The 57,671-nt window shown below is 35.7% G+C and carries 39 protein-coding genes (2 of these 39 running past the window's edge); 10 read left to right on the top strand and 29 right to left on the bottom strand.

What is annotated here, in order from left to right:
* From IPJ53_04165 to IPJ53_04155, 3 genes are all read left to right on the top strand, one after another.
* A protein-coding gene (locus IPJ53_04165) for an MFS transporter (protein ID MBK7798285.1) crosses the window boundary here: on the top strand, nt 1-1,203 show its 3' portion. It extends 18 nt beyond the left edge of the window; the window shows 1,203 of its 1,221 coding nt (coding positions 19-1,221); its start codon lies off the left edge, out of view; the stop codon is at nt 1,201-1,203.
* A 498-nt stretch (nt 1,204-1,701) separates the two neighbouring features.
* A complete protein-coding gene (locus IPJ53_04160) occupies nt 1,702-2,340 on the top strand; it encodes a hypothetical protein (protein MBK7798284.1) in 639 nt (212 codons plus the stop codon).
* Between the two features lie 3 nt (nt 2,341-2,343).
* Nucleotides 2,344-3,534 (top strand): beta-lactamase family protein, encoded by a 1,191-nt coding sequence (locus tag IPJ53_04155; GenBank protein ID MBK7798283.1) that lies wholly within the window; start codon nt 2,344-2,346, stop codon nt 3,532-3,534.
* Between the two features lie 712 nt (nt 3,535-4,246).
* Here the strand turns inward: IPJ53_04155 and IPJ53_04150 are convergent.
* The 5 genes from IPJ53_04150 to IPJ53_04130 form a co-directional block, all read right to left on the bottom strand.
* Nucleotides 4,247-5,140 carry a hypothetical protein gene (locus tag IPJ53_04150; protein ID MBK7798282.1) on the bottom strand — a complete coding sequence of 298 codons (894 nt, stop codon included), beginning with the start codon at nt 5,138-5,140 and terminating at the stop codon, nt 4,247-4,249.
* Between the two features lie 318 nt (nt 5,141-5,458).
* Nucleotides 5,459-6,484: an AI-2E family transporter gene (locus tag IPJ53_04145; GenBank protein MBK7798281.1), complete on the bottom strand. Its 1,026-nt coding sequence runs from the start codon at nt 6,482-6,484 to the stop codon at nt 5,459-5,461.
* Nucleotides 6,485-6,596: 112 nt separating this feature from the next.
* The gene (locus tag IPJ53_04140; protein MBK7798280.1) at nt 6,597-7,946 is read right to left on the bottom strand and encodes a hypothetical protein; all 1,350 of its coding nucleotides are present in this window, start codon (nt 7,944-7,946) and stop codon (nt 6,597-6,599) included.
* A 3-nt stretch (nt 7,947-7,949) separates the two neighbouring features.
* On the bottom strand, nt 7,950-9,377 hold the full coding sequence (locus IPJ53_04135) for an MBOAT family protein (protein ID MBK7798279.1): 1,428 nt from the start codon (nt 9,375-9,377) through the stop codon (nt 7,950-7,952).
* A gap of 80 nt (nt 9,378-9,457) precedes the next feature.
* Nucleotides 9,458-10,519, bottom strand: a complete 1,062-nt coding sequence (locus IPJ53_04130; GenBank protein ID MBK7798278.1) for a PLP-dependent cysteine synthase family protein — start codon at nt 10,517-10,519, stop codon at nt 9,458-9,460.
* A gap of 292 nt (nt 10,520-10,811) precedes the next feature.
* On the opposite strand from IPJ53_04130, the gene IPJ53_04125 reads away from it, so the two are divergent.
* Entirely contained in the window at nt 10,812-13,292 is a 2,481-nt protein-coding gene (locus IPJ53_04125) for a caspase family protein (GenBank protein ID MBK7798277.1), read from the top strand.
* A 562-nt stretch (nt 13,293-13,854) separates the two neighbouring features.
* Here the strand turns inward: IPJ53_04125 and IPJ53_04120 are convergent.
* Nucleotides 13,855-14,394 (bottom strand): hypothetical protein, encoded by a 540-nt coding sequence (locus IPJ53_04120; protein ID MBK7798276.1) that lies wholly within the window; start codon nt 14,392-14,394, stop codon nt 13,855-13,857.
* 518 nt (nt 14,395-14,912) lie between these two features.
* Between IPJ53_04120 and IPJ53_04115 the strand changes: the two genes are divergently transcribed.
* Together IPJ53_04115 and IPJ53_04110 are read left to right on the top strand one after the other, a co-directional pair.
* Nucleotides 14,913-16,247, top strand: coding sequence for a caspase family protein (locus IPJ53_04115; GenBank protein ID MBK7798275.1), 1,335 nt, complete (start codon nt 14,913-14,915; stop codon nt 16,245-16,247).
* 43 nt (nt 16,248-16,290) lie between these two features.
* Nucleotides 16,291-17,064, top strand: a complete 774-nt coding sequence (locus IPJ53_04110) for a tetratricopeptide repeat protein (protein MBK7798274.1) — start codon at nt 16,291-16,293, stop codon at nt 17,062-17,064.
* Between the two features lie 44 nt (nt 17,065-17,108).
* Here IPJ53_04110 and IPJ53_04105 read toward each other — a convergent pair whose 3' ends face one another.
* From IPJ53_04105 to IPJ53_04030, 16 genes are all read right to left on the bottom strand, one after another.
* The gene (locus IPJ53_04105; protein MBK7798273.1) at nt 17,109-17,858 is read right to left on the bottom strand and encodes a hypothetical protein; all 750 of its coding nucleotides are present in this window, start codon (nt 17,856-17,858) and stop codon (nt 17,109-17,111) included.
* Nucleotides 17,859-17,867: 9 nt separating this feature from the next.
* Nucleotides 17,868-18,878 carry a multidrug transporter gene (locus tag IPJ53_04100; GenBank protein ID MBK7798272.1) on the bottom strand — a complete coding sequence of 337 codons (1,011 nt, stop codon included), beginning with the start codon at nt 18,876-18,878 and terminating at the stop codon, nt 17,868-17,870.
* Between the two features lie 373 nt (nt 18,879-19,251).
* On the bottom strand, nt 19,252-20,352 hold the full coding sequence (locus IPJ53_04095; protein MBK7798271.1) for a hypothetical protein: 1,101 nt from the start codon (nt 20,350-20,352) through the stop codon (nt 19,252-19,254).
* 341 nt (nt 20,353-20,693) lie between these two features.
* Nucleotides 20,694-24,515, bottom strand: a complete 3,822-nt coding sequence (locus IPJ53_04090; GenBank protein MBK7798270.1) for a pre-peptidase C-terminal domain-containing protein — start codon at nt 24,513-24,515, stop codon at nt 20,694-20,696.
* A 170-nt stretch (nt 24,516-24,685) separates the two neighbouring features.
* Nucleotides 24,686-26,059 carry a hypothetical protein gene (locus IPJ53_04085; protein ID MBK7798269.1) on the bottom strand — a complete coding sequence of 458 codons (1,374 nt, stop codon included), beginning with the start codon at nt 26,057-26,059 and terminating at the stop codon, nt 24,686-24,688.
* Between the two features lie 10 nt (nt 26,060-26,069).
* On the bottom strand, nt 26,070-26,693 hold the full coding sequence (locus tag IPJ53_04080; GenBank protein ID MBK7798268.1) for a response regulator transcription factor: 624 nt from the start codon (nt 26,691-26,693) through the stop codon (nt 26,070-26,072).
* Between the two features lie 30 nt (nt 26,694-26,723).
* Complete coding sequence (locus IPJ53_04075; protein MBK7798267.1) at nt 26,724-27,029, bottom strand: hypothetical protein; 306 nt, start codon at nt 27,027-27,029, stop codon at nt 26,724-26,726.
* A gap of 82 nt (nt 27,030-27,111) precedes the next feature.
* A complete protein-coding gene (locus IPJ53_04070; GenBank protein MBK7798266.1) occupies nt 27,112-30,105 on the bottom strand; it encodes a hypothetical protein in 2,994 nt (997 codons plus the stop codon).
* Nucleotides 30,102-31,082 carry a hypothetical protein gene (locus tag IPJ53_04065; GenBank protein MBK7798265.1) on the bottom strand — a complete coding sequence of 327 codons (981 nt, stop codon included), beginning with the start codon at nt 31,080-31,082 and terminating at the stop codon, nt 30,102-30,104. The genes IPJ53_04070 and IPJ53_04065 overlap by 4 nt, the downstream gene beginning before the upstream one ends.
* Before the next feature lie 81 nt (nt 31,083-31,163).
* Entirely contained in the window at nt 31,164-31,493 is a 330-nt protein-coding gene (locus IPJ53_04060; GenBank protein MBK7798264.1) for a hypothetical protein, read from the bottom strand.
* 29 nt (nt 31,494-31,522) lie between these two features.
* The gene (locus IPJ53_04055) at nt 31,523-32,323 is read right to left on the bottom strand and encodes a hypothetical protein (GenBank protein ID MBK7798263.1); all 801 of its coding nucleotides are present in this window, start codon (nt 32,321-32,323) and stop codon (nt 31,523-31,525) included.
* Nucleotides 32,324-32,378: 55 nt separating this feature from the next.
* Nucleotides 32,379-32,777 (bottom strand): hypothetical protein, encoded by a 399-nt coding sequence (locus IPJ53_04050; GenBank protein ID MBK7798262.1) that lies wholly within the window; start codon nt 32,775-32,777, stop codon nt 32,379-32,381.
* 2 nt (nt 32,778-32,779) lie between these two features.
* Nucleotides 32,780-33,409 carry a hypothetical protein gene (locus IPJ53_04045; GenBank protein ID MBK7798261.1) on the bottom strand — a complete coding sequence of 210 codons (630 nt, stop codon included), beginning with the start codon at nt 33,407-33,409 and terminating at the stop codon, nt 32,780-32,782.
* A gap of 129 nt (nt 33,410-33,538) precedes the next feature.
* Nucleotides 33,539-34,726, bottom strand: a complete 1,188-nt coding sequence (locus IPJ53_04040) for a hypothetical protein (GenBank protein ID MBK7798260.1) — start codon at nt 34,724-34,726, stop codon at nt 33,539-33,541.
* Between the two features lie 18 nt (nt 34,727-34,744).
* Entirely contained in the window at nt 34,745-35,311 is a 567-nt protein-coding gene (locus IPJ53_04035; protein MBK7798259.1) for a hypothetical protein, read from the bottom strand.
* A 1-nt stretch (nt 35,312) separates the two neighbouring features.
* Nucleotides 35,313-37,691, bottom strand: a complete 2,379-nt coding sequence (locus IPJ53_04030) for a hypothetical protein (GenBank protein ID MBK7798258.1) — start codon at nt 37,689-37,691, stop codon at nt 35,313-35,315.
* Between the two features lie 321 nt (nt 37,692-38,012).
* On the opposite strand from IPJ53_04030, the gene IPJ53_04025 reads away from it, so the two are divergent.
* The 4 genes from IPJ53_04025 (at nt 38,013) to IPJ53_04010 (ending at nt 42,347) form a co-directional block, all read left to right on the top strand.
* Entirely contained in the window at nt 38,013-38,768 is a 756-nt protein-coding gene (locus IPJ53_04025; protein ID MBK7798257.1) for a T9SS type A sorting domain-containing protein, read from the top strand.
* Between the two features lie 58 nt (nt 38,769-38,826).
* Nucleotides 38,827-40,650: a T9SS type A sorting domain-containing protein gene (locus IPJ53_04020; protein ID MBK7798256.1), complete on the top strand. Its 1,824-nt coding sequence runs from the start codon at nt 38,827-38,829 to the stop codon at nt 40,648-40,650.
* 475 nt (nt 40,651-41,125) lie between these two features.
* On the top strand, nt 41,126-41,533 hold the full coding sequence (locus tag IPJ53_04015; protein MBK7798255.1) for a hypothetical protein: 408 nt from the start codon (nt 41,126-41,128) through the stop codon (nt 41,531-41,533).
* Between the two features lie 22 nt (nt 41,534-41,555).
* Nucleotides 41,556-42,347, top strand: a complete 792-nt coding sequence (locus IPJ53_04010; protein MBK7798254.1) for a hypothetical protein — start codon at nt 41,556-41,558, stop codon at nt 42,345-42,347.
* Nucleotides 42,348-42,416: 69 nt separating this feature from the next.
* On the opposite strand, the gene IPJ53_04005 is transcribed toward IPJ53_04010, so the two are convergent.
* The 7 genes from IPJ53_04005 to IPJ53_03975 all read right to left on the bottom strand — a co-directional run.
* Nucleotides 42,417-42,896, bottom strand: coding sequence for a hypothetical protein (locus tag IPJ53_04005; GenBank protein ID MBK7798253.1), 480 nt, complete (start codon nt 42,894-42,896; stop codon nt 42,417-42,419).
* A complete protein-coding gene (locus IPJ53_04000; GenBank protein MBK7798252.1) occupies nt 42,860-50,383 on the bottom strand; it encodes a hypothetical protein in 7,524 nt (2,507 codons plus the stop codon). The genes IPJ53_04005 and IPJ53_04000 overlap by 37 nt, the downstream gene beginning before the upstream one ends.
* The gene (locus IPJ53_03995) at nt 50,380-50,787 is read right to left on the bottom strand and encodes a hypothetical protein (protein ID MBK7798251.1); all 408 of its coding nucleotides are present in this window, start codon (nt 50,785-50,787) and stop codon (nt 50,380-50,382) included. Before IPJ53_03995 ends, IPJ53_04000 begins: the two co-directional genes overlap by 4 nt.
* A 14-nt stretch (nt 50,788-50,801) precedes the next feature.
* Nucleotides 50,802-52,421, bottom strand: coding sequence for a thrombospondin type 3 repeat-containing protein (locus IPJ53_03990; protein ID MBK7798250.1), 1,620 nt, complete (start codon nt 52,419-52,421; stop codon nt 50,802-50,804).
* 2,145 nt (nt 52,422-54,566) lie between these two features.
* Nucleotides 54,567-56,237 (bottom strand): hypothetical protein, encoded by a 1,671-nt coding sequence (locus tag IPJ53_03985; protein MBK7798249.1) that lies wholly within the window; start codon nt 56,235-56,237, stop codon nt 54,567-54,569.
* A 20-nt stretch (nt 56,238-56,257) separates the two neighbouring features.
* The gene (locus IPJ53_03980; GenBank protein ID MBK7798248.1) at nt 56,258-57,373 is read right to left on the bottom strand and encodes a tail fiber domain-containing protein; all 1,116 of its coding nucleotides are present in this window, start codon (nt 57,371-57,373) and stop codon (nt 56,258-56,260) included.
* A gap of 53 nt (nt 57,374-57,426) precedes the next feature.
* Nucleotides 57,427-57,671 carry the 3' end of a hypothetical protein gene (locus tag IPJ53_03975; GenBank protein ID MBK7798247.1) on the bottom strand. Its footprint extends 1,003 nt past the window's final position, so 245 of the gene's 1,248 nt are visible here — the last part of the coding sequence; its start codon lies off the right edge, out of view; the stop codon is at nt 57,427-57,429.

The following is a 57,671-nucleotide window of genomic DNA, read 5'->3' as shown; positions in this document are numbered from 1 at the left end:
CACCCTACAAAACCAATCTATATATTTTTTCTGATGCTTCCATCCGGAATAAGCGGTGGCTTTGTAACTGTGGTCCTTCCATTCTTACTCACTCAAAATGGCTTTCCTGTATCCATAACCGCGGGAATTGTAGCCATAGGCACATCCGCTAACCTTTGGAGATTTCTATGGGGCCCTGTGGTGGATCTTTCTTTTAGTTTGAGAAAATGGTTTTACATAGGCTTGCTTTCCACCATCCTGAGCTTACTTTTACTTTGCTTCACTCCATTTACGGTAAATGGAGCGCCCTTACTCACACTCATAGTGTTCATATCCCAGGTAGCAGCAACGCTCATTCTATTACCCATCAATGGGTTCATGGCTAAAACTATAGATGAAAAAAATAAAGGAAAGGCTTCAGGTTGGTATCAGGCTGGCAGTTTAGCGGGGACAGGTTTTGGCGGCGGACTTGGTCTATGGTTGGCCACACACTACAACGTAGGCTTTTCCGGTATTGTATTGTGTACCGCATCAATTGTATTTGGAATGGTCATACTCTTGATCAAAGACATTACTCATGATAAAGAAAAAACCATACTCCATGAGATTAAAGAAATGAGTACGGGTATTCTCGAAATGATTAAAATTCCCATTGCCCTCTTTGTAATTATTTTAATTATCATGCCCATTGGAACCGGTGCAGCAGCTAATTTATGGTCAGCCATTGCAGAAGATTGGAAAACCGAAGCAGACACGGTGGTTCTGGTGACCGGAGTACTGAGTGGACTGATCAGTGCCCTGGGTTGTGTGGCAGGAGGATTTGTAGCTGACAAATGGGGTGTTTGGATTTCATATTTAGGAAGTGGTGCAGTATGTGCTTTGGTTACTTTTATCATGGCATTATTGCCTATGGAGCCCGCTGTATATATAGGCGGTGTGTTAATCTATGCCTTTACCATGGGAGCCATTTATGCAGCTTTTACTTATGTGATTTTGTACGCCATTGGCAAAAAACACATTGCCACCAGATTTTCATTGCTGGCTTCCTTGGGAAATTTACCGGTAGTTTACATGACGGCCATCAATGGTTGGGCACATGATAAATTCAACAGCAAATACATGCTCATCATCGAGGCCATTGTTGGAATTGTTTTTGTACTTATTTTTATTTTAATTCTAAAACAACTGATGCGTAAAAAATTAGTTCCTAGGGTAGTGCATTGAAAAAGGTTATTGACATTTTTCATTCAACTATTTACGTTAATATTAGGATAATTTTTTCGTTTTCATTTTAAATTTATTCATAAGACAACTTCCGGTATAAATCATTGGCTGAGTATGAATCGGTTTTCACGTATTGATTTGCAGGTTTACATTTTCTCATTGTACCAGCCATTTATATTTAACCCATCTTCTTGAATTAGGCTAAATTTGAAAGGATCAAAGTGAATATATTACATTTCTGATGTAAACATTTCAAATTTTAGGTAGTTATACATTAAGACCACCAAAAATTATCTAAATATTTAATTCAATCCGGACATTGTTGGTATTCTTTTATGGAATTCCAAACCACTATGATAATCAAATTCGAAGAAGAAGTAAACTTAATTGAATCTGACCTTAAATTTATTTGGTAGAACTATTTATATTACTTCTGGAATGACAATTGAATGGAAAAAGTTGGAAAATTTGATTACTTTTGGATATAATGATTTCCCTATGAAAAAAATCAATCAGCCAATCTGTAAGTTTATTCTGCTTTTTACTTTGATTTCATTCAGAATAGAAGCTCAGTCCTCAAGGACTTTGCCTGACATTGTATTTTCGATCTTCAATGCCAACACCATGCTTCCGGGAGGTGGAGATCTTTTTATCAGCTCCACAGTCGTGCATCCTGGATTTAATTTGGGGGCCGAGTTTATCTTAAAAAATAAAGGTAATAGTCAATTTCTGTATACGACCAAGTTAGGATATTTCTATCACCGCAACTCACAATATGCCATTCAGTTATTTGGAGAACTCGGATACAGAAGATGGATGGCTGCAAAACATTTTAGTCTCGAGTCCAGATTGGCCGTTGGCTATCTTCATTCCATCCCGGATCTTCAGGTTTTTAAGATTGACGACAGCGGAAATTACCAAAACGGAAAAGGCATAGGAAGACCTCAGGCAATGATAGCACTAAGTCTTTGCCCTTCCTATACATTCAATCCCTCAAGTGCACATCCGCTGAGAATATTTATGGATTACCAATTTATGGTACAGACTCCCTTTGTAAAAAATTACGTAACCATTCTTCCTTACAATTTACTTCATCTCGGAGTCGCTTCTAATTTTTTATCCTTTTTAAAAAAATGATCCATGAAGACAAATAGAAATTATTTACTGATTTACTTGCTCTGTACATTTTTCTGGATGTCTTGTCAAAAGGAAGATAAAATACCTTATACCAATAATTGCAATCTTCCCGGAGGAGACAGTTCTGCACTTCATCCAAAGGCAAGCCTTTATCAAACCGTTCTGGATAAATATGTCAAAAAAGGAATGCCCGGCATAGCCATTGCAATCAGGGATAAAAATGGTCTTTGGCTGGGAGGTTCGGGGATGGCCGATATAGACAAAGGAATTCCATTTGAACCTTGCCACATTTCGAAAGCCGCCAGCATTACAAAAATGTTGGTAGGAACCATGATTCATCTGCTGGTCGAAGACAGCGTGTTGACTTTGGATGATCCTATTAGTAAATGGCTCTCCGACAAACAACTTAAAAATATTAAAAATGCAAAGGAGGCCACCATCAGAACTTGCCTGGGTCATGCTACAGGAATTGCTGATGTGATAAAAGATCAGGCTTTTTATTTAGCTGTATTAAATCAGCCTGATAAATTTTGGGAAGAAGAAGAATTACTGGATTTTGTAAGAGGCGACGATGCTGTATTTCCTCCAGGTGACTCGGTGAAATATTCCAATACCAATACCCTTCTCATGGCCATGGTTATTGAATCAGCCACCGGCAGACAACATTCAGAATTAATCAAAGAACGCCTTCTAAATCCCAATCATTTGGATGACACTTATTACTACTGGCACGACATCCCTCCCACACATACAGTCGCACAGGGCTATTTTGATCTTTACAACAATGGAACCATTGTCAACTTGACCAATTACAATACCGGTAGCGGCAATGGCTATGGAGGCCTTTACAGTACACCAATAGATCTGTTAAAATTTACAGAGCTCTTGTTCAGAGATAAAGTGATACTGCAACCAAGCTCCCTCAATGCAATGCTTACCTTCGGACGTAAAGAGGAAAACAAAGACAGACTTTTGGGTCTTGGTGTAATGAAAAGTTTTACCGAACGAGCTCCGGATCAGTTCGCTTATGGACATTCCGGCAGAGATCTTGGCTACACAGCGGATGTTTTTTATTTTCCAAATCAAGACATGACACTTTCTTTCATGATCAATTATGGTACAGATGCGGAAAGTAAATTGCAACAAGTATTTTTTGATTTTAGAACTGCGATTGTAGATGCAATGATGCAATAGAAATAATAATTTTAATGAGTGCGCATTCTCGTATTATTTTCTCTGGCTAATTCATGTTAATAAACTTGAACAATTATAAATTATCTTCCAAAGTAAAAACGGTAATGAACTATAATTGTTAATTCTCTTGTAATAATTCTGACATTCAATTTAAAATCAGAGGCTATGTATAATTACCTCTGAACATTTTTCATCAAACACAATGCGTACATAACTTTATTACACGGTGTAAAGCACACTAAGTAAAGTAAAAGAAGACTCCTACCCTAATCTACTTTACATTGGATAACTTATACAGAGCGTATATTAAAATTAAATACCTAATTTGTATTTTTAACATCGAGCACAAAATTCAGCATAAAACTGATGACAATAAATAGATATTATTAAGTAGGCATTTCATCAATACATCTGAATTTTGCTAATTAAAATACATAAATCTAGTCAGCTCTGCTGCTTTGATCAAACCATAAATAATATTCACAGAAGAAAAAAACATTTCTGCACTCAATCAATTTAAAATAATTTGAAAAATATAATTTCTTAAAAAATTACATTACAATTTTCAATTTGTATTCTTTCATAATTAAATTTAATTTTTTTAAACCCATTATCGTATTCTATATTGGTCCAATCTAATTTAGAAAACATAAATGGTTCATGCCGATGGATTCAATTAAATAGTATAAAATCACGAAGTGAGAATTGGACTTCATTTATTGGCAGGAGGAAAGGACTGGATATAATTATACACAGATTCGATTTCAACATCACTCAAAGCACCCAGACCGGCAAAGGGCATAAATTGCCCATTAAGAGATTTTCCCTCAGGTGTTGTTCCTGTCCTAAATGTTTGGGTAAATTGTTGCAAAGTCCAGTTGGCTGCCTTACCACTTTTTGAAATATCCGGAACAGGAGGAGAAACGGGATCTGGTGAGACACCTCCCCCAAAATTCTTTCCGTGACAATCCATACATCCTTCATAACCTGCTACATAAGCTCCATATTCTTTGCTATTGCTAATGGGTGGTGCTGTTACATTTTTTACTTTATCGTGATCAATCACTTTGTAATCAAACAAATTCCCAAACATCCCTGCGCCAGCCATTGCCTGAGACATATAAGTAAACTGACGTTTGGCAAAAGTTCTATCTATGGGTTGCAGCGAGTTTAAGAAAGCGACCAGACATCCCAAATCCTGATCACTTAACTTTCCGATACTTTTCGAGGGCATTACCATGAGCGCGTGACCTGACTTATTTAAACCATGCCTGAGGGCTCTTACAAAGTCTTCACTGGTATATCCCTCTGTCTCTGACCCTTTCGCGCGGGTTAGATTGGAAGAAGGCAATGAACCAATATTTGGATCATCAAAAAACACTTTGCCGGCTAAATCAACATCATGGCATGTTCTGCATCCGACAGAAAGTACTCTCCCTCTCTCAATGGAAGCTGAATCTGTCGGAATTGCAATTTGGGAAGGGGTAAAAGAATAGGTTTTTTCAAACTCGCTGTTGAATTTTTTTGCGAGAATCCAGGAGGCAAGCAGGGTCAGCACTACCACACCTATAACAAGGATAAATATCCATTTCAGTACTTTCATCATAACGGAAAGAATTTATAGTCAATAAATAGATTAATTACTTAAGGTAGCACCGGAAATCAGGATAATTGGTCTTGGGAACCTCCTGCACAAAGCTTAACTCAACTTCAAAATCTCCAACAATCTGCACGAATCATGCAACTCTCACAGTTCAAATATAAAATCTTTTAACTTTTCTTGGATTTTTTTTTCAATATTTTTTATTATACTTCATGTACCATTGCAAGTTAAGTTCTTTAAAAGCAATGAATGATAGTCTAATAACAATTGACTAAGGCAAAAATCTCCAGAGAAAGCTAAGGGCCAATTTGCCCATCGCACTTACCAGCTAAGCAATTTACTCCAAGGCTTCAACTCCTGAAAGTGATCTGCAAATAATCGGAATACCGCGATATACGGTAAAAAAAGAATCATGCCGGAAAAGCCCCAAAAAAGTGCACCAAGAAAAATAGCCACAATGGCAACCAGGGTATTGAGATTCACAAAACGTCCTACCACATAGGGAAAAATTAAATTTGCCTCTAAATATTGGACTACAGTAAACACCGTAATTATTCCGAGTGGTTGCCAAAAGGCTCCGGTTTCCAACCAGGTTACCGTGATGGGCAATAGAGCACTGACGATGATTCCAAAATATGGAATAATGGTCATGATCGCTGTCACCATTCCATATAAAAAAGGATTCTCAACTCCGATCATCCACAACCCAAATGAATTTAAAATTCCCACCGCTATATAAACAGTAATCATCCCTCTGATAAAACTTGAAAAAACTTTAACGGTATCCTGTATCACTTCCTGCATTTTCAAACGATAACGCTCCGGAGAAACTTCCAATACAAATTCTACCAGTCCCCTCCTGTAAATTAAAATCAACGATACATAAATGGGAATTATAATGAGGTTGAACAACGCTGAAAAAATAGTATTCGCAGTTTCCTTTAAATATGCGCCGGTGTTTTGGCTCAATTGAATTAAATATTCTCTCACCCAACTAATCTGCTTTTCCACTGTCCAGCCAAATTCACGCTCCAATTGCTGCTGAAACTGATTAAGTAGGGGATCCATCTTTTCCTGAATCATGGGCCACTTGTCACTTAACATGACCAACTCATAACTTAGAAACATTACCAGAATTCCAAATAATATGAATAATATAAACAGCGGTAAAACTATGGAGAAAATTTTTCCAAACCCTTTAGATTCAAAAAATTGGCAAATAGGAAATAAAACAATGGCAATAAGAAAAGCATAAGCCCATGGAATCAAAAATGACTCAGCGAAATGAAGAATCATTCCGCCGAAAACTATGGAAGCTAATATTTGAAATGCGCTTAAAATTTTCATGGATCCTTATTTAAAATACAACGAAATGTATGTCCGCTAAATTAATATGTAACAGGAAGACCTTTGAACATTATTTTTATCTATTCATTGAGAACAGGAGACTCTTATACAATTAACGATCAATTTTTTCTTTGGCGAGCTTTTTCAAACTAATTTCAGTAATCAATGAATCAACAGTCATTCGCCTTCGCTGGGATTCAGAAACCACTAAATCCAATACACCCTTGTTGCGACGAATTTCTTTTTTAAAGAAATTTATCCTATCTCTGTCTTTTTTATAAAAATAATATTGATCCGGATTGCTGAACAATTCATAAGCCTCATTTATAAAGCCACTTCCCAGTAAGGTAAGGTTTAACTCGTTGCAAAGTACCAATATCGCTCTATGGCTTAATATTTCTTTCCTGAGATCCAATTCCCAAACTTCAGGATTTTGTACATCTTTTGGTAAGATACTGTTGTAATAATACCATTGCTTTCCATCTTGAAAGACCTCGTGCATGACCCCAGTATAATTAAATGCATCATAATAACTGTCTCCAATCCCCAAAACCTTTTGCGACTGAGTATTTTGATCATGCTCAAAAAATATTTTATCCGGATAAGCCAATAAATTTCCCCCGGGAACCTCCAATTCCATTTTTTGAAAAATATCTGCATCCCTGTACAATACCGTATCCAAAAGCCTGATATCAGAATATTTAAAATCAGGTAAATTAACCCTCATCAACTGCTCTAATCTTTTGATCGTTGAATCAATCACTATGCATTCTCCATAAAAACTCCAGTGTGAACCATACTTGGAAAAAAGTGGATACGGTGTTTGACTTTTCAGAATTTTAAAATACTGAACAAAGTCAATCATATTCAATTTTAACCTATTTCCCTCTGAAATATAAGTCTCATAATTTGTTTTCTTATGTTTTGTCTTGAGTATATAATCGGGCAACATTTCCGGATATACTGAACCCTTGGCAGGGGCAAAAATAAAAAGTAGCTCAACACCTGATTGCTTTAACCTCTCTTGAACAAAAGCTGCCTTATAAACCTGATCATAAATGAACGCTTCTCCACAATAATCATCCCCAAATATTGACTTGGTCATCTGCGTTCCAAAAACATATCCATTCTTTCCGCTGAATGAATCATCGATGTTCACCTTTTTGAAAAAACTGTATTCAATTTTATTCTTTAGCTTTTTTAACTGTTTAAAAAATGGTCTTTCCAGTAAACTGTTTTCTGTTTGAACCTGAAACAAGCCGGAATAAATATGGTCGAATGAAAAAGTTAAATCCTGTTTCAATCGATCTCCTTTCAATGGCAACAGAAATATAAGTGCCAAGAACAACAGTATTCCCAACCATGCATAATTATCAAAACTACCTTGCCGATCAGGTGTGAAATTCCATTGACCGATTGAAGTGTCTGACTTCTTTTGTTGATTAGATTGCGTAGGCTTCACCATCTAAAATTTAAAATAAATAAATGGATTATACAAACCTCCACTTAATGAAATCAAACAAATAAAATAAATGGCAATACCCAATAAAACAAACAGGTACAATTCATTCCTGTACAATCCAACTTCAAATATTTTATGCTGGAATCTATCGATCCGGGAATTCAATGTTGAAAATGACAGCAACAGTCCAGCCACCAGAAAAAAGAAGAAGTCTTCCTGAAATACAAAAACATAGTCATGGCTAAAATCAAATGAAAACATTTTATGGATATACTTAAATGCCAAAGGCAGATCTTCCAATCGGAAAAATACCCACCCAATCACTACCACCATAAAGGTGTACAACATCCCTATGTAACTTCTCATTCCGTCACCATCCAAATTACCTTTTTTAATCAAAATCCGCTCTCCGACCAAAAACAATCCATAATACATGCCCCACACGATAAAATTCCAGCCGGCACCATGCCAGAAACCGGATAAAATAAAAACCAGGAATAAATTAAACAACACTCGCTCCTTAGTGGCACGGTTACCTCCTAACGGAATGTATAGATAATTGCGCATCCAGTTGCCCAATGTGATGTGCCAGCGCTTCCAGAACTCAGTCACGCTTTTTGATACATAAGGATGATTAAAATTCTCCGGAAGCTTAAATCCCAACATACGGGAAATGCCAATGGCCATATCTGAGTAACCTGAAAAATCAAAATAAATCTGTACCGTATAAGCCAAAGCCCCAAGCCAGGAAATTGGTGTGGTCAACTGTTCAGGACTTAATCCGAAAATTAGATCAGCCTGCCTGCCTACCACATTCGCAATTAAAACTTTCTTGCCCAACCCAATAACAAATCGGATAAATCCATTCATCCTGTTATGAAGATGATCATGATGAATATGGTCTTTTATCTGTTCTGAAATTTCGTGATACCTAACTATTGGACCGGCAATCAACTTTGGAAAAAAAATAATGTACATCTGATACTCCCAAAATTTATCAAGTGGCTTATGAACCCTCCTATAAACATCCACAGAGTAGGTGATGCTTTCAAAAGTAAAAAATGAGATACCAATGGGTAATACAATCTGACTGACTTTTATCAGAGGAAAATCAAAAATACTTCCCAGCTGATTAAAGGAATCAACAAAAAAATTGAAATACTTAAAGTAACTTAACAATCCTACATTCAGGAGAATGGGAAATACTAAAAATAATTTTCGCTTAAATGGATCATCATAGGAATTCATTTTCTTTACTAAAAAATAATCCACTATGGTAGTAAAGAAAACTATCCAAACAAATTTTGGCTCTCCCCAGGCATAAAAAATAAAACTTGCAGCTAAAATATATAAATGCTTGATATTTATTTTCCCAGGTAAAAGAAAATAGCCCAGCACAAAGAGGGGAAAAAATACAGTTAAAAACAACAAACTGCTGAATACCATTTTACGAATATGCTGTTAGCTTAAATACACCTGTGAAGAAGAGTCGCTATGAGCAATTTGCAAAACTAAACAGTTTTCAAATATTCCAGCCTGGCTTCTTCCGGATCAAAACAAACCCTGCAGACTCGTTTCTGTGCACTAAAGCTCAGCAACTCCACATCAGAGGAGATAAATCCGGGTTTCACAGGTTCTGTTTTCAATAAATCCGTACTCAGATATTTTTTATTGCTGTCGCAAAGTATAGTCACCACTATTTTATCCTTACCAATCCGATCTTGCACCATCAAAGCACCGAGGAGATTAGCTCCCGAAGAAATACCTACCGCCAAACCCAGTTCGGCGGCTAATTTTTGTGCCATGATGATGGCATCTCCATCATCCACAGCAATTACTTCGTCCAAATCTTCCAAATGAAGAATGGCGGGAATAAACTCATCTGAGATTCCCTGTATCCTGTGCTTTCCTACTTTGTATCCGGTGCTAAGGGTGGGTGAATTTGCCGGTTCAAGTGGGTAAACTTTGATGGCAGGATTTTGCTCCCGAAGGAATTTTCCTACACCCATGACAGTGCCACCGGATCCCACACCAGCGACAAATGCATCAGGACTTAAGTCCATTGCCTTAAGCTGCCACCATATCTCCGGTCCTGTTGTCAGATAATGTGCTTCGGCATTATCCTCATTGGAAAACTGACTGGAAACGAAACCATGCGAACTGGCAGCTGCATTTTTTGCCATTTCTATACTCCCTAAAAATCCACCTTCCTCTTTACTCACCAAACAAATATGAGCCCCCATACTTTTGATGAGATTGATGCGCTCCATACTCATCCAGTCGGGCATAAATATATTGACCTGATGACCCAATGCCCTGCCGATGGCTGCCACAGAAATTCCGGTATTGCCGCTGGTGGCTTCATAAATTTGCATGCCGGGAAGGAGGGTGCCTTTTTCATAAGCTTTCCCCAGGATGTGAAAAGCCATCCTGTCCTTTACACTGCCTGTCATGTTAAGACTCTCAGCTTTGGCATATACAATCCTTTCCTCCCCTTTATAGTTTAAGCGGATGGTCAAAAGTGGTGTATTGCCAACCAAACTTTTAATGCCCGCTATTCTGTTGTTTTTCATGACCCTTGGTTTTACATTAAATTTACTCAAAAAGCTTCAGACCTCGGGAGGTAAGTTATAAAAAATATATCGTTTATGTGGTAAATCGAACCACTTAATCTGAAATATTAAATTTGTTAATTGGACTTTCATTCTTTGCTAATAACTGAACTTTTAAACCTGTATCAAAAATCACAACTTTGATTCTGCAGCAAACTTAATCCTTTACTAGTGGATGTTTGTAAGCCGGTAAAACAATTGGCCTTATTTTTGTCCCAAACTCAGCAGGTCATATCCTGGGTAATCAACAATCTTGTATTTTTCATATTTTCTGACTATTCCATTGCACTGGCGACTTTATCTGTCCCTGGTATTGCTCTGCAATGTACAGAACTTGTCGGCACAGATTCAAGCCCCCATGACCAAGGGCGCCGTACCCCTGGAGGAAGAATCGAAAAATTCCGCATCAGGAAAGACTTATGCAGCAATAGTTGGCGTCTCTAACTACATGGACCCGGGAATTCTGGACCTTAGGTATGCACACAGAGATGCTAATATTTTTGCCGAGTTCCTGCAAGATCCTCGGGGCGGCGGACTGGGTAAGGACCAGCTTAAAGTCATTGTCGATTCTAATGCCACCCTTGCAGGCATTCAGTCCATTCTGAACTGGCTCATCACAAGCTGTCAGAAAGATGACAAGGCCATTATTTACTTTTCCGGTCATGGAGATGTAGAGACAAAAAGCAATCGTGAAAAAGGTTACCTGCTCGCACACGACACCCCAAAAAATAATTATCCCCTGAATGGACTGGACATTGACTATCTGAATGATTCTATTATAGGTAGATTGACCCGATCCCAGGTTAAGGTGGTTGTTATCCTGGATGCCTGCCATTCTGGTGCGCTTGCCGGTGATCGCATCGGTGGCAAAGAGGCTACCGCCATGGAACTGATGAAAAGATTCTCCAGTGAGGTAAAAATTATGTCCTGCCAACCATATGAAAGCTCATTGGAACATCAACGATGGGGAAATGGAAGAGGTCTCTTTTCGTATTACCTGCTCAAAGGCCTGGAGGGTGAGGCAAATAAGGATACCATCAGAGAAGTGGATCTCTACGAACTGGAAAGCTACCTCCAGGAAAAAGTGCATCTGGCTTCAGGAAAGGCACAACACCCGGATATTTTCGGCGGAAAAAAACAAGAATCTCTTTTTCCAGCAGCAGTAATAAATACTACCGAAAAAAATCCAGAGGTATTTGAAGAGGTAAATAAAGGCATCATCAATTCCGTGCTTGTACATCTTGCTACCTCAGAGGGGCGAAACAATTATCAAAAATTTATAGAATCCATTGAAAATTCCTATCTGATCAAACCGCTAGACAATTGTGCTTATAAATGGTACGAGTCTCTTTATTCAGATAGTGCATTCTATGGAGTTCGTGGAATCTTAAATGAAAAGATGATCGTTGCTTTAACAGATCCTGTTCAGCAAGCACTTGTATCCTATCTGAATACCGATCCCAAAGAATTAGAACTTAGAGAAAATGCCGATGACAAATATGTGCAGCTTGCGGAATATCTAAGTAAGGCAATGGAGATAATGGGGCCGGGAGATTCTCGATACAGACAGACTAAAGCCAAACAATTGTATTTTGATGGATTGGTGCTCAGAATGAAAGGCCAACAAGTAAATTCCAAAAAACTTTTAGAAAAATCCAGAAGCAAACAAGACTCTGCTTTGGCATTGGAAGATAAAGCCGCTTACATTCACAATGAATTAGGTCTGCTGTCTTTGGAATTACGAGACTACCCAAAAGCATTGACACATTTAAAAAAGGCAATCGAATGGTCCCCCACATGGGCTATCCCATACAACAATCTTGCGTCGGCAATAAGAGAAATTTATGCCAATGAAGATAGCCTTGCATCTGCTGTCGGATTATATCAATTGGCCATCCACTATAAACCTGATTTCTCCTCAGCCTATATGAATCTTGGCAATCTCTACAAAGAATTAAATCAAATCGATTCTGCTGAATTTTCTTATTGCAGAGCCCTGGAACTAAACGCAAATTATAAAGACTATCATCTGTATCTCGGATTATTGCTTACTGAAACAGACACCAGCAGATTTAAAGAAGCCGAAAATCTTTATCGTCAATCTTTGAAAATAGATGCCGGATATCCGGAAGCATATTTTGAATTGGCCAACCTTTACGATCATCTCCAAGAACAAGACTCCGCTGAGATAAATTACAAACAAGCAATCAAATTTAAAACGGATTATTCCGCAGCTTATGCAAATTTGGCAATTCACTATTACAGTCATGGAAATCTTACCGATGCAGAACTAAATATGAAATATGCCATTAGATCCGATTCACTAAATCAAAGTGCTTATGCGGGATTGATTTTTCTGTATCACCAACAATGGAATAAAATTTCCTCTCTTCTTAAACGGTCACCTTTAACGCAAAAAGAAAAAACAGAATTAGTCCGCAACCGCGGATTAGAACTTCTAGAAGAGAATGAGAACAAACAAGCTCTGCAATTATTTCAGACTTACTTCAATTTATATCCGACCAGTGCCGATGCGCAATATCTTTTTGGGTTATACTACCACATGATAGGAAATAAACCAAAAGCCCTGGAGCATTTTACACTCTGTTTTAAAAAAATAAAACTATCCAAATCATCATACCTGATGGATATGATCCGATCGGAAGATAAACTCACTGAACTTTTAAAGACAACGCGCTATAAGGAATTATATAAAAAGTATTTTCCTAAATAATGCTCCTCTCTATTTTTTCATAGCAGTTCTAAATAATGCTAAGGGAAATTAGAGAATTTGAAAATTTGAAAATTGTTCCCAATTGTTCGTCTCCGTTAGCCGCTTTCGCGGTTCCCTTACTTATCGTGCTGTCGCACGATACTCTGCTGAAGCAGAGATCGTTCGGTCATGCTTCCCAGCGTCAAACATTACGGTGATTAAAAGCAGTACCAAACAAAGTTTACGTAAAGCCGCTTTTGCGCCTGCCTGCAGACGCAGTCAGGCAGGGTTTCCTTACTTATCGTGCTGTCGCACGATACTCTGCTGAAGCAGAGATCGTTCGGTCATGCTTCCCAGCGTCAAACATAACGGTGGTTAAAAGCAGTACCAAACAAAGTCCACGTAAATTTCAAGCTAGGAAGCTCGAAATAACCAGGGTTGTCACAATTGTTCGTCGCAGTTATAAACAATGCTTAGTGAAATTAGAAAATTTGAAAATTATAGTATTTGAAAATTGTTACAAATTGGTCGTCTCCCAGCGTCAAACATTACGGGACACGGTTGTTTGATGCTTCCCAGCTGATTACTTCCAGTTAATTTTCCCATAAAAACTTCCATTTGTAATGTCAATGGTATCAGGAAGAGATCCATTTGAAGGCCAACCAGAATTTGAAATCACTCTGGCTTGAAAACTTCCCCTGACATCACCGGTTTTCATATTAAGTTCTTTGATTTCAACATAATTGTTCGAATCAGCCTCAATAATACTATAATTCTCTAAAGCAGCATCACCTTTGAATTCTTGATATGAAAAATTGTACAAAGTATCGAGGTATGTTGGATAAATAGGATTAAAATAGAATTTCCCAGTTTTCAAGAAAACTTGATCAATTATTATTTTGCTGCGCACTGATCTAGTTTTATTGTAACCCTCGACTAATATAGCCACACAGGTATCTGGAAAGCAATATTTTTTTGCTTTAAAAATACCGGTACTGCCTTTCCATTCTACCTCATCAAGCTTTGCCTTTCCCTCTCCATAGAAGCCATCATTATCAAAAATGCTGTTTTTTTCGCAAGATAAAATCGAAATAATGGTTAATAATATATACAATCTTTTCATAACTAATGAATTTTAATAATTTTAGTTACTTGTACCTTATCATCGATAACCGCTCTCAAAAACAATATGTGTATGTCAGCAAAGTAATTTGAACATTTCACTATGTGGTGTTTCAACTTAATTCAAAGCTAACTATTTTCGTTTATAGTTATTAATATTATTATATAATAATTAATGGACACGGTTGTTTGATGATTTCCAGCTCATAACATTACGATGATTAATAGCAGTACCAAACAAAGTTTGCGTAAATTTCAAGCTAGGAAGCTCGTAATAACCAGGGTTGTCCCCATTGTTCGTCGCAATTTTAAACTGCGATGGCATAAGATCATAGCATTTTTAATGTAGCCTGGTATGTCAATCATTCAAAAAAACGCCCTGCATTAGGACAGTCCTAAAAGTGGTTCAAAACTGGAACTTGTTAAACAATCCATAAATTTCAAGCCGGGAGGCTCGAAATAACTATTGCTGCGATTATAAACCAGAATAATCATTTAACTTTACCTCAAAGACCTTTTATGTTAAGATTGCTTTTTCCTATACTTGTTTCACTGATCGTTATTGTATTTCCCACCCAAATTTTTAGCCAAAAAACCATCCACCTCATACAGAGTTTCGACAACATAAATCAGGATATACTCCCTGGTTGTCAAAAAGATTATGACCACTCTACTTCTTTTTTTAAGGATATTGCCGAATATGCAGGCATGGAATTCCAACTTCACCAGTTGAACTTTGATAAAAACTCCGTTTTTTCATTTTTCCAACAATTCAGCTGTGGACCAGACGATGCCGTCGTATTTATTTATTCCGGACATGGGTTCCGCAAGGAAGACGACAATGTATTGTGGCCTTTCTTATACTATTGCCATGCAGATCTTTCCGGGTCCGGCTCAGCACTCGCAACTTGTGGTGTGCCACTCGACTGGATTCATCATGCCCTCATCGCCATAAATCCAAGGATGTCCATTACCATCGGCAACAGCTGCAATACGGAATTTGGCCAACAAGATTCAAAAAATAAACACGAAGTTTTAGATAAAAAAGAACAATCTACTCCGGATCAAAATGATCTTAGAAATCTTGAATTATTGACTAAGTTTAGGGGACATATTCTAACCTCGGCTTCATTGCCCGGCCAATTCGCTTATACCAACGACGAAGAAGGTAGTTACTACATCAACGAACTGATTGATGTCATGAATTTTGGCTTTAGAAATTCCAACCAGCCTACCTCCTGGGCCAGCATATTAAGAAAAGCCAGCAATGAGGTGAAGGAAAAAAAATCTGATCAAAAGCCTCAATTCCTTATTGTAAAAAATTCAGAGAAAATGTATTCAGAAGGAAGTGGTAAATATCAGAATGAATGCACCTATGCCAAACTAAACATCAGCGTTCCGGATGTGGGTGGCAGCAATTATGAACAAGTCCCTGTGGATGATATCGCAACCAATGAATACAATTCGACTTGGGAAACGCAATACGACAAAAACGAAGGTGTTGAATTGGCATTAGAAGAATTACCTATCCTGATGTTATACACTGGATGGATAGACGATGAAAACATATCCAATGAAGAAGAAGACAGGACTCTAAATATTTATTTAAAATGGATGGACGAACTTGGTTATGATCAGAAAAGTGCTGAGGAAAATTTTGATTTTAGTATGGAGGATTTATTTGATGCAGTTAAAAAAAATGATTTGGAAGAATTTATTAATGTACTTACAGCCGATTTTAAAAAATATCTGAATGCAGATTTTCGACAAAAAATAATAAAATCATTACCTGCTTTGGCTGATAACCCATCCCACCAAAATATTAAATCTTATATTCGGACACTAAATAATTAAGGCAACACTCAAAAATAAATTTTTCAATATTTAATTATCGACCATGAAAACATTTTTTTCGCTTTTTCTGACCTTCCTATTTTTTACCTCTGCACTGATCGCACAAAGCAGTTCTAAACCCCTCAAACCAAAGATAAATTCCATGCAGAAAACCACAACCAGACCTAAGGACAAAAGGATGGGATTGGGGTCCAGGGACATGACAGAAAAAATAGAAAATAATGAAGTAGCAGAAGCTTTTGTGGAATTGAAATCCGGTAATGTAGAACAGGCAACCAAACAATTTGAAAAATATTCTCAGCAAGACCTGGACGCAGCATTCGGCTATGGACTCGCATTACACCAACAAGGGTATACCAAAGAGGCCATTAAAGTTTTGGAGGAGGTAATCCTGAAAGATCCCGATCATACAGATGCCATGTACGAACTGGCATCCATTTATTTTGAAAGCGATAATTATCCAAAAGCAGAAGAATACTATCTGAGTATCCTCAGACTGGATCCTGAAGATGACTTTACCTGGGAAGACCTTGGTTTTTTGTACACCATGGTGGAAGGCCTAGAATCACAGGCGATCTATTGTTTCAAACAAGTGATTAAATTAGACCCGGAATATCCTGATCCTCACTTTGAAATAGCCAGAATCTATGCATTGACAGGCCACGACCAAGACGCTATTAAACAACTTCAGCTAGCCTGCAAAAAGAAATTCGAAGACATGAATTCCATTTCGGAAGATGAAGATTTTAAAAGCTTACATGAGTTACCGGAATTCAACTCCCTCATGGAAAAATGCAGCACAGATGAAATGAAATAATTTAATCAATCAGGAAAAGGTTGAATTTTAGTTTTTTATAAAATTTACTGAATTAAAAAATGTTCCAATAAATTCTTTCTTTCCCATGTATCCAAATTGATTACATCAAATCTCTTGGCCGTAGTAAAAGATGCCATGTCGCTGTCACTGTTAATCAGAATAGCACCCATCAAAATAACGTATTTACAATTGTATTTGGTGGCAGCAACCAACTCGTTGATACGTTGATCAATGGCTTCATATATAACTTCCGTGGCTTCGTATAATGGAATCTCTGAGGTTAAAATCCTCTCCTTTTTTTGAAATAAAATTTGTTCAATGGTATTCATTTGATAATCCATTTCTGTAATTTTATCTGGCGTAATTTCTTGATTCATCAATTTTCTCAAAGCCCCTTTTGCTGCTCCACAACAGCCGGTATTGTTTGTCTGGCCAAAGCGGTGAATCTCCCCAATTGCCCCACTTTTTGTTATCCCTATATGCGGACCGTAATAAATAAAAACACCGCCCTCGTCCGGTACATGACTGGCAAATGCAGCCATCCCGGTCAGTCCGGTAAATGGAAATCCATCTAAGCCCCCCATTTTAAAAGGTCCAAGAAATTCCTGCGTCCTTGCCGGATATTGAATGCTGTTGACATCATCACTGCAAATGCTGTCTGCAATCATGATTTGTCTGGGCTCCAGATCTAATTCATTTTCAACAAAATCAATGAGCATATTCACGCTGTCAATGGTGGTCATGGCGTGTGGATAAATCTTACGAATGATGGCTAATTTCTCTCGTTTCTTCATATTCTTAAATTATAAAATAATATTATTGGTTGCAGTAATAGCCGGTGGTAAATCAGTTTCTCCCAGCATTTCTCTCAAATCTATTTCAATGGTTCTACTCATTTGTGAAATAGGTACATCGTTTGCACTGCCTTCAAATGGATTCTCTGTACTCTCTCCCACCTGTTCAAGTGAAGTGTACACCCAGGAAATCAAAACACTGAACGGAATAACCAACCAAACCATATGACCCTTCATCATGCCCTCCATGGCAAGATTTAATTTATCAAACTCAATGAGCATTCCAAATGGCAACAACAAGCAAAATAACTTTACAAAAAAAGCATTGATGGTAGCAAATTGTCTTGGATAGGGGAAATTCTTAATCCGCTCACTTCGCCCCTGATGATCATATAACTCTTTCAACAATTTTTGCATCTCGACAAACTGAAAATCATCGATCTTTTTTAACTCAAATAATTCTTTCAGCGTAGCAGACTGCAAACCAATTATCTGAACGGCCCTGTTTTTGGTACTGAGAATATATTTCAATTCATGCTCATCCAAGTATTTTTTCAATTCCTCTTCTAATGGAATGGTTCTTTCCGGAATGGTATAAAAATTCATAAATTCTGCATTGTATGGTTTGGTCGTGGTTTCCCAAATCCTGCTGTCCCTCATCTGATACCGCAAGGCAGTCAACCAGGCAAAATGCCGATAGATCAATAATTTGCTGCTCTTCTTATCATCTATGATGAAGTCCCTGCACCAAAGGCCCCAGGATCTGCTGGAATTTAAAATAGAACCCCAAATCTGTCTTGCCTCCCAGGTCCTGCTGTAAGTCTGTGTATTCTTAAACCCCACAATAAATGCAGTGGCTGTACCCAACAAAGCCACCACTGTCCATGGAATGGCAATCCACTTAAAACCCATGTACTGATACAAAAATGTTGGAATGATACCGATCACCAACAAACTGTAAATGTTCCTTCGGGTCCAAAGAATAAATTCTTTAAATTTATATGAATTTCCTGCGTGCACGATTATATTTCTTTAAAATGTAGATCAAATTTATGGAACAATATTCACATCGGCGCTAAGGTATAAAATTGCCAGGAAATTAAGTTTAGGCTTATAAGCATTTAGCTTAGAGCATTCTGGAATGTGCAAATGGGATGATTGTCCATTTCACATGCAATGGAACTGATAAATTTGTTATTTTAAGAAATAAAGTTGAATACCAAATTTATAAAATTTGGAACACAAATATCATCATGTAAAAAAAATATATCGAGTTGAAATTATATAAAAAAGCCTTAGCCCGGATGAGGGACTAAGGCGGCATTTAGTAAGTAAGTCTGGTATTAACTCATTTTTAAAAATCCTTAACAATGCAAAATGTCTGTAATTAATATTACATTCTCACATGCATTTTATTACTGAATCGGTATGATATTCCTACACTCACAGAATAATCTGCAAATGCTGCATCTCCAACCACTTTTGTTCCGGTGTCAGCCGATCTTAATTTGTCGGAATAACTTTGTACTCTGTTGCGCTCTAAAGCAAATGGCACTGCAGCAAAAATATTCAATGATTTGATCTGATAGGATATCGTAGGTTCTGCAGCGATGACATATCCGGGTCTTCTGAAACCATTGCTTCCACCAATAAGGTCTTCACTTGGAACACACTCCATTCTTACGCCTGCTGTAATTGCAAAATTCTTAAGGTTGTAATTCACTCCACCACGGATCAAATATTGATCTGCAACACTCATCGTATTGGTTTTGTATTTAATGGCAGTGGCACTTGCTGTTCCTCCTCTTGTAGTAGATACACCGTTTTGTTCACGTGGATTAGCAAGATAATAAAAATTACCATACACCCCAAGTGATCGAACGATATTGAAAAATCCATTAAGCTCAAAGGAAACTCCTGTTCCGCCATCGCCCAACTGGATAGACTGATCTACCGGTCCAAAAGAATAGGTAGTGTCATTCTTGTAGAAATAATCCTGGTAATTGTAATCTCCTGTAGGCAGTTTTAATCCAAGTCCTACCTGAAGATTTCCTTTGCTGGTTGGCTTAAATAACCATGCACCAACAGTAAATCTAAGGTCTCCCATTCCGGTAGCGGAAGTAAAATGTCTGGTCTTGCCATCATGTTCATAGAGGGAAGATCTTGAAGTAGATTGGAAAGGTAAAAAGATGCTTAATGACCATCTATCGCCAAGGAACTTAGTAAGGGAAAGATCAAAGTTGTTGGTGTAATTTCTTACATCCGAACCATTTGCCACCCTCTCTTCTTCTTCTTCCTTTCCCCTGAAATGTCTGAATGATTTAAAATTCCTGTAGGAGGCATTGAATTGCCATCCATCGTTAGGTTGAGTAGTGTTAGATTGTAATCCACAGGTGGACCCTGTACTGCGTATGGCTACACAGCCCTGTCCCATCAGCTTGATACATGCTAGCAATGGAATCAGAATAAAAAATTTGAGTAAATTTCCTTTCATGAGAATAAAATTGAATTTGATTATTAAATTGTAAAAGTCCTTAACCGGGATCAAAGGTATTTGGCCATGTCAGGGTAGCCATATGTTTTTTACCAATTGAAGCTTTTAGCTGATGAAAAGCGTGAATTAAGTGATTGATTGGATTTAAATCTTATTGCTTAATTCTTTTAGGTTAATAATTATAATGACCTTTTCTTATTAAAATATTTTAATTTCTTTTTAATATTTGGAAAATAAGTGCAAGTTATAATTGCATCATTTGGAATGGTGTATTCAAATAAAAATTCAGGCAGCATGGTTCACACACTGCCTGATTAAAAAAAATCTATATCAAAACAATTTTAATGCTGAATAAATACTTTCTTTAGAGTGCTCCTGCCATTTTGATCCAATTTAAGAAAATACATTCCATTGCAAATATCTTGCACATCCAATACAATTTTCCTGTCTTCCATTTTAACATGAACGTTGACCTCCTTTCCATTCAAATCATACAGCTTAACTTCTTGAGCATGAACATAACCGTCCAGAAAATCTATAATAATTTCATCTTGTGCTGGATTTGGGTAAATGTTTACCTGATCTGCTACTTTTGAATTTGTGGAATTTACATTGGCAATTTCTACACTGCCGGAAATTGTATCAACCTGTATTTTACCTGACCGGTCATAAACCAATAATGGTACCGGAGAATTTACAAATTGAATGGGTGTACTCCGTCCTATATTTCCTTTCACTTGAAAAACAAATTTTGCAATGACTGTCCCATCATTAACGCTCTTTCCGGTACCAAGATCAAACCAGGTAGAAATCAATTTTCCGGGACTGGTGGTCGCTTCAAAATTTCCTGCACTCAATCCCAATGGATTATTGGCAGGTGCTTCAAAATTAACAAACTTGATTACAGTGGTATCCCATTGCAAGGTATAATCCATGGATGTAATATTTTGAAAACCTGATGCACTCAGACTTAAGGTGACCAACGAATTTGGTTGAGCCTTGTGTTTTGAAAGACTTAGCTTCAAAGGTGCTCCACTGCGACTGCTCAATTCATTCCCTGCAAAAGTAGAGGTATTGTCCACATCGCCAACCTTGACGCCAATAAAGTCCTGACCAATGGCAGATTGACCCAAATTATTTAAATCAATCTTCTCACTCAGATTTCCAATAAATGGATTGGTGTAATCCGGAAATTTATAGGACTTTGGAATAAATCTCCAGGAACCTATTGGCAAAGTGGTAGAATCACCTAATATTAATCTTTGCGTCAGATACAAATCACGACCATTGATCAGATTGTCACCATTATAATCTCCTGCAATAATGCGATATGGAGAAATTATTTTTTCACCCAAAATATGTCTCTGCATTAAATAAAGATCTCTGCCATTCAACCCATTTCTATAATTGGTATTCTTCTTAGGTTTTATGGAAAACGAACCGCCTTTTGGTAAACTGGCAAAACAATAATTTCCGGAAACTTGATTTACTCCACTTTCAATTTTTGATCCAGACAAGTCAAGGGTGACACCGGTAATTGCATTGCCATCTTCTTTGGTAACCTCTCCGCATAATTGTACCAGACTCTCATTCACAGTTACAAGTCCATCCCCTATTTCAAGGCTTACCGTTTGTAAGACCCCATTATTATTTGCAAGCCCATATGGGACTGTTGGCTTATCGGTAATAGAAATTGCAGTACTGCCTGAAGTAGCTTTTATTTTAAATATCAAATTAAACAATACTTCACCATCTGGCACGGTAACGGTAGGTTGATTGGAAGAGAACCAACTGAGTCCTATATTCGAACTGGATACCAGATTATATGCAGGCGTTATAGCTTTACCTTCCACCCCAATAATATTTAAAATAGTTGGATCGTCAACGTTTATGGAAAATTCCATAGCCGCCATATTCCTAAAATTACTCGCAGTAATAGGATATTTTAACTCCTGACCGGTCTCTCCCACCAAACCCATAGGTAAAACAATTCGCGGACGCGGAATGGTACCACCACCCGTCGTGCAACTGGCCTTGATGGTATAACTACCTACTTTATCATAATAGGATTCAACGACTGCATAATATACTCCCGGACCCAACATAGGACTGACGGTCTCATTTTGGGTACCCGCATTGAAACTTGAAGCTACACATTTATCCGGATCGCAATCTGAAAGTACATATAGATCAAAATCAGATCCGGAGGACATTCCGGTCAAATCTACTTTCACGGTTTGTGCTTGATTGATGGTGAATTGATAAACTTTTTCTTTTCCCCTTCCTGCAAAACCATTCAAAGATCCCGCGGTGTTTTTAATACCGCAATAAGAGCTCGCATTGTTTATTCCATCAGAATTACTCTCCGTCAGCGCTTGATTACAAGTCAATGTTTTAGCATCCAGGCAATTTAATACACCACAGGTCAATGTAATTTCAAATATTCCGTTATTACTTGTTCTGGCTCCATCCACGACTATGTAGTAAGTACCATTGGGCAAATCATAATACCTGATTAATTCTGCATTTCCACCTGAAGGTCTGGTTGGATAAATACTCTTGGAAATGCAATTCAATCCTGTGGCATCACATCGGTTAAATAAAAACACATCAAGGTCTGTGTTGCTGATCAAACTGATATCCAGATTACCCGTTCCATTATTCATTTCAAATTCATACACGACATCTCCTCCATCGAATGGAGAACTGGTACTGTGACAAGTATAATCCGTTCTGCTGAAAGTGGATGTCACGCCCACTGTTGTTCCGGACAATGTTTGCCCACATTGGATAGGGGTGGCATTCTGACATCTTCCGGTGGAACCACATTCACTTTTTAACTTACCCAAAAATATATTTTCTCCAAATCCATAGGCTCTTCCCCATCCTATAATATTCTTTGAATTGTCAAGTGTAATATCATTTATGTTTCCTAGAAAAAAACTTAAATCCAAATAAGAAAACCAAATATTTGTTTTCATGTCAAGTTCCTTCTTCTCAATAAATGGGAATACTACAATAGAAGACCAAGCCTGACCGGAAAGTAAAATTTTATTGTCGCAACTCAGGCTTATACCAACGGTTTCTTTAGACCCATACTGCGAATATTCATCAAGTTTCTCTATAGCCTTAAAATCACCAATTGGATTTAATTTAAGCAACCATTTAGAATGATTCACATTGAAGGGCCCTCTGGGTTCATTATCTGCCGCGCAAGAACTACCCAACATCACTATTTCATTGCTTGGAAGTATGACTAAATCCATTGGTTGGTCTGCAGTAGGCGTAGTATATTTTTTATCCCAAATTGTATTCAAGGCAGCATTAATTTTTAATACCCGCAAATCTGATGGATATATAAAACACTTATTACTGGGTTCATTGACATCCATGACTCCTGCTATGATAAAATTGTTATCATTTGTTTTTTGAATCAAATTATGCGTATTAACGGAATATCCATTTCCACCTGTGCTGGACTCCTTTTGGGGTGCACCACCAAATGTCAATATAGGAGTTGGTGAAAATTTAAAATTCTCAATAGTCCGTCTATTGATTTCTGTTCCTTCATGACTTAACCTAACCAAAACCATATTCTGATAATTGGCGTCACTTCTACTCGCAACAAGAAATCCTTCTGTGGTAGCAACAATTGCAAATCCATCATGACCGTAGTAATCTTTTACAAAATCTCCAATATTCCTCCTCCATATAAGCTCCCCGGTGAACTTATTCAACTTAACAATATGCGAATTGTTATCCAGACTACTTTTCGGACCGGAATTACTGTATCCCAAAACCACTATACCATCATTTACTTCCACTCCGGCAAACCAACCATTGTGGTAAATATCCTTTTGGCTTTGATCACCAACAGGGATTCTAGACCATACTATTTTTCCTTCAAAATCCAGTTTCATTACAAACCCCCTGTATTCACCTTCTCCACAGGTGTAACAGAATTTATAATCCGCATCTGAGGATTTAGTAGCTCCTATTACATAATAACCTCCATCAGAAGCTGGAACAATTTGATTTACAATATCATCCTTTAAACCCTCCAGTTCCTTAATCCAGGACACTTCAGGACTTACCTGCGCAACTAAAAAGGAAGAAATAAAACTATTTAAAAAAAATAAAACGAAAAGTAAAAAATGCTTCATGAATAAAATTTTTAATGGTTAATAACTAATAACCACACAAAATTATCCACCCTCCTTTCCAACGAAATATAACTTTAGTTAGTCTTTTACAAATCAATGCATCCTGTAAAATAAAAAAGGCCGGATATACCGGCCTCCTAAGCTTCTAAAAAAATGTTCTCTAAAATATTTTAACCATTAAAGATCTTGTTCCACCATCTTAGGAAGCAACATTTAGGAATGGTGTGATCTTTGAGTTTAATTATTAGTATATCGTTCGTTCCTTTTCCGTCTACTTTAATATCTCCGGAAATGCGTGAAGAACTGGTGCAGAAAATTAAATAATGCCCAGGTTCATATTCAATAAATGATGGAGCCGATTCATCTAAATTCCCACCGAATGTTTTGTCCCACAATAACTTTTTATTTTTATCCAATCTGACCAACCATAAATCTCGTCCGCCCCTGGAAGTATCTGACTTGATTCCACTTATACCGGATTTGCTCACTACAGATGAAAAAAATCCGCCATTATAAGTAGACGAAATCCTTGAAATAGCATCATCCTTATCCGCTTCAAAAATAAAAGAATCCTTTAAAGTGCCCTTTCGATCCAATAAATAAATGGCAGGATCAAACTGTGGTTTTGCACCGGAATTGTTCCCGATATTTCCAGATACCCAAATGTCATCTCCCACTTCCACCATTGCACGGGCCCCATTGTCTGCAATTGCAGTGCCCAAGGCCTTTTGATATATAATCTTCCCATAAGAATTAATATTCAAAACCCAAATGTCATCGTTTCCAATGAGTGGCACTGTTTTGTCCCCATTGACTTTGGAAATAGAGGTGGCAGAGATTGTGAAGGAACTATCCGACAAAGCAAATCCACCACTACAGACATCATCATGATTTCCACCAACAGTCTTGTCCCAAATGATGTTTGCATTTTTATCTATTTTAACCAACCACAAGTCAACTCTTCCCCTGGACTTCTCTGTTTTGTCTCCCGAAATGCCGGAATAACTTGAACCGCAAGCAATAAAATTTCCATCAACAGTTTGGATAAAAACAGAAGGAGAATCAGTACTGTCCGCACCAATAGATTTCTGCCATTCAATTTTACCCAATCGATCCAACTTAATCAACCAATAATCATCACCACCTTTACTTGCAACCGTTTTATTACCGGAAATTCCGGAGGAAGAATTTGCCAATATCAAATATCCATCATCCTCCATTTGGAATGCGCCAACGGGACTATCTGCTTTATTCCCGCCAATTGTTTTCTGCCACTCCAGTGTATCATGGCGATTAAATTTTAACAACCAAATGTCATATTCGCCAAAGCATGGTTCTGTCTTGTCTCCGGAAATGCCGGAACTTGAATAGGATAATATCAAATATCCTTTATCCCTAGTTGGTATTACACTATTCACATTGTCTAAATCTGAGCCACCATATCGTTTCTGCCAAAATATTTCCTGACCGTGCATGGAATGGCAGAACAATGTCATATAGCTCAAGCTTACTAAAACAAAGAATTGTCTCATCAAATTTTTCATAAAATAAATATTATCGTTGATTCAATTTATTAATGGCCTCTGTCCGGTTGCTTACCTGCAACTTTTCATAGATCTTGTGGATGTGTTGCTTGACCGTTCCGGTTGTGATGCCCATTAAGTCAGCAATTTCCTTGTACAACAATCCTTTGGCAAGATGTTCCAGCAATTGTTTTTCCCTGGGTGTGATTGGTAGATTCTGCGGAGCCGGTGCAACCGGTAATTTTTGAAAAACATCCAGTATTCTTCTTGCGATACTCGGACTCATGGGAGAACCACCTTTGTACAATTCCCTCACAGCATCTATTATTTTCTCAGGAGCCGAACCCTTCAAAATGTAACCCTTCGCCCCTGCCTGAAGTGATCGAAATATTTTCTCGTCATCTTCATAAACTGTAAACATACAAAACTGCATCCCCGGACAATACTGACTCAAATAATTTATGGCGTCAATCCCACTCGCCTTCGGCAATCCAATATCCACGATGAGTATGTCCACCGGATTCTTTGTCAAAAACTGCATGGCATCTTCGGCATTAAAATATACCTGCTTGCAAGACATATCTTCTTGTTCAGAAAATACCTCTTTCAACATTTCTGCTACTTCCCGCAAATCCTCTAAAATGGCTAATTTCATTTTATTATGGTATTATTTACTGTGCTTTGCTTAACCAAAGATAAGTTTAAATACCAGCACACTGATTACAATCAAACCCATAATTGCAAAACATCCTCCTCTATTTGATTCCACAATCGGCTTACCATTCCTGATTATATCAAAAGCGATTCCATGTATGGTAAAATGAAAACTCATTTCATACGGAACTCCATCAATTTCAAATGTATGATTTCCACCAAAAATGCTGTATTGTTCACTCACTATCTGCTGATCTACTTTGATGATTTCCTTTCCAAGCAAAGTGTTGTAAACTTCAATGCATTTACCATCCAGATACACTGTTGTATATTTCATATGTTTAAAATATTTTAATTACAAAAGTCGGCTGAATGATTTACCTAAACCATATAACCTTAGTTAGATATATTGGAGAATATTAGGTTCTGTCAGGGTCTGGATGAAATAGAATGATCAGTCTGGTTCCTTTATCAGAAGAAGAGAATTGACAATCGCCTCCTATTTGCTTCATTCTCTTTTGCATATTGTACAAACCATTTCCATGATCTTTTGCCAATTCTATATTAAAACCGTGACCATCATCCTGTATGGTAATCATTACCTGATTGAAATCAACCTTTACTGAAATCTTGAGGTTGGTGGCCGCCGAATGTTTTACTACGTTGTGCAAGGCTTCCTTGATGGTGAGAAATACATTCCTTCTCTTTTCTCCACTCAATTTTCGATCACCCTCCTCAAGTTCTTGTTCCCATTTAAGAATGATCTTGTATTCCTCCAGATACTCTGAAGCATATCTTCGTACATAAGCCATGAGATTTTCCAAAGTATCAAATCTGCTGTTCATGGCCCAGATGATTTCACTCATGTTGCGAACCAGGGAATTGCTTTGGTCGGCAATTTTTTTGATGTGCGATTGCTCCTCTTGATTGGACACATTGCGTAAAGCGCGGTCTGAAAGATACCTGATCGTCGTTAATCCTGATCCCAAATCATCATGCATCTCTGATGCAATTCGGTTGCGCTCATTTTCGACGGCCTCCTGCTTTTCAATAATCAGTCTTTGCTCGCGTAATATTTGATCCCTCTTCTCTATTTGCCTTTGATAGTAAAACCGGATCAACAAAAAGCTGATCCCCAAAATAATAAAAATCATTCCATACCTAAACCACCAGGTCATCCAAAAAGGAGGAACTATTTCAAGTTCTATCACCCTTGCCTCAGTATTCCAAACCTGATCCGCATTACTGCCTATAATTTGAAACTTGTATGGTCCCGGCTTCAAATTCGCATACCTTGCAAATCCTTTCACATCGGTTGCCAAAATAAAATCATCATCCACTCCATCCATTTTGTACTTGACACGTGTGGCTTGAGGATCATCATAATCAATGGCCAAAAACTCAAAAGAAACTGTATTCTCTGAATACGGCAATTGCAGCTTCTGCAAAACATTGGAAGCACCGTACTTCTTTGTTTCCTCGTCATTAATCTTAAAACTGTAAATATCAATTGGCGCTTTTTTGCCGGATAGTTTAAGTTCATATGGATTAAAATAATTTATTCCATCGATCCCTCCCATAAAATAAAATCCGGAAGAAGATGTCAAATAAGCAAAAGAGTTGAATTCATAATTTTGTAGGCCATCCTTTTCTTTAAAATAATGCAAACTGCTATCTAAAAGAGAAAATCTCAAAATTCCTGAATTACTACTCATCCATAAATATCCGGCGGTATCCGGCACCACACAATAAAGTACCTGATGCAAGGATTTGCTTTGATCTTGTAAAGGAGTAAATAAATAATTTCTAATATTTAAATCATAAAGTCCCTGATCATTCACTAGCCAAATATGTCCTTCCTGAGTAGATTCCACCACATCTTTCACCCCTCCGGGAATGGGAAACTCATGTTGCAAACTGTACTTCCCGGTCCCATTGTATTTATAAAATAAAATAGATTCATCATTATTACCCAGATAAATATTTCCGAAACTGTCTAGATCAAAATAGGTAAATGGCTTAGAACCCATTGTTATACCATCCACCGGCTTCCAGGAATACTTTGAACCATTAATAAATAATTCGACCAAACCTACATTGGAAGCAAGGGTAAATATTCTATTGCCAGGACCGTATTTTAAAACAAGTAATCCATTCAAGCTTTGATCGGAAGAACAAGTCAGTCTAAGATATTTTTTTGTCTCAACATCAAACGAAATTAAATAATCCCAATCGGCCATGAGTATCCGATCTTTTGACAAGGCCAGCGAAGCTTTAATAAAGCTGGATGTCAACGCAGGATCCTTCGGTCTTGAATAAGATTTCCATGATTCAGCTTGCAAAGAATAAATGCCTACTTCCGCATTTCTGCTGACAGATAAAATTTCATCCATCCCATGATCAAAAATTCCAACTACGTTAAATCGTTCATTTCCACGATTGATCCATTTAAATTTCCTGAGTTTAAGACTTTGAGAAACCACCCCATACCCATCGGAACCAATCCAAAGAATGGAATCGGGGTCAACATAAGGTAAGAGCAAATTTTCCAAAGCCTTTTCTTTATTTACAGGACCATACACATAATGCTTGTTCACGATGCTGTCCAGTAAAACATCATAGTAAATCAATTGATCCCTGTCTGAAATAATGATCTGATGATCTCCCCACCAACACATCCCAGCTAAACCTTGATTGGATATTTTTCTTTCCGCAACTTTTAGATTCAATTTTGTATTCCATTGAATGAGTTCTCCTTCATTCATCCCTAAATAAATAGTCGAATCACTACTTCCTAAAATAAATCCCACTCTGGTTTCAAGGGGTGCATACTTAATTTTACCATCACCCGAATTTAAATCCATCCAATACAAGGTGTCTGCATTAGAATAATACAATCGTTTACCCTGCTCTACATTTTGTAAAATGGCATCATGACTATCCCTTACAGGAACTGACCATTTCCTAATCACCTGCCTCAAACAAACATCGTACATAAAAAACTCATCACCTGCCTTGAAATACAAATCCACCCCATCCATTGCAATTACCTTGTAATCACTTTTAATGGTATCTCCGTTACTTGATGTCACTTGCTCATATTCAAAATCATCCAGCTCCGGTATGTAAACATGCAGAGCCTGGTAGGTGGAAAACCAGACGCGATTTAATTCATCTTCATAATAATTACTTTGCACATTTTTGTCGGATTGCTTCCATTCAATTCTCATTAGAAGATCCTTAAAATGAGAGTTGATTATCACAGAACCATTTAAACTTGAATAAATTACACGTTTTGTGTTAAGTTGTCTAAAATAAACATTGGTATTTTGATTTTGACTTTGAATTAATGTACAAGATAGAACACCAAATAAAAGTATTAAATGACATGAAATATAATACTTCAATTTCATTCTTGTATATAATTAACTTTTAAATTCTTGTAATTATCATTAAATAATAACTGCATCGCTAATCCCATCCGATGGGAATTTGCTACACCCAAATGTTTTTTATAAATAGCATAAAACCCACAAAGGTAATTCTTTACAACAAAGTAACTTATTCCATTTTCGTTAGTTATTACCCTTCTTCCTGCTTTTTCGTTTGCAAAATAATAACTGCCATTACAACAAAGCAACATAAATAAATCGGTTATTTCACTAATGGGAAAAATTTCATTTCTTAGTTGTTCAAGTCCAATCCTATAGGGTGTAAATTGTTTCGAAATTCTTAAATTAAATCCCTCTGTAGAATTTCCATGTCCAATGAATATTAAATGATCTATTGGATTTTTAAGTTCCAACACAAGCTCATGAAAATTACTATACTTGATAGCATCAACAAACTTTATTACAATTGAATCATTTTGAATTTTTTCCAAACAACTTTTCAAATTGGCAATTTCATCAAGTTCTATAGATTGATCAGTCCCACTGAATACTATAACTATCTGTATCGTAATGGGTTGATACACTCTCTCTTCATTTTTCCTTATAAAATTTGCAAACTTTCGAATTTTAGATCTCGAAATGGAATTACCATTTTTTGTTTCCAATAGTCTAATTACATTTCTAAAATGTTGTTTTGCTTTTCTATAGTCACCTAAATAAATAAAACAAATTACCAAATAGTAATTAATGACAACCTGAAATTCTAAACTCTTTAAATTAAAATTTCTAAATTCTTCTAAAGAATTAATTTCATTAGAAAACAGAATAATTTCTTCTCTTAAGGTATCCTCATTTCCTGTCTCTAAAATTTTCAAAAAAAAATCAGATATTAAATTAAATTTACCTATCAATTTCCTCTTTAAATCTTCACTAAGCTCACCTGTATCGAAAAAGCTTGAACTAGATGCCTCCTCAAAAAATTTAGTATTTCCAATCAATTTAACAATTGACTGAAATATAAAATTAAATTTAGACGATTCCCAACTATCCAAAATTAATGCAGAATTAATTAGCCCGATTTAATCAACTTGATCATTCCCACAAAACGGAGGACAAGGAGCTGCAACTAAATTATCATTGCCTATTTTAGGATCCTGACCATTCAATGCTACAAATACAGAATACCAAAATCCAATTAACAACTGTGAATCATTGTCAGTAATGGATTTACATTTTGCAAGATACCACCTTCCTGATGTACTTGGAGTTTGTCCAGGTTTAGCTGCAAGTACGGCCCTCATGTCCTGCTGTAATGTTAAATGATGATTCCAATCACTAGGATTTGTTGACAACGAAGTATCTTCTAATATTTCATATCTCTCAAATCTATTTGCCAAATACTTTCCCATAAATAAATTTTTAGTTAATGGATGAATAATTACTTTATCAATTTGAATTTCAAAGCCTCTCCGGTAACGATTGCCCCTATAAGAAATATTCCATTATTAGGAAAATCAACAATCTTATTGGACACTGGAAAATAAGTTGGATTAAAAAATAAAGTTAAATTGTTAAAAGTAAAATTAACACTTCCCTCCAATCCAAAAAATTTATTTTTTGTCAAACCAAATTTCGAGGAGAGAAAATCATTATAATCTACAATTTCGTTGGTAATTCCTCTATAAGATATCCCAAAATTAAATCTCAGATTGAATCGATTATCTCCCTGCAGCTTATAAGCAGAAAATGGATGATATAAAAATTGCAATTTAAAATGAAAAGGACTAGCTGCAATGCGAGTGGTATCAAATACCCATGTATCGTTTCCAATGGCAAAATTAAAATTCACTCCCCATTTATTCTCCCATAGCTTTATAAAATCCAATGAAAATGACTGTCCGCCATAATCAGGTAAAATAATCGAATTATAGTAGTGCCTGTTAGAAAGAATATTGTTATCCTTGGTTTTATTAAGAGTATAACCTAATGAAAATAAATATTTATTCGGCTTTTCGAAGGTAACCATCACAGAACCATTTAAATTTTCATCATTTAGTTCTTTAAGATTGGCAGACTCTCTGATTGCTCCAGCCAACCTGAGATGAATTAGCACACTGTCATTCGACCCTGCAATAGCTTCCTTCTTCAAATTATCAGCTTCAAAAGGGACATAATATTGACACTTTGAATCTTTCGCAAAGGCCATCATTAAAATCGGTAACAAAAATATTCTATTCATAATAAAAAATCTATGCACAAAATTCACCCATCTTTTCCACACCCACCATATAACTTTAGTTAGGTTTTCCCATCAGACTTTCTACTGCAGTACCCGTCTTCTTAATTATCTCAAAAAGTAGCTTGAGTATCTGCTCCGCAAAGGTGGCCAGCAATAAGGAATAGCCAAAATAAACCAACATTCCAATCTTTAAAGTGGATAAACTCTCCAATACACCTTTCTCTTCTGATATATACAAAAACAAGGGCGTCGCCAGCGATGCAATGAAGGCTAATACTAATCTCTTGCGCCACTCACTCAATAAATCTTTTTCTAATAATCCTACTGTTTCGGTTTTTGGTTCCTTTGCAATTTCAATATAAAGTGCCCCATAAGCGCCTATCAGGGTAGAAAGAATTGAAAAAAATACATACCAAAAAAGTGTAGTCGGACAAATGACCATATTCAAATCCATAACTATGCGTTTTTAAATTGTTCTGAAACACCGGGCACATCTTGTGCCAGGTCAATTTTTAATTTAGCCCCATCCTCTGTTTCCGCTCCCAGCGTAAACGATCCATATGAAATTAAACTCAATACAGCCTCTCCATCCTTTACTTCTATCTCAGGATGAGGATTTGGAAAACTTGGGTGAAGATGAAACTTTACTTTTCCTCTAAGCGGATCTCTGATCGGATCCGTACTACGGACTACTATTCTCAGTTGGTAATAGTTAGTACCTTCTAGCGGATGAACCTCTGCGAAAATATTTCTGTTTCTGTCTTTCAAATTTCCCTCCCAACTTTTCTTTAGAGGATCAGAATCAATATCTACCTGGGACTCGGAATTGACCTCTGTTCGGGTAGCTTTTGGAGGCAAACCCAACTGCCCTGAATTAATGGCCCCGGTAACCACATCTTCCAGTTGTTGCAGCTGTTGCTTGATCTTTATTCCATCTTTTGTGATTTCAATGTTATCTGCTGTGCTCATCCTGGTCTTTAAAATTTCAATGACTCCTGCAAATTGCTTCCTAAAGCTTACTGCAAGAATTAGCACCACAACTTCCCATGAGAATACCTCCGTAAATTTTTTCAAATCTTCTAACATACAAACTCAATTTTACTTTAAATATAATCCGCAAACTTTACCTAATCACCAACTGTCTCTGAATTTTCTGATGCCCAAATAAATTATCTACAATAAGTAATACAAACTTTTCATGGAGGTAATATTTTCTTAATCCAGCAGCTGAAATGTCACGGATACTGTACCAAACCGATGCATCCAATCCCTGATCAATTGATCCTTTTTGGATAAATCATAATTGTTTTTGACTTCATAGGAATAAGTGTTGGATGCATTCAAGGTTGGAACAATTCCACTGGTCCGGTATCCAAGTACTCCTCCTAAGGTCAGCATCAACCTCGTGTCATTCAAAAAACCAAAGCTCAACCCATAAAGAAAATCCGGATAAATGCGATCTGTATAACTCACCCCAAATCCCAGCCCCAATCCAATACTAAATCCTGGGGTCAACATATAATTAAAGTGACCCAGCGAAGCCACCCCAGGAGAAATCCCCTTGCTCTTTCTTTCGCCAATTTTATAATAACTTTTTTGAATGCCATTCACCAAATTTATAGTATCATGTTGCAGGCCTTCAGTCCAATAAAATTCCTTTGAATTAAGCGTGGTCCCATACAATCCTGCACTCAATGAAAAGGTAAAACCATGCTTGGCATACAATCTGGTTTCCATAGTTCTGGGATCACTAAAAGTAAGATCATTATTGTTTAGCCGATTCTCCGGTGTAAATTTCAATTCCACTTTTATCCGGTCGTGGTTGGTATTTTTTACTTTATAAGAAAATTCAAAAACCGAGCGGATATTTTTAAACAATATCAGGTATTCCTTCAACAGGGATTCCACCTTTAGATAATTTAAGGATCCAACACATACGCTATCCAGACTATTGAATTTTGCTCTTAATTGCTCACATTTTTGTGCTTGCGGCAATGCCTTTGATTCAATTATACCAATGTCCGGATTGGTGTAATCTGAAACCAAACTTTCGTAAACTATCTTTAAACCTTTCAATTCCCTGACCAATTGATTAAATGTATCTATTTGCTCAGGGCAATTTAACCCCGGCACGAATAATCTGCTCGGAAAAGATTCAGGTAAAATGATTAAAGTTGGCAGTGGAATGGGTTGTGCAGCATGGTAATCACTTGATCTCTCTGTACAATCAATTTGATAGAAATACCGGTTTACATTCCTGACTTTAATTATATAATTATCTCCTCGTTTGATTTCATCCTGCGACCTAAATTCCATCGGATTTATAAAATCAAAACTAAATCCCTGTGCGTGTGAAACAATACTTAAAAACCAAGCTGATAAGAAAATAAAGATCTTTTTCATGTTTACATTTTATACCAATTATTTGTCTTCCTGCATCCAGGACCTTAACCTTCCTACTAAAAATGGTATCCTTAAGAAGAACAGGCACAAGCACAAAACAGCAAAAAGTACAGTCTTCAATCCATTAACCCATGGAATAAGGTGATTGTAATTTGCATAGTTCGAATTAATGAATTCAATCATCATGGTATTCTCCGATACATCGGCTATAAACAATAAAATGGCACTCCCAACAAAAAAATATAATGTTCTCTTGTTCCATCTCCTGTGGTAGGACAAACTAAGTGAAATAAGGATAAACATAGCCGTGTAAGAAAATGCAAATACATAATCCGCCTTGTAATATCGAAGCATGCTTTCCTTAAATTTTTGTACAGTATAGGTTTCCGAATTTGTACAATTCAATACTTCACATTTATAACGAAGGGTATCTGAGTAAAACGCAGCAAGACCGGAAGAATCTTGAAACATTTTACTGAAATTTTCTTCTGAAAATCCAAGATTCTCCAGGGCAAAATTACGATCCATGTAATTTTTAGATCCAAGAAATAATAAGAAAGCTATTACAAATAATTTTTTTTTCATATCATTTACCTTTATAATATTCCCAAATTTGATTCAAGGATTGTTGGCTGTACATCACTCCCAATGGAAATTCCTTCCAATTACCCAGACTGTCTTTCAACTCTACAAATTTTACAGCTGTATTATTTTTGCCATCAACAGTTTTCATTTTTTCTTGCCAATAGACTGAATGTCCTGAAAATGGTGTCGTACTGGCAGATCCAAGTGTATTTAAAAACAAACTGTTGACTGGTTCAGTATTGCATTTATCGCTATCCCCATTTAAAATAACTATGATCTTAAAATGCACACTGGTGTCCTTCTCAATTTCTCGCAATTTTGTATATACTTCGTATAGAGTATTGCATCCCGAACTCTCGTACAATCCACCATCTATAAGATTTCCAACTCCCTTCAAATAATAGTAAGAACTCACCACTGGAAAGGATTGGCTGATCTTAACGGCAGTGGACATAGGCAAAGAAAATTGATTGCAACTAGTTTGGGTGTTCATCCTGAATTCCTTGTACAGATCTACTACATCCGGATGCAGGGTGCTGTCCACTACCACAGGAGAAACAAGCACTCTCTTGCCTGCCTGGGTAGTTGCGGAGTTGACAAAATGCAATGGAATTCTAAATTTCATGGTGGTATCAGACCATTTGGACATATAATCGCCCACCATCAGATTTCTTATCTGATTCTGATCATTGGGTGGAAAGCAAGATTGTATTGCACTGAGCTCACCCTGCTCGTGATAATAATTTCTGTCCTTGTCATAATCTGTCTTGCCCTTTGAAAAGCCTCCTATTCCGTCTCCAAGCAATACCCCCCAGATTCCACCACTTAAATAGTTGCGTGAATAAATGTTATCCCAAAATGATTTTCTCTCTTGCACCGATAAACTTTTCGGATCAGCAACCAGACGGGTTAAAAACATATTCGCTCCGGAAGTACTGCCCGAAATGGTAGAAATAGCAAATATCTTGGCTGTATCTCCAAGAGTAGCATAAATGTGATCAAGGTTTATTCCTGTCCAGTATCCTGCGCGGGAACCTCCCCCTGAGCCGGCAATAAGAACGACTGTCTTCGGATTACTATTCTTTTCTCTCCAGACTTTGTAATAATTTAATAGGCTATCCCTGTTACCCAATTGATCGTATAACTCTTTGCCAATCCTCTCTTTTCGTATTCTATGACCATTGATTGATTTGATAAATATTAAATTCAAACTAACCAGCAGGAATACAATATTCGCAAAACTAAAAAACAGATAAAGGCCCTTGTCGATATTAACCGGAGGTTCAGGTTCCTTCAGCAAGGCATGAGCATTTGTTTCTGTTGAAGGTAAAATTTCTGAAACTCCTTTGTGAGTCAAACATTCGTCGTAATTATCCGGAACCTGATCCATGACGACCAAAATTTCCAGCGCATCTTTAGGTGTCTTAAAGGCGGTATCTATCAAACAAATAATAAACGAAAAACAAATGTTCATGATCAGCACAGGCGATATTTTATGCATGAACTCATATCTTTCCCCAACCCAAAACATGATTATAAAAAGTAGAATGATACTTGCATAAACAGAAAATACATTTTTTGACTTTCTATAAAGACACTCCTGCTTATCACCGGATGTACATGGGTTGTCTTTAGGATCTTGCTCCCAATATTCAGAAATATGTTCTATAAAATAATGGAACCAGTCATTATAAAAATACAATAACCAAATTACAAATGCACCGAATAGATACCAACCACAGGCCCATAAAAGCGAAGCCATTATAATGATTGCTGCATGGCCAAAATAACCCAGATATGGTCGCTGAACAAAAAGATTTTGCAGAACTTTATTTACCATAATCCCTTTCGCCATATCCTTGATGATCAAAGAAATTAACAGGAATATTAAAAAAATAAACGGACTAAATAATGCATCCCACTGTGTTCCTGCAATGGTAAATACAAAAACCAATATAGGTATATTGGCAAAAACCCTGATTGGATAAACTTTCTTGTGATTGAATTCACTGTTATACCGGTTGGCCAAAATGCAAAACAATTGTGGTGGCGAAACTCCTCCCTCCTCTTCTTCCATTTTCCGGGTCATCATATTTCTGTCGGATAATATTTTTAAGAGCTCAATGCTCCACACAGGAATTACCCAAATAACATAAAACAATACAATAAAGCTGACCAGTATCATGGCAATATTCATCCATTCATGCGGATCCAACAAGTACAACACCACTTCCTTACCCTGACTTATATAATACAGAAACAAAGGAGCCGCAAAGGCCATGATGAGATAAATAAAGTTCTCTGTAATAGAGTAATAAACTTTATTGCATTTTTCTATAATTATTCTAAATAACGAATTTGGATTCTCTGGATCTGTCATAACTAATTTTTTAACAAACAAAGACTACTCAACAAACATGCATTGAGTCTACCACCACGCAAATAAATCAAAATGCATTCGTCTTGAGACGAGCGCCGGGTCAGGTACTTATTGATAGCCCTGGTGCTTCGTAATACCCTGGGCTTAAAGCCTTGTGAAAATAACTATTCGAGTTAACACTCACTAATTTTTTCCTAAGTTTTTTTTAAAACGATAATATATAGCAAATTTGATTCATTTAAAAATATCAAGAATATAACTTTTGTTAGTATCTTGGGTCAAGATCACGTAAGGCAATGATCTTGCTCACAATTACAAAATATGGAAGATGAACTCATCCTCATTAACGCGAAGATGACGGCAATTAAATTGTATGCAGATTCTTTGTACAATGCGGCCAACTCTACCGACAGTAGCTATTACCATGAATTCTTGGTAGATCTATTTAGTGACGCTAATGAAACTACTTCAGATTTAAATACTTTATGGGATAGCTGGATTGAGCAAAGAGATACTTTTCTTGAGGGTGTTCTTACAGCCAATGATTTAATAGAGGCAGAAGACGATATTCAAACCTTCCTACAAGAAGTTAACCATATCTATATGGAATCTGTGGCGGCTGGTATATTTGAATTGAATTCTACTCAGTCATCAGATCTATCCGCAATTGCGGAGCTTTGTCCACTTGAATACGGAAATGCAGTCTACTTAGCAAGAATTCTAAAAGACTTATCTGGTTTAAATGGATATAATGATTCATTATTATGCCTTCCCCCAAGTCCAATCATAAATTCAACCGGTGATGAAAATATTGGATATTCCTATCAAATTACTCCTAATCCAGTTAGTGAGAATTTGATCATTACCGATAGAATGTGTAATCAAAAAATAGATAAATTAATACATATTCGGGATTTGAATGGAAAAATTATTTTGGCAGAACGATGGTCTACAGATGCTTCTTGTATTAAACTAATTTCAACTTATAATATAATTACGGGATTATATATTTTATCTGTCGATAACTCTAAATCAGGTAAGAATTTGTATTCTTCAAGAATTATAATTAATCGCTAATTTTTATCCTATTCAGCAGGGCATTGCCCTGCTGAATATCTTAAATTTAATAAAAACAATGTCCAATAACAAAATTGCTTTAATTATAGTTACTTACTTCTCATTTACATTTTCAAGTATCAGCCAACAATATGATTTTAATTGGATATCCGGGTACTTAATATTACCTAAAAGAGATTCTGTGATAGGACATAGTATCACCCAATTTAATTCTGCCTCTGGAAATCCAGAATTTAGATTTGATAAATTAAAAAATATTAATTTAGTAAGTGGAAACTCAGTTTGTATTTCTAGCCAAAATGGTGTATTTCAATTTTCATTCAATGGTTTTGAAATAGAGGATGCAAATGGACAAAAAGTACCCTTATCTGACAGCATTTGTTATTTGCTCGGTGATTGTTATGCTTTTCTGCAGCAAAGTTTGATATTACCAACACCGGGCAGACACAATGAATTCTATATTATTAATATACACGATTACGACATAGTCTACAATTCCATTCCTGAATTGGTTGGAGGAAATATCAGCTACTCAAAAATATTGGTTCAAAATACCGATCATATTATCGTGGACAGATTTGCTCAAGTAATTAAAAAAGATACTTTTGAAGCTCAAAAAATAATTGGATGCAAACATGCCAATGGAAGAGACTGGTGGATATTAATTCCAATGCCCTTTATTAACTCATATTATAAATTACTTTTGACTCCCAATGGAATCATTTCTTACGGTGAACAAATAACAAACCAATTAGATAGAATTTATGGTTTAGGAATTGCTTTTTTTTCACCAAATGGAGAATATTATTGCAATGTATATACAAACAGAGATGGAGATTATCCTATTTCTTTTTTAGACTTTTACCATTTTGACCGTTGCACTGGTATGCTATCTAATCACCAACGAAAGATTTTTTCAGACCGAGGTTACATTCCAAATTCGGAAAACGAACCTTTTGTTTTTAGTAGTGGAGCTTTTTCACCAGATAATAGATTCCTGTATGTTTGTGAAAACGATTCCATCATGCAATATTCTGTTTCTAAAAATGGGATTTTAGGTGAAAAAATACTTATTGATGTATATGATAATTATAGGTCATGGATATCACCATCTATTTCATATCCTACTTATTTCAATCAATTACAACTTGCGCCAGATGGAAGGATTTATGGTACAACTAACTACTTACCTACAAGAGAGCTTCATGTAATAAACTCACCCAACAGATCAGGAAAAGATTGTAATTTTAAACAACATCACATAAAACTCCCTTCAAGAAAATTTCAAATACCCAATTTCCCTAATTACCGCCTTGGGCCCATCGATGGTAGCGAGTGTGATACGCTCGGCATCGACAACGTCCCATGGGCCTGGTGGCGATATGATCAAGATACCGCGAGATACAGATGTTTTGAGTTTGTGGATTTAAGTGCTTATATTCCGGAAGAATCTGAGCCGGAATGGTATTGGGATTTTGGTGATGGTTCGCAAAGTAGAGATACTTCTCCGATTCACTGTTTTGAGAAGGATGGCATATATGAAGTCTGCCTGATTATTAAGAATAAGTACGGGGCAGATACTTTATGTAGGACGCTGAATGTTGGAACTTTAGCAACTAATGACAAGGGAAAAATTGTGATTAAAACTGATTTATTTCCTAATCCTGCATCTGATCACTTTGTGCTAAATATTCATGACTATCTGCCCGAAAGTATGTACATACATCTAATCAATTCACAAGGACAGACCGTCCTCAGCGAGCGCGTATATCAAGGTAGTAATGTGATCGATACGGAGCAGTTACCGGCAGGACTTTACTCGGTGGTACTTTATGAAAGAGGAGTGGTAATGAAAACGGAGAAGATTGTAATAATCAGATAAGGCAGTTTAGTTAACAATTTAAGTATCCCATGAAAAAATAGTAGACATCTAAGTGATAGAAATATACAGTACTGAAATATCAAAAACTACCACTGAGATAAACCGTTGCAATCTCCTGTTATCGTTCAGAACATGGGCTTCAATCTGAATAACTTCACATAATCGTCCTAAACATATCGTTTGTCTTTTAATAATGGTCTCTATCATCAGGGCCATGATTTTAAGTCTGCTAAAATTCAAATATTCGAGTTCACCTTTTAAAATTTCCAGGATGGCACCACCTTTCTATTCAGTCGCCATATCTGGTGGATTAATCGTAAAAGATTGATTTTTAACCACAAATATGGCAATTTACTTTTATTTATAAAATTGCCATATACTGAGCGTATTTTAGACCAAAATCAGGTCATTCAATGATCATGCTCACAACTGTGCAATATTTAAATTATTAATTTTACAATCAATCAAATGAAAAATGTTGGAAACAAAATTATTATTGCGGTTAATTATGCTCAGCGCACTGGTCCTTGCTTTGGGAGCCATTGCCGGTGGATTGTCTTTGATGATGGCCCCCGATGGATCCATTTTGGAAATGCCCATCAGTCTTTTGAAAGACACCCCGTTTGTTGATTTTTTTTATCCGGGATTGATCCTATTTGTATGTATCGGCCTTTTTTCCTCCTGTATTTTTATAATCATCATTTTTACTTCTAACATCTCACCCATTCTGGTGGCCGCACAAGGACTCATTTTATTTATCTGGATGGTAGTGCAGATTTGGATGGTGGGATATCACTCATTGATCCAGTTGATTTTTCTGCTGTTTGGAATTAAAATCATGGTTTATTCGTGGGTCCTCCATTATAAGACAAGACCCAAATGATCATAATTCAATTTTACTACCAATGAAATATATTTTCTTTTTCCTAATCCTGTTTCACGGTCTAATTCATCTTTTGGGTTTCGTCAAATCCGTTTATCCATCCGCAGTTCCGCAACTGACCAAAGAAATTTCGAAACCCCTAGGGTGGATTTGGTTGTTGACAACCTTAATATTACTACTGGCAGCGATACTTTTTATACTCAACAAACCCGTGTGGACGGCCATTGCACTTTTGGGTATTCTCCTTTCTCAAATTTTGATTTTCACAAGTTGGACCGATGCACGTTTCGGAACCGTTGCCAACGTCATCATTTTGATCTGTGCGTTGCCGGCCTATCGATATCAATCCTTCTTAAAGAATACGGAAATAGAAATTCAAAATTTCAAAGAGACCAACTCGTCCCTGGTCAACCATCAGTCTATTTCGGATTTGCCTCCCATAGTTCAGAAATGGTTAATCCGGTCTGGCGTTACCGGTAACGAGGCTCATCTTATTTTTCATGCACTCCAAAAAGGACAAATGAGAAGTGCTCCAAACGGAAAATGGATGAACTTCGAATCGGAACAATTTTCATCACTGACCTCGCCCTCCTTTATATGGAAAGTAAAAGTGGATTGGATGTCTTTTTTGTTTATGAATGGCAGAGATAAACTCATGGATGGTAAAGGTGAAGTGAAGATTCAAATACTTGGACTCCTAAACGTCGTGGATGATAAAGACAATCCAAAAATAAATACCGGATCTGCCATCAGATCAATCTCCTGCCTGATAGAGATAAAGAATGTGTACTTTATACTATTGATCATTTGCTAGCTTCTGTTAAAACTCAACTGGCTTATAAATAGTAATGCCCCTGCGGATGCAAAGGCATATTGTTTATGCTTATCTTTTTATAGGGATCATAACATAATCACCACGGTATTCTTTAAATATAACATAGTATCCTTTGTTATGCAAATACTTTATAACTAGCCCTTTTTGATTGTCAGGAATATTTGAAAAGGATAATAAGTTATCCTTCAAAGTATTTCCATCAACAATTTTCTGAAGGTCTAAATTTTGATCATTTATAACCATATGGATATTTCCCATTTTTTCCAATTTCACAAACTCTTCAGCTGTTACTTTTCTTTTTATGTTTATAAAATCCAAACGTTCCTTTTTACCTACATTTAATTTAGTAAAATCTTTAGGGGTAATTTTATTCAGATCAGAGTAAATCGTGATAAATTCTTTATTGTCATTTGTTAATAAAATAACAAATGAATTATCTAAAGGCTCTTTTATAAGATTTGATTGATTACAACCAATTACACAACAAACCATTAATAAGATGCCTGACAATATTCCTTTGCTTTGCATGGATCTTCAAGTTTTGATTTAGGAATTTTATTGCCTTCTCCATAATGGGTTCGTTTGTCCATATTTCGATTCGCTCTATATCTATTTTCTGTATTGACGGCCTTAATTTCACTATTCTTGATTCCACTTTTCTTATCTGGAGTTCTATCAATCACACCTTTGACAATATCAGAAACATGCTGTAATTCATGACTTAAAGTACTACCTAAGTTCTGGTCTTCACCACTGCTAAGAGGGTCACCATTTAATTCTTCGTTTGTAATTACCAACTGCGTACCATTTCCATTTACATCATTTTCATTCTCTGTTACATATGCTCCATCTCTATCTTTAGAGAATTCAATGAAATGACTATTTTCACTGCCTTCAAGCTCATTAACCATTTTGTCAATATAAGTATCTGCTTTTCTAATATCATTAAAAGCATTCTTCATAGTTAAAGCAAAACTATTGTTTCCCTTATACTCTTTTCCACTCATTGTATAAAGAGTCCCATTTGAATACCTAAGTTGACCTGACACATTACCCTTGCTATCTCTTCCTGTTATAATTATTATTTCTCTTCCATCCGGATCGATAGCATTTATTGGATTATTTGCAACATAAGCATAAGGCGAAATGCTTGGATATTTACTTGCAAGTGGATCGACCCCATACCACAACGATATCCTAGGATCATAGTACCTCGCCCCAAAATAATAAAGCCCAGTTTCCTCATCAACTTCCTTACCTGTGAACCTATACTTCGTTGAATAGCCCCCAGCTTTCTGTTCAGCCATACCTTCTCCGAAAGGCAAATATAGGATAAATTGATAAGGATTTCCAGCCTCATCCGTTAAAAATGTACTTGATCCGATATGATCAGGATGGAAGAAATACAAAACGTTAGGACAATCGTTATTTCCTTCGCAGTCGTCTTCATCAGGATCTACATCGTCAATAATTAAGGTATCAAATCCAAATTCAGTTCTGACCAATTCCAGATCTTCTGCTTGTCTATCTGGAAGTCCAGCTTTTTCAGTTCCCGATAACTCTAGACTATTATCAACACTACTATCTACTGAACCAACTAATTTACAGGCTATTCTTTCTGTACCTGAATAATAGTGATTCGTGACCATGTAATGTGGTCCCATAACCATGTATCCACTTACATATTGGGAATAATTTCCAATGGTAGAAACGGTTTGGCTTAAGCCATTTAAATCCATTATGCCATATTGCCCTAATCCCTTCAAAGTTCTTTCACCATTAGCATCATAGATGTAGTGTTGGAAGCTTCCGGCATTTGATATTTTTATTGCTTTGAGCATATTCGCTTCATCCCATAACATATTCTTGGTATCTCCATTATCGAATTCATGGAGCAATACATTTCCATTGGCGTCATAATTAAATTCCTCGACATCACTGTTTGTTTGGTTTTCTATAGATGTTACTGCATTCGGATGATTCACATCTTCATATTTGAATAAATTATCGTAAGTGTTTTCGCTTACACTAGATGCATCACGTGTATGTTCTTGTTGTTTAGTTGTAATTCTATGCATATTTTCATAGGCCATCTCAAGTGTATAGTTTGATGCTTTATTACCCAGTGTGTTGGTAGGATAACCGGTCCAACTGCCGTGTGCAGTGGATATGCGGTTAAAGTTATCATAAGTGTATTTGTGATAATAACTTCCACCCATTTCATTAATGATACCTGCTGAATTATGAATTGAATCTACATTTCCAATCTTATCAAATGTATAACTCAAGTTATACATATTGTTACCAGAGTGATCCTTGGAAACCAAATTGGAAAGTCTTCGCAATGTTGTAGAATAGGTATAGGTTTGTGATGTACTATTACCATATTTACAAAATACTTTTTGCTCGAATTCATCGTAACCAATACTATCTATATAAACCTGAACTCCAGCTTTCATAAAGTTCAAATTACCACCTAAATCATACTTATAAAGTAAGGTGTCTTTATTAGGATAAATGAGCGTATCAATACGATTCCATGTATCATAATGGAATCGGTGAACATAGGTTTTATTATCCTGGCCAGGAGCAATTATTGTTCTGATGTCTTTAACCACTTCGCCTTGAGATCCATATTCATATTTTCTTAATCCTGTGGCATCTTGGACCAACATCAATCTACCTCTGTTATTATCAACGCCTCCTGTTGTAGCAGGATAATATTCATATTTAACATTGTTGATATTTGGGGTAGAATTTGCATAATCAGGATATGTGACCGATTTAATCCTACCTAAAGCATCTGATTTATATATTATTTCATCACTATTCATGGCAAGATTTGGAGTTACCATAGTCATTAATTGACCAAGATTATCATATGTATAAGTATTGGTTCCAGCGTCTGGATGGATCCATTGCGTCCGTCTACCTGCTAGATCATACTCACTGGATGTGGTATTGCCATCTTCATCTAATACACTGAGGAGCTGACCTGCCGCATCAAACTCAAAAGTAGTAGTCATACCATTATCTTTTTGTTTAACGACTTGTTTGTCTAAGTCAGTATAACTTTCTTTAACAATATTAGTACTTGCATTTTGTGGTATTGTAGTAACTGTATGTAGGGCTGCATCTGAAATGTCGTAAGACATGGTAATGACCGTATTATCTGCATCTTTCACAGTTAATGGGCGATCTACTTCATCATACGTTGTCTCAGATGTAACAGTAGCGCTTGGAGAGGAATCAAAACCGGTACTCATTGATGTAGCAAATTTGGGATGATATTGCTTTATTGCTCTTCCAAATTTATCTTTGGTTACTATACCTGATATGCTTACACCCTCATCAAAGGTACCGTTGTCATACTTGACTATATCTTTCTTAATTTGAACAGGTTGGCCAAGACCATTAATGATGGTTAGGGTCTGCATATCATTGGAAGGATTCTGAACATCGAAGTGATCCGTTGTTGCATATGATTTACCGCTTGCATTTAATGTATAAGCAAATTTCAACGAATATGTAGGATCCTTAGGTCCCTTGATTTGTAACACTCTGCCTTTTGGATCATAAGTATAGGTCATTTCATTTCCTGTGATATCTTTAGACAAAGTCATTACGCCAAATTTTAAATCATATTCAGCTGAAGAACTATAAACTTCTCCATTGTAAGTGTTACTGATGCCTGTAATAAATTGTTGCTGTGTTGTATCATAGGTGTATTCTGTAATTTTAGAATATCCATCCTGATCAATGGGTGTAGTAACCGTGTTAAGATTACCGTTGCTATAATAGGATAAACTTGTTGTAAAATAGCTACCTGCACTGGTATAAGTATGAATAGATGTTATTACTCCAGTATTACTATCATATGACCCTACTTTTCGTTTACGTAACAAACCACTACCATCGCTAACACTGATTTGATCAGGTATAAGTAATAAGTTTTTAGTAAAGTTCGGGGTTTGATAAGTTATGGATGATGTGTAATCATTACCTGATCCTGCTTTTGCGTAATTAGTCACTCTACCGTATTCATCATATTCCATGGACTCAGTATTACTAAGTGTTGTTGATCCAAATTCATATATTGTTGTGGTAGATTCTACTTTTTGCGCATATGCTGCACCATTACCTTTTGTGCCTCCTACATCATAATCTTCTCCTAGATTGGAGCTAGTATCAATTATCCATGGGGTGGAAGTTGATACTATTGGTGCCCGTAAAACATAATTATTGGATAATTGGCTGTATTTATTGGAATTTGAAATTGTAATTGAATCTCTCTTCAATACATCCTGATGTACAGTGATATCACCTTTGACAACGTAATTCTCCTTAAGCATTCCATTCAAATAATAACTCATATTATGGTATCGATCAATATTTTGTCTGTAGACAGAATTATCATTTTGTAGGTCAATAGTTCTAACATATTCGAATCCGTAAAAATCCCTCTCCCGTCTATCATATCTTCCATTATGAAATTCAAATTTTTTATTCATAGTGGATGGTCCTTCAGCTGTTGTAGCATATGGATCATAAACATCAAGTTTTGATACCACCCATTTGCTATTAGGCATATCATAATTAGAAGGAGCTAATTTATAATCTACGGTATATTCTGCTCCTAAGGGTGTTATTACAGTTTTTAGTTTATTAGTTCTTTTTATTTTAGATCTTCTAATTTGTAATGTACATTCATCTTCTTGTCTAACAATATCCGGGTATCCATCAGCATCATAATCTTCAATGGTAGTCTTTGTATTATTAACTGCCCTATTTGGTGATAAACTCAAATTAACCACAGGTTTTAAACAAGTTCCAAAAATTGGAATTGGTAACCCAAAAGCAAACGCACCATTAATAGACAAACTTGTAGATTTAGAATTGGGATTAATATTAAAATTTAGCACACAACTATCTGTTAGATCAAATCCATTGCCTTTATTGAAATTAACAACACCATTGCCATTTACATCCCGATAGAAATCTACAAGACCATCACCATTCATATCAACAAGTTGAATTCCTGTCAAGGCTTTGCCAATTCCAATGGATAGCCCAAATGTGATACTTTTTCCTGCTCCGGATGAATATTCTTTTCCAAGGCTTGAGCCTAAACCTTTAGATTCATTGATGTTTTTATACAATCCAACTAGTCCCCAATCTGTCAGTGCATCATCTGTACCTGTATTCCCTTGATTCATCTTAGTAACTACATTATTAACATTGTAATAGAGTTTATCAGTAAGTCCATCTCCATTAATATCTATATATAAGACTTTACAATTACTATATGATGTGCCGGTGTTAGCCGAAAGACCTAAAGACGCATCCCCTAATGTTGAATTTAAAAATTTTCCGAATCTATTTCCTCCTTTACCAGATGGATCAGCGGTCTGATTGCCTGCTTTTCCAAAAGTTCCTGATGCGCTTTTACCATTATTATAGATATCAGTTAAGCCAGTATTCTCCCAAGTTCTAGATCCTGAAGCTATTGCTGAAGTGGTATAAGACGAAGGATATAATCCTCCGGTTGAATTAGTTAATTGAGCAAAATTTTCCAAAATTGGATCTGGATATCGATCCCCATTCATATCAATATAATCTGATCGATTTGTAGATTTCGAAGAGATGGTTCTACTCTTTCCTACTTTGATCCTTCCAGCTGACGCCCCGGAATTAACCGACTTAGTCTTAGAGGTGACATATTTATTAAGTGAATATGCACCTGTATTATAATTAGAATATTCAAGGAATGGACTATGCAAACTAATCATATCGGTTACATCTTCTTCTGCGCTAATTGCTCGAGCAGAATATTTAGCAACATAATTATGCTTACTAAATCCTCTCCACTTCTGATCAATATATATTGCACCTTCCTTAATAATCGCTTCTTTAAACGCGTATGGTGTTAAAAATAGAAAGTTAGGAAGTTTTAGATCGGTTAATCCTGGAATTAATATTTGTCCTGTTTCTGGGTCAAAATTTTCACCATAGTTTTCATCATCTAAATCATCAATAGTAATATCTGAAATGATTGATATTTGATCTTCTGTTAAAGTAAACATGGTATCCTTATATGTGTTTATAAGCCTTCCAAAAGAATCATTTAATGCTACATGTTGGCCAGTATCTTGACTTGGATTATATAAGAACTGACCCCATCCACGATAAAAATGACCTTTAGCTTCCTGAAAATCATACAATAGGTTCAAATTTCTTCTTGTGATTTTATTGTTTTTTGCTTCATTTGATCCGGATGTAACATAAGCAGATGAACCAAGATACCCAACCATTTTATCCCAGTTACCTCTAGATTCCAATATTCTTAATAATTCATTTCCGTAATAAGATCCGTCACTGTTTAACTCCAATGTCAATATTTTAGAGATTTCATCTGTAAATTTTACTTTAATTGGCATAGAATTATTTATGGTAATGGAGTTGTTTTTAACGGTTATTATTCTTGTTCCAATGGTTCTTCCATTTTGTTTTACTTTAAAAAATACTTTACCATCTACGCAAACTGAAGCTTCAGATGTACATGTTATGATTTGAGTTTTAATATCAGGTGCAAAATTTAAATGTACATATACCGAGTCAATAATTTTTGTCATTGAACCAATAATGGTATTATAACTTTTCAAGCTTTTTCCATTAGATGGTTTATATGGTAATATATAATTTCTGAATAGTGAATACTTTACCGGCGGGTACACTTCAGATACATCAGTACTATCTATTCCAACAAGTGTAACTATTAATTTTGGATTCCAATTAATACCTTGCCAATCATTATTTGATTGTGAGTAAGCTTCGAATCTAAGGTAATAGGTATTTAAAGTATCTAAAGCCAATGTAAGATTTGGAGGATAAATAGTTCTTACAGCTGATTTAATTCCAATGGAATCTTGCCAAAGCTGCATAACTTCATCAGGATTGTCACCATCCTCTGCCTCAGTAATTTTTAATATTCTAAATTTTATTGAATCTGAATTATCAGCTATGGTAAATGGGTCCCAAGTTATGAGGACTGTAGAGCTATCGCCCGTTGCAGGTAGTGGATAATCGAATTTAGTACTCATCATGAATCCATCAGCATAAGAACTCTTATGCGGTGTAAGGCTAGAATAATCCATTTCCGTATTATCAATTCCAATTCCTGAAATGTGAGTATATCTTACCTCTGGATTCCATCCAATTTCATTATTTGTTGCATTTTCTTTAACATGAAGTCTAAAGTAAATTTTTTGACCTTTTTTTACCCTTAAGTAAGATGTTTCAGTATTTGGCGCATCCTCAGGATTTACGCCTCCTGAAGTATTGTTTTTAATACAACCTTCAATATATGCTTTGAACTTACCACCTGTTTCAACTTTGAACATATCAGAGTTTTCTTGGGTTAACATAACACTATCACTACTATGATAATAAGCTTGACCATTATTTTTGATTTTGTTCCTAGCAATAATATATCCTGAGGTTGCTCTTAAATCCAATACTCCAGAATTGACTTGATTAAGTAGCAAAAGACTATCCTTACAAGAGATGCAATCTATTCCAATGGAATCACATTCAACGCAATCATTAATTCCATCATCGTCTGAATCAAGTTCACATGAATCAGTTATTTCAGCAGAGACACAATCAAGAGTTCCTGCACTAGTAGGCAAATTATTTATTTCAGTCGGTAAATCATTCGAACTTCCATGATATAGTCGGCATGTACTCTTATCTAACGGAAGCCCTGCTAATCCATAAAATCCGTTTGCATCAGTTTCAATTGAAACTTTAGCATCACTTGTTGTTACGCCATTTTTAATTATAATTTTGCCATCATGCGGTGCTTCCCAAACCTTAACTACATCATAAGCGGGAATATGTATTTCATTTAATGTAGTAATGACTGTATCAGGAATTTCTTTCTCCAATTCACTTCCTACTACAACAAGGTTTTCAGTAGGGTCACTATTCGGTGTAAAATAAACTTCACCAGTCAATCGATTAATATGGTTAAAAAGACCTTGCCATTAATCGAAATATCTGGAAGTTGATCTCCATTGCCATCTGTAACAAATATTTTAGTAACGTTACTACCTTTACTATAATTTCCACCAGCCGAACCACCAAGTTTTCCATAATTGAATGTTCCAGCTAGACTTAAATCCCATGCTTTGGAATAGGTGTATAATAAGTCATTTGTTGGACTAAAACTACCATCTGGATTCATCGTAAAAATTTCCTTAGGTGTTGTTTCAAATATTTCATTCACTATTACATTTTCAGAATTTCTCACTACTTTATGAGCGTAATATACGATTCGACCATTGTGTTTTCTTATTATATCTGTCAAGCCATCACCATTAATATCTGCACTTGCTATCAATGTTCCACCTTCTTCCACATTTAAGCCTCCACTTACATCAAGTGATATTTTTCCACCTTTTTCAATATTTTGCAGCCTACTCCAAAACCCACACCCAATCCAATATTAACGGAATAGCTGACACTAGATCCTAAAGCAGATGAGTTTGGATTATATTCCAGTAAATTGAAATTTCTAAGCGTATTTGAATTGAGTATGCATTCAGAACCCGACATCATAATATTAGGGTCATTGGAAGGCGATAGTCGGTTTGGTTGTTCTGATATTAGTACATATCTGTTAAGGTTTTCACTAACTGTACTGTTAGATTTTACTTGATTGTCCAGGATGGCATTGGTAGAAATGTTAGTACTATTTTTTCTATTTTTTAATGCAGATCCACCGTTTCCTTTTTTAAAAGATTCGCTACTACTACATATCGAATCTACTATAATGGTAAAGTTATTATAGTCGGAAATGATGGAATGATCATATACGCTTTGTAAATATCCACAAAATGGTCCTATAGTATCGGCGGTATAAGGAGAGTATATACTTATTGTCTGTAGTACACTATCACAATCATAATATTTAATTGTGAATCCTTCATGTGCTCCCCACCTAAAAGTCATCGATACACATTCTTCACACTCATACCCTTGGGCCGGATTATAAAGGTAAGGACAATTATCACAATAAAAACCTATCCCATCTCCATCTCCATCATATTGATCAGGATTTTCCTTATATGGGCAATTATCACATGCATCACCAAGACCATCTTGATCTGAATCGCTCTGATCCGGATTAGACACATTTGGACAATTATCACATGCAGCGCCTAGTCCATCACCATCTATATCTAAATTATCAGCATTTTGATTTCCTGAAGTGCTTTTGTAATTTGGACAATTATCGCATGCATCGCCTATGCCATCTTTATCACGATCACTTTGACTATGATTCCATATATTAACGCAATTATCACAAGCATCTCCAATGCCATCTCCATCTGTATCTAGCTGAGTGGGATTCGAAGTATAAGGACAATTATCGCAATTATCTCTAAAGCCATCCCCATCAGAATCAATATCACCACATTTACTTGTATCAATTAGTTCTTGGAGTGGATTATAAATTAGTGGACTATTGTCACATAAATCAAACCATCCATCCTTATCTGTATCTACATTGCCGCATGAATCAATAGGTTTTAAAGGTAATTCTATAGTTTCTTCATTTTCATCAAATGGATTACACCCATCAATGTCATTGTAATATTCTAAATCATGACCATAAAATAAACTATCTTGAGAATCATATTCAGATATTTTAACTAGTAAAGTTTTATAAAATTTTCCAGATTGGTAATCCAATTTGTAGGACCGTACTAAATCAGTATTATGATTAACTTTTATTTTAGTTAATAATTGATCATCTGACATTTTAAATCCATATTTATTATTTATTGTGATGTCTTTTCTTGAATAAGAACCTTCTCCGCCTCTTAGGAATTCAACATTATAATTTCCATTACTCCCATTTGTTCCAGTATAGTATATCTTACTCAGATAAAGATTAATTCCACCAGCTTCAGGCCCTGAAGCGCTTGTATTTTTGACATATTCATAATTAATTGTATTCCCAAACACATCAATTGTTCTCGCTAGCATCCATTGAGCGATCCCAGCATTTGATTTGAGTATAAAATTTGTGTCTAATGCATTTACTCCACCATACCAATTAATAGTGCCATCAGTAGTGGTTACTTTCCATATATAATTTAAGGTTGTGCTACCAATTCTTTCAATCTTACTAAAACTTCCTAACTTTCTTTCATAGAAGGAAACTGTACCTGTTTGTCTCTCTCTAAGAGCGGTGTTATACATTGATCCTTCTTTATGTCTATTCGGATTTGCTTTATCGTTTTGTATTAATTGTTCTCCATTTAATTGATAAATTTCTGTTTCATTTGTTGGGTCAAAGACAGGGGTTCCCCATCTTGTATCTAAAATAACGGACATTACAGGCACTGACCAACCATAACCTGTCCATCCACTTGCCCCATCACTGCTATAATTTAGAGATACATTGGGTTGTATTCCTTTCCTTCCGGCAGGAATATTTATTGGATAGGATATTGATGCATCTCCTTTTTGACTAGCTGTTGGTGGAGCCATGGTATTGATTCCAGAAGAAGGATCGGCAGCTTTGATATCAGACATAGTCGTGGGTGTAAATGCGGTGGCGGATGGGCTCTCAGGAATTTGAATAATCCCATTGATATAATCTGTAAAATGATTGGTTCGGATGTAAACCAATTCATTGATTTGATCAATTGAATCTATATTTACTTCACTCCATGATTTAGTCTTATCATTAAAATAAAAGCTCTTAATATCTTTAATGGTATAGCCATTAGGTATTCTACTTTTCTCATAGGGTAGTTTTATTAAAATATTCTTTTCGAAAACGGTATTGTGTGGAAGGAATCGATATGCAATTCCAGATTTAGTTACATTTATTAATCCGGCATTCATTGGGATGACATCTACCGATCTTAATGGTCTAATGATTAAATTAAGTTTGCTCTTTATTGATCCAGAATCTAAGTGTAAACTTGCGCCATCAATTTTCAAATCAGCCATTTGATCTGCAGAAACTGACTTTGACACACTTGTCTGAGTTCTTCTTATCGGAACAATCAAATCATATGTTTTATCATCTTTAACACCTATTTCAACAATTTTACTTAATTGTGCTTTTGATTCAAGTATTAACATTAACTTCCCGGTTGTTAATTCTTCTTCTGTGAAAGTATGTACAAATTCCAATTCACCATTCTCAATTTCTAATTCAATACCATTTAAAAAAACTTTAGTAATTGAATCCGATAATATGGATCTTAGATAAATTAAATTATGTACATTAGAATATGCTACATGTGCATTTGATAATTTATAAATTGATTCTGAAATAATGGGTTTTTTATAAATACTTAAATTTCTAATTTTATAAGAATATGATGAATCCACGGATCCGAATCTAATAATATTCATTCCAGTATTTAACAGCTTGGATTGTAATTTCTCTTCTATTAAGTTCCAATCTTTCGATTTAGATATAAAATATCCTCCTTTACTATTTCCTGTATTTATGCTTCTAGCCACACCTTCAATACCATTTACTCCGTATACTTCATATTTCAAGAAATATTCATAATTTTCATTAATATCTTGATTAATATTGACCCGAAAAATGTTGTCTTGAGGAAAGTCATTCTGATCATTTATTCGGCCTATTTGTCCTTCTAATAAGTCAGCTTTGAAAATGTTCTCTTCATTATTGTTCTCAGTTTCAATTGGATTTAAAATTGAATTCAATTTTAATTTAGTAATTTTTTTAAGTTTATCATCACTAATTGATATGGCTGATGAGTCAAGAAATAAATCGTTATGATCAAGTTCTTTAATAATTTTGTCCCTTGCAGCCATAACAATATGGGTTTTTGATTCTTTAGGATTATTTATATTGAATTCATGATTAAATGTATTGGCTTGAACATGATTTTTTACATGGTCAGTCACTTCGCTTTTTGAATTAACTTTTATGACATTAAGACCTTTGTATGGAACAAAAGTCATATTTATTAAAAATAATATAACTCCTAATATAATTATTTTATCAAAGCGACTATTATTTGAAATTTGATGATTTAGATCTGGGTGAATTGTATCCACAATTCGTATTGTATGAAGTAAAGTATGTTTCATAATCTATCTGGTTAGTGAATAAAGCTCATTTGGAAAATAGCATTTCTAGTTTATAACAATAATTTTACTTGATTTTGAAGCTTTTTCTTGAATTATTTCAAGTATATATACTCCTGAGGTATTTATTTTTTCTTTTAGTGAAACAACTCCATTGATCGAATGACTATTTAAAGACTTAATAAATTTCATTTGTTCAGAATAAATTTTAAGATATACTGGTCCGTCTTCTAAGCCTTTTACAAGGGTCTCAAAATAATAACCAGCTCTTATTGGATTTGGGCTAATAGTGATTTCAATTTCCTGCAAAACTTGTTCATTCTTACACGTTGATTTGTCAATATTAAAAAATTTATATAGTGTGTCTTTATGATTGACAATTAATCTAAGGGTATTATTAGAATATGGTATATTTTCTAATGATATTGACATTATTCCGGCTAAATCTTTATGATTTTTTACTATTTCTTTGCCATTAAGATAAATCGAAATATCTTCATGTAAATCATTAATTTCTAACATAGCATTAGTTAATAATTTAGAGCAATTTTCTACATCCGGATACAATTCCATGTTAATTTTAGGCCCCCATATGAATGTAAAATAGAAGTCGCAAGAATTGAACTTCTCATTGATGATGCCCTTGTATGAATTATTTTCCTCTAATTGCAATTTCACCTTGATTGCATCTTTACTTACACCACTTAAATTTCCCATACTATTTTTATTGCAAACCAACCATAGGGTATTATTTGTAGGGTTGGGTAGGGAATCCTTTAATTTTATATTGAATTCCAGACCTTCACCCTTTCCTAAGTCACCTTTATGTTCTATTTGCCATATTCGTTCAACGGATAAAATGTCTGAATTCCCATCTTTTCTTTTGAAGATAGAAGATTTATTATTGTCAGACCAGAACAAATAGGAGTTGTTTAAAATGGTGCTCTTATTGTCATTATTACAAGATTCAATTTGATTCAACCCAAGAGTTAAATTAACATCGCTATATTCATTTCGTGATTGAAGTTGATTAAGGTTTGTATTCTTATCCTTCCCAATTGAAGTTAAATTATGCTCAAAACCTTTATGTTGTAAAGGATCCCAAATAATACCTCCATTTGAATTGTAATAATTGCTCGTTAGTGGAAGTGAGATTCCATATTTTATTGCTAAATAACTTTCAATTTTATTTATTTGCTTTCTATTTAGCAATTTGTCGTAAACAATTATTTCAGCGATACCTCCCTGAAAAGATTCACTTATGACTATACTTTTTTGATTAATTTTAATAATACCATTTGTATCCAAATTTTTCAATTTTTTAATACTTTCTACAAATGATAAAATTTTTGGTTTTGTATGTGTATTTTTATAAGCGTATTTATTTCTTGAATTCACACTAGAATCGGTAATGATAATTTCATTATTTTCTGAATAAATGCTTGCAAAATTTTCATTATTTTTACTATTAAATACAACAAATAATGAGAATTTATTTAAATTTCCAATTGGAATATTTAAATCATTTTTATTTCCTTCTAATTTCAAGTATTTATTGTAATTAAATGTCTCAGTTGAATTTGACGCTCTACTATCTGATGAATAAAATTGTTTCCATACTAACGGATGATCAACTCCACCTGGGCTTTGCGAATAAATGAAATTGAATACAAGGCAATTAAAGCAAATAAATCCAATGATTAATGTAATCTTATACATGATTAAATTTTTTAAATGAACTACTTTAATTTAAGTTCAATAATTTCAATCCTTTTCAACAATTCACTCAATAGTCTGTCCTTTTCAGCATTTATTTGTTTTTGTTTGCCTAATTCAATATTTAATTCTTCAATTTTAAGCTCTTGTTCTTGAACAGCTTTAACTAATGGAACAACAAATTGTGAATAGCTGAGAGAATACAAATTTTCCTTGTCTTTTGGAATATTAACGCCATCAAAATCATACCCAATTTCCTGACATGTCACTTCGACGTCTTGGGCTAAAAAACCCGTTCTCTTAATATTAGAAGATTCACTAAAATCCGTTTTTCTATAAATCTCTTTTATCGAATCATGCATATTTCGAATTAGATTTTCAGTTATCATTCTTGTATTTACATAATAAGTGACTGGTTTTAGTTTTTTAATAAATTCTAATCCAGGTACATCATCTTTAATATTTGATTTGAACCTTTTGTCAGATAATGTAGACCAAGCTACTTCCCCACCTATTTCAGTGACCGCTGAATTCCCAACCCGAATTTTATTTGAACCTTGAGATACGGCTCCATTTCCTATTGCAGTTGAATTATTCTGGTTATTAGATGATACATCAGCATAGTAACCAATCATCGTATTTTCAATCCCAATAGTGTTTGCAATTCCTGCTCTGTAACCTAAGAAGACATTATTAGTTCCAGTGGAATTAGATCCACCAGCCAAAACACCTATAAATGTATTATAGTTAGCAGTTGAATTATATTTGCCAGCTGAATGCCCTATAAATAAGTTACTGGCACCAGTTGAATTTGTCTTTCCTGTTTCAGAACCAATAAATAAATTTCCAGAAGCAGAAGTATTGTTAATACCTGCATCGGAGCCTATAAATATGTTATCTGAACCAGTATTTGATGCTCCAGTATAATTTTGTGGGCCAATCATAATATTATAACTTCCAGATGTATTGGTTCTTCCCGAATATGCTCCCAAAAGGATGTTCATTTCACCTGTACTATTTGTATTTCCCGAGTAGGCTCCCATAATTAGGTTGTTCTTTCCACTTGTATTTGCTAAAGCTGAACCAGAGCCAATAATAGTATTTTGGTATCCAGTAGAATTTACTTTTCCACTTTCCATGCCGACAAATACATTATCATAGCCTGTTGTATTTGAGGTTCCAGCTTGTGATCCTAAAAATACATTTTTGCTTCCGGTACTGTTTTTCCTGCTTCATAACCTACCAAAACATTCTCATAGCCACTGGAGTTAGTTAGACCAGCTCTTGATCCTAGAAAGACATTTTTATCTCCTGTTGTTGTCGCCCCTCCTGAGTTATATCCAATACAGATATTGTCAGTTGCTGTCGTATTCGCATCACCAGCAAAATTCCCAAGGAATAGATTAAACGCCCCTGTGGTATTTGAAAGGCCAGCGT

This window comes from Candidatus Vicinibacter affinis, assembly GCA_016714365.1.
Taxonomy (GTDB): Bacteria; Bacteroidota; Bacteroidia; order Chitinophagales; family Saprospiraceae; genus Vicinibacter; species Vicinibacter affinis.
This window is presented reverse-complemented; position numbering and strand designations above follow the sequence as displayed.

Excerpts from the sequence above, each read along its gene's own strand:
- IPJ53_04150 (MBK7798282.1), bottom strand. The coding sequence starts at position 5,140 with ATGATGAAAGTACTGAAATGGATATTTATCCTTGTTATAGGTGTGGTA.
- IPJ53_04060 (MBK7798264.1), bottom strand. The coding sequence starts at position 31,493 with ATGGGAAAGTATTTGGCAAATAGATTTGAGAGATATGAAATATTAGAA.
- IPJ53_04080 (MBK7798268.1), bottom strand. The coding sequence starts at position 26,693 with ATGAAATTAGCCATTTTAGAGGATTTGCGGGAAGTAGCAGAAATGTTG.
- IPJ53_04010 (MBK7798254.1), top strand. The coding sequence starts at position 41,556 with ATGAAATATATTTTCTTTTTCCTAATCCTGTTTCACGGTCTAATTCAT.
- IPJ53_04005 (MBK7798253.1), bottom strand. The coding sequence starts at position 42,896 with ATGCAAAGCAAAGGAATATTGTCAGGCATCTTATTAATGGTTTGTTGT.
- IPJ53_04040 (MBK7798260.1), bottom strand. The coding sequence starts at position 34,726 with ATGAAAAAGATCTTTATTTTCTTATCAGCTTGGTTTTTAAGTATTGTT.
- IPJ53_04015 (MBK7798255.1), top strand. The coding sequence starts at position 41,126 with ATGTTGGAAACAAAATTATTATTGCGGTTAATTATGCTCAGCGCACTG.
- IPJ53_04145 (MBK7798281.1), bottom strand. The coding sequence starts at position 6,484 with ATGAAAATTTTAAGCGCATTTCAAATATTAGCTTCCATAGTTTTCGGC.
- IPJ53_04090 (MBK7798270.1), bottom strand. The coding sequence starts at position 24,515 with ATGAAGCATTTTTTACTTTTCGTTTTATTTTTTTTAAATAGTTTTATT.
- IPJ53_04085 (MBK7798269.1), bottom strand. The coding sequence starts at position 26,059 with ATGAAAAATTTGATGAGACAATTCTTTGTTTTAGTAAGCTTGAGCTAT.
- IPJ53_04025 (MBK7798257.1), top strand. The coding sequence starts at position 38,013 with ATGGAAGATGAACTCATCCTCATTAACGCGAAGATGACGGCAATTAAA.
- IPJ53_03985 (MBK7798249.1), bottom strand. The coding sequence starts at position 56,237 with ATGTATAAGATTACATTAATCATTGGATTTATTTGCTTTAATTGCCTT.
- IPJ53_04105 (MBK7798273.1), bottom strand. The coding sequence starts at position 17,858 with ATGAAGAAACGAGAGAAATTAGCCATCATTCGTAAGATTTATCCACAC.
- IPJ53_04020 (MBK7798256.1), top strand. The coding sequence starts at position 38,827 with ATGTCCAATAACAAAATTGCTTTAATTATAGTTACTTACTTCTCATTT.
- IPJ53_04120 (MBK7798276.1), bottom strand. The coding sequence starts at position 14,394 with ATGAAAAGATTGTATATATTATTAACCATTATTTCGATTTTATCTTGC.
- IPJ53_04050 (MBK7798262.1), bottom strand. The coding sequence starts at position 32,777 with ATGGATTTGAATATGGTCATTTGTCCGACTACACTTTTTTGGTATGTA.
- IPJ53_04115 (MBK7798275.1), top strand. The coding sequence starts at position 14,913 with ATGTTAAGATTGCTTTTTCCTATACTTGTTTCACTGATCGTTATTGTA.
- IPJ53_04035 (MBK7798259.1), bottom strand. The coding sequence starts at position 35,311 with ATGAAAAAAAAATTATTTGTAATAGCTTTCTTATTATTTCTTGGATCT.
- IPJ53_04110 (MBK7798274.1), top strand. The coding sequence starts at position 16,291 with ATGAAAACATTTTTTTCGCTTTTTCTGACCTTCCTATTTTTTACCTCT.
- IPJ53_04130 (MBK7798278.1), bottom strand. The coding sequence starts at position 10,519 with ATGAAAAACAACAGAATAGCGGGCATTAAAAGTTTGGTTGGCAATACA.
- IPJ53_04160 (MBK7798284.1), top strand. The coding sequence starts at position 1,702 with ATGAAAAAAATCAATCAGCCAATCTGTAAGTTTATTCTGCTTTTTACT.
- IPJ53_04155 (MBK7798283.1), top strand. The coding sequence starts at position 2,344 with ATGAAGACAAATAGAAATTATTTACTGATTTACTTGCTCTGTACATTT.
- IPJ53_04030 (MBK7798258.1), bottom strand. The coding sequence starts at position 37,691 with ATGACAGATCCAGAGAATCCAAATTCGTTATTTAGAATAATTATAGAA.
- IPJ53_04095 (MBK7798271.1), bottom strand. The coding sequence starts at position 20,352 with ATGAAAGGAAATTTACTCAAATTTTTTATTCTGATTCCATTGCTAGCA.
- IPJ53_04045 (MBK7798261.1), bottom strand. The coding sequence starts at position 33,409 with ATGTTAGAAGATTTGAAAAAATTTACGGAGGTATTCTCATGGGAAGTT.
- IPJ53_04055 (MBK7798263.1), bottom strand. The coding sequence starts at position 32,323 with ATGAATAGAATATTTTTGTTACCGATTTTAATGATGGCCTTTGCGAAA.
- IPJ53_03980 (MBK7798248.1), bottom strand. The coding sequence starts at position 57,373 with ATGGAAAGTGGAAAAGTAAATTCTACTGGATACCAAAATACTATTATT.
- IPJ53_03990 (MBK7798250.1), bottom strand. The coding sequence starts at position 52,421 with ATGCTAGCGAGAACAATTGATGTGTTTGGGAATACAATTAATTATGAA.
- IPJ53_04070 (MBK7798266.1), bottom strand. The coding sequence starts at position 30,105 with ATGAAATTGAAGTATTATATTTCATGTCATTTAATACTTTTATTTGGT.
- IPJ53_04075 (MBK7798267.1), bottom strand. The coding sequence starts at position 27,029 with ATGAAATATACAACAGTGTATCTGGATGGTAAATGCATTGAAGTTTAC.